General features: G+C 40.0%; 41 protein-coding genes and 2 tRNA genes (1 of these 43 running past the window's edge). 32 read left to right on the top strand and 11 right to left on the bottom strand.

Features of this window, described 5'->3' with window-relative positions; genetic code table 11:
* Positions 1 to 515 precede the first annotated feature (515 nt).
* The 6 genes from MWU82_RS21190 to MWU82_RS21215 all read left to right on the top strand — a co-directional run bounded on the left by MWU82_RS21190 (position 516) and on the right by MWU82_RS21215 (position 10,668).
* Entirely contained in the window at positions 516 to 1,175 is a 660-nt protein-coding gene (locus MWU82_RS21190) for a DUF1080 domain-containing protein (RefSeq protein WP_215947422.1), read from the top strand.
* Entirely contained in the window at positions 1,175 to 2,797 is a 1,623-nt protein-coding gene (locus tag MWU82_RS21195; protein WP_247097823.1) for a sulfatase, read from the top strand. Before MWU82_RS21190 ends, MWU82_RS21195 begins: the two co-directional genes overlap by 1 nt.
* Before the next feature lie 810 nt (positions 2,798 to 3,607).
* Positions 3,608 to 6,760, top strand: coding sequence for a TonB-dependent receptor (locus MWU82_RS21200; RefSeq protein WP_215947423.1), 3,153 nt, complete (start codon positions 3,608 to 3,610; stop codon positions 6,758 to 6,760).
* Between the two features lie 17 nt (positions 6,761 to 6,777).
* On the top strand, positions 6,778 to 8,283 hold the full coding sequence (locus MWU82_RS21205; protein ID WP_215947424.1) for a RagB/SusD family nutrient uptake outer membrane protein: 1,506 nt from the start codon (positions 6,778 to 6,780) through the stop codon (positions 8,281 to 8,283).
* Between the two features lie 212 nt (positions 8,284 to 8,495).
* A complete protein-coding gene (locus tag MWU82_RS21210; RefSeq protein ID WP_215947425.1) occupies positions 8,496 to 10,310 on the top strand; it encodes an arylsulfatase in 1,815 nt (604 codons plus the stop codon).
* Between the two features lie 127 nt (positions 10,311 to 10,437).
* The gene (locus tag MWU82_RS21215; protein WP_247097824.1) at positions 10,438 to 10,668 is read left to right on the top strand and encodes a hypothetical protein; all 231 of its coding nucleotides are present in this window, start codon (positions 10,438 to 10,440) and stop codon (positions 10,666 to 10,668) included.
* Between the two features lie 136 nt (positions 10,669 to 10,804).
* Here MWU82_RS21215 and MWU82_RS21220 read toward each other — a convergent pair whose 3' ends face one another.
* Positions 10,805 to 11,359: a sigma-70 family RNA polymerase sigma factor gene (locus tag MWU82_RS21220; RefSeq protein WP_247097825.1), complete on the bottom strand. Its 555-nt coding sequence runs from the start codon at positions 11,357 to 11,359 to the stop codon at positions 10,805 to 10,807.
* 189 nt (positions 11,360 to 11,548) lie between these two features.
* Here MWU82_RS21220 and MWU82_RS21225 point away from each other — a divergent pair, with 189 nt between their 5' ends.
* The 6 genes from MWU82_RS21225 (at position 11,549) to MWU82_RS21250 (ending at position 22,606) form a co-directional block, all read left to right on the top strand.
* On the top strand, positions 11,549 to 12,679 hold the full coding sequence (locus MWU82_RS21225) for a FecR family protein (RefSeq protein ID WP_215947428.1): 1,131 nt from the start codon (positions 11,549 to 11,551) through the stop codon (positions 12,677 to 12,679).
* 152 nt (positions 12,680 to 12,831) lie between these two features.
* Positions 12,832 to 16,305 carry a TonB-dependent receptor gene (locus tag MWU82_RS21230; RefSeq protein ID WP_247097826.1) on the top strand — a complete coding sequence of 1,158 codons (3,474 nt, stop codon included), beginning with the start codon at positions 12,832 to 12,834 and terminating at the stop codon, positions 16,303 to 16,305.
* A 4-nt stretch (positions 16,306 to 16,309) separates the two neighbouring features.
* Positions 16,310 to 17,998: a RagB/SusD family nutrient uptake outer membrane protein gene (locus MWU82_RS21235; protein ID WP_247097827.1), complete on the top strand. Its 1,689-nt coding sequence runs from the start codon at positions 16,310 to 16,312 to the stop codon at positions 17,996 to 17,998.
* Positions 17,999 to 18,031: 33 nt separating this feature from the next.
* Positions 18,032 to 19,522, top strand: a complete 1,491-nt coding sequence (locus tag MWU82_RS21240; protein WP_247097828.1) for a sulfatase-like hydrolase/transferase — start codon at positions 18,032 to 18,034, stop codon at positions 19,520 to 19,522.
* A gap of 66 nt (positions 19,523 to 19,588) precedes the next feature.
* Complete coding sequence (locus MWU82_RS21245) at positions 19,589 to 21,124, top strand: sulfatase-like hydrolase/transferase (RefSeq protein WP_247097829.1); 1,536 nt, start codon at positions 19,589 to 19,591, stop codon at positions 21,122 to 21,124.
* 21 nt (positions 21,125 to 21,145) lie between these two features.
* The gene (locus tag MWU82_RS21250; RefSeq protein WP_247097830.1) at positions 21,146 to 22,606 is read left to right on the top strand and encodes a sulfatase-like hydrolase/transferase; all 1,461 of its coding nucleotides are present in this window, start codon (positions 21,146 to 21,148) and stop codon (positions 22,604 to 22,606) included.
* A gap of 231 nt (positions 22,607 to 22,837) precedes the next feature.
* On the opposite strand, the gene MWU82_RS21255 is transcribed toward MWU82_RS21250, so the two are convergent.
* From MWU82_RS21255 to MWU82_RS21265, 3 genes are all read right to left on the bottom strand, one after another.
* The gene (locus tag MWU82_RS21255) at positions 22,838 to 24,304 is read right to left on the bottom strand and encodes a glutamate synthase subunit beta (RefSeq protein WP_215947434.1); all 1,467 of its coding nucleotides are present in this window, start codon (positions 24,302 to 24,304) and stop codon (positions 22,838 to 22,840) included.
* 7 nt (positions 24,305 to 24,311) lie between these two features.
* On the bottom strand, positions 24,312 to 28,820 hold the full coding sequence (gene gltB / locus MWU82_RS21260; protein WP_215947435.1) for a glutamate synthase large subunit: 4,509 nt from the start codon (positions 28,818 to 28,820) through the stop codon (positions 24,312 to 24,314).
* Between the two features lie 318 nt (positions 28,821 to 29,138).
* Positions 29,139 to 30,281, bottom strand: a complete 1,143-nt coding sequence (locus MWU82_RS21265) for an acyl-CoA dehydrogenase (RefSeq protein ID WP_247097831.1) — start codon at positions 30,279 to 30,281, stop codon at positions 29,139 to 29,141.
* 240 nt (positions 30,282 to 30,521) lie between these two features.
* Between MWU82_RS21265 and MWU82_RS21270 the strand changes: the two genes are divergently transcribed.
* The 7 genes from MWU82_RS21270 (at position 30,522) to MWU82_RS21300 (ending at position 36,672) form a co-directional block, all read left to right on the top strand.
* The gene (locus tag MWU82_RS21270) at positions 30,522 to 31,748 is read left to right on the top strand and encodes a Glu/Leu/Phe/Val dehydrogenase dimerization domain-containing protein (protein ID WP_247097832.1); all 1,227 of its coding nucleotides are present in this window, start codon (positions 30,522 to 30,524) and stop codon (positions 31,746 to 31,748) included.
* A gap of 12 nt (positions 31,749 to 31,760) precedes the next feature.
* Complete coding sequence (gene nhaD, locus MWU82_RS21275; RefSeq protein WP_247097833.1) at positions 31,761 to 33,125, top strand: sodium:proton antiporter NhaD; 1,365 nt, start codon at positions 31,761 to 31,763, stop codon at positions 33,123 to 33,125.
* Positions 33,126 to 33,174: 49 nt separating this feature from the next.
* Positions 33,175 to 33,867, top strand: a complete 693-nt coding sequence (locus MWU82_RS21280; RefSeq protein WP_072865676.1) for a MotA/TolQ/ExbB proton channel family protein — start codon at positions 33,175 to 33,177, stop codon at positions 33,865 to 33,867.
* A gap of 10 nt (positions 33,868 to 33,877) precedes the next feature.
* Positions 33,878 to 34,264 carry a biopolymer transporter ExbD gene (locus MWU82_RS21285; RefSeq protein ID WP_031445231.1) on the top strand — a complete coding sequence of 129 codons (387 nt, stop codon included), beginning with the start codon at positions 33,878 to 33,880 and terminating at the stop codon, positions 34,262 to 34,264.
* Positions 34,264 to 35,163, top strand: coding sequence for an energy transducer TonB (locus MWU82_RS21290; RefSeq protein ID WP_215947439.1), 900 nt, complete (start codon positions 34,264 to 34,266; stop codon positions 35,161 to 35,163). Before MWU82_RS21285 ends, MWU82_RS21290 begins: the two co-directional genes overlap by 1 nt.
* 125 nt (positions 35,164 to 35,288) lie before the next feature.
* Positions 35,289 to 36,500 (top strand): folylpolyglutamate synthase/dihydrofolate synthase family protein, encoded by a 1,212-nt coding sequence (locus MWU82_RS21295; RefSeq protein WP_247097834.1) that lies wholly within the window; start codon positions 35,289 to 35,291, stop codon positions 36,498 to 36,500.
* 97 nt (positions 36,501 to 36,597) lie between these two features.
* Positions 36,598 to 36,672: transfer RNA gene (locus MWU82_RS21300), tRNA-Val, on the top strand.
* Between the two features lie 292 nt (positions 36,673 to 36,964).
* Here the strand turns inward: MWU82_RS21300 and MWU82_RS21305 are convergent.
* Both MWU82_RS21305 and MWU82_RS21310 read right to left on the bottom strand, forming a co-directional pair.
* Positions 36,965 to 37,138: a hypothetical protein gene (locus MWU82_RS21305; RefSeq protein WP_215946137.1), complete on the bottom strand. Its 174-nt coding sequence runs from the start codon at positions 37,136 to 37,138 to the stop codon at positions 36,965 to 36,967.
* 334 nt (positions 37,139 to 37,472) lie between these two features.
* On the bottom strand, positions 37,473 to 38,705 hold the full coding sequence (locus tag MWU82_RS21310; RefSeq protein ID WP_247097835.1) for an alkaline phosphatase family protein: 1,233 nt from the start codon (positions 38,703 to 38,705) through the stop codon (positions 37,473 to 37,475).
* Between the two features lie 183 nt (positions 38,706 to 38,888).
* Between MWU82_RS21310 and MWU82_RS21315 the strand changes: the two genes are divergently transcribed.
* From MWU82_RS21315 to MWU82_RS21325, 3 genes are all read left to right on the top strand, one after another.
* On the top strand, positions 38,889 to 39,566 hold the full coding sequence (locus MWU82_RS21315; protein WP_247097836.1) for a hypothetical protein: 678 nt from the start codon (positions 38,889 to 38,891) through the stop codon (positions 39,564 to 39,566).
* 96 nt (positions 39,567 to 39,662) lie between these two features.
* Positions 39,663 to 41,132 carry an arylsulfatase gene (locus MWU82_RS21320; protein WP_247097837.1) on the top strand — a complete coding sequence of 490 codons (1,470 nt, stop codon included), beginning with the start codon at positions 39,663 to 39,665 and terminating at the stop codon, positions 41,130 to 41,132.
* Between the two features lie 234 nt (positions 41,133 to 41,366).
* Positions 41,367 to 41,441: transfer RNA gene (locus MWU82_RS21325), tRNA-Val, on the top strand.
* Positions 41,442 to 41,462: 21 nt separating this feature from the next.
* On the opposite strand, the gene murF is transcribed toward MWU82_RS21325, so the two are convergent.
* Both murF and gldJ read right to left on the bottom strand, forming a co-directional pair.
* A complete protein-coding gene (murF, locus tag MWU82_RS21330) occupies positions 41,463 to 42,737 on the bottom strand; it encodes a UDP-N-acetylmuramoyl-tripeptide--D-alanyl-D-alanine ligase (protein ID WP_215946136.1) in 1,275 nt (424 codons plus the stop codon).
* 67 nt (positions 42,738 to 42,804) lie between these two features.
* On the bottom strand, positions 42,805 to 44,469 hold the full coding sequence (gene gldJ / locus MWU82_RS21335) for a gliding motility lipoprotein GldJ (RefSeq protein ID WP_215946135.1): 1,665 nt from the start codon (positions 44,467 to 44,469) through the stop codon (positions 42,805 to 42,807).
* 429 nt (positions 44,470 to 44,898) lie between these two features.
* On the opposite strand from gldJ, the gene porV reads away from it, so the two are divergent.
* The 7 genes from porV to MWU82_RS21370 all read left to right on the top strand — a co-directional run bounded on the left by porV (position 44,899) and on the right by MWU82_RS21370 (position 52,013).
* The gene (porV, locus tag MWU82_RS21340; RefSeq protein ID WP_247097838.1) at positions 44,899 to 46,044 is read left to right on the top strand and encodes a type IX secretion system outer membrane channel protein PorV; all 1,146 of its coding nucleotides are present in this window, start codon (positions 44,899 to 44,901) and stop codon (positions 46,042 to 46,044) included.
* Between the two features lie 89 nt (positions 46,045 to 46,133).
* Entirely contained in the window at positions 46,134 to 46,619 is a 486-nt protein-coding gene (gene cdd, locus MWU82_RS21345; RefSeq protein WP_247097839.1) for a cytidine deaminase, read from the top strand.
* Between the two features lie 196 nt (positions 46,620 to 46,815).
* A complete protein-coding gene (gene pdhA / locus MWU82_RS21350; protein ID WP_215946132.1) occupies positions 46,816 to 47,814 on the top strand; it encodes a pyruvate dehydrogenase (acetyl-transferring) E1 component subunit alpha in 999 nt (332 codons plus the stop codon).
* Positions 47,815 to 47,818: 4 nt separating this feature from the next.
* Positions 47,819 to 49,462 carry a pyruvate dehydrogenase complex dihydrolipoamide acetyltransferase gene (locus tag MWU82_RS21355; protein ID WP_247097840.1) on the top strand — a complete coding sequence of 548 codons (1,644 nt, stop codon included), beginning with the start codon at positions 47,819 to 47,821 and terminating at the stop codon, positions 49,460 to 49,462.
* A gap of 185 nt (positions 49,463 to 49,647) precedes the next feature.
* A complete protein-coding gene (locus MWU82_RS21360; RefSeq protein WP_247097841.1) occupies positions 49,648 to 50,679 on the top strand; it encodes a M28 family peptidase in 1,032 nt (343 codons plus the stop codon).
* Positions 50,679 to 51,359, top strand: a complete 681-nt coding sequence (locus MWU82_RS21365; RefSeq protein ID WP_215946129.1) for an SDR family NAD(P)-dependent oxidoreductase — start codon at positions 50,679 to 50,681, stop codon at positions 51,357 to 51,359. Before MWU82_RS21360 ends, MWU82_RS21365 begins: the two co-directional genes overlap by 1 nt.
* A gap of 12 nt (positions 51,360 to 51,371) precedes the next feature.
* Positions 51,372 to 52,013, top strand: a complete 642-nt coding sequence (locus MWU82_RS21370) for an HAD family hydrolase (RefSeq protein WP_247097842.1) — start codon at positions 51,372 to 51,374, stop codon at positions 52,011 to 52,013.
* On the opposite strand, the gene MWU82_RS21375 is transcribed toward MWU82_RS21370, so the two are convergent.
* Positions 52,008 to 53,078: an AI-2E family transporter gene (locus tag MWU82_RS21375; protein WP_247097843.1), complete on the bottom strand. Its 1,071-nt coding sequence runs from the start codon at positions 53,076 to 53,078 to the stop codon at positions 52,008 to 52,010. The two genes, MWU82_RS21370 and MWU82_RS21375, sit on opposite strands and share 6 nt — an antisense overlap.
* Before the next feature lie 191 nt (positions 53,079 to 53,269).
* Between MWU82_RS21375 and MWU82_RS21380 the strand changes: the two genes are divergently transcribed.
* The 3 genes from MWU82_RS21380 to MWU82_RS21390 are packed head-to-tail and all read left to right on the top strand — an operon-like array spanning position 53,270 to position 56,425.
* The gene (locus tag MWU82_RS21380) at positions 53,270 to 53,872 is read left to right on the top strand and encodes a SprT-like domain-containing protein (protein WP_215946126.1); all 603 of its coding nucleotides are present in this window, start codon (positions 53,270 to 53,272) and stop codon (positions 53,870 to 53,872) included.
* Between the two features lie 10 nt (positions 53,873 to 53,882).
* The gene (locus tag MWU82_RS21385) at positions 53,883 to 54,962 is read left to right on the top strand and encodes a mannose-1-phosphate guanylyltransferase (RefSeq protein WP_247097844.1); all 1,080 of its coding nucleotides are present in this window, start codon (positions 53,883 to 53,885) and stop codon (positions 54,960 to 54,962) included.
* Between the two features lie 2 nt (positions 54,963 to 54,964).
* Complete coding sequence (locus MWU82_RS21390; protein ID WP_215946124.1) at positions 54,965 to 56,425, top strand: DUF389 domain-containing protein; 1,461 nt, start codon at positions 54,965 to 54,967, stop codon at positions 56,423 to 56,425.
* Here MWU82_RS21390 and MWU82_RS21395 read toward each other — a convergent pair.
* Together MWU82_RS21395 and MWU82_RS21400 are read right to left on the bottom strand one after the other, a co-directional pair.
* Complete coding sequence (locus tag MWU82_RS21395; protein WP_247097845.1) at positions 56,422 to 57,189, bottom strand: ATP-binding cassette domain-containing protein; 768 nt, start codon at positions 57,187 to 57,189, stop codon at positions 56,422 to 56,424. The genes MWU82_RS21390 and MWU82_RS21395 overlap by 4 nt on opposite strands.
* A protein-coding gene (locus MWU82_RS21400) for an ABC transporter permease (protein WP_215946122.1) crosses the window boundary here: on the bottom strand, positions 57,189 to 57,671 show its 3' portion. Its footprint extends 255 nt past the window's final position; 483 of the gene's 738 nt are visible here — the last part of the coding sequence; the start codon falls outside the window, past its right edge; its stop codon occupies positions 57,189 to 57,191. Before MWU82_RS21400 ends, MWU82_RS21395 begins: the two co-directional genes overlap by 1 nt.

The following is a 57,671-nucleotide window of genomic DNA, read 5'->3' on the forward strand; positions in this document are numbered from 1 at the left end:
CACCAAGTGGGAGAGTAGGCCGCCGCCTTTTTTTGAAGTCCCTTCATCGCAAGATGAGGGGACTTTTTTTTGTACTATATCCAACACAGGGCACGGCGCTGGCGTGATCGGTTCCAGCATCCGTTCCTGCTTCGCTACGCTTGCAGTAACGGGCTGTCATTGAATAGGCCGCCGCCTTTTTTTGAGAGTCCCTTCATCATCGGATGAGGGGACTTTTTTTTGTACTATATCCAACACAGGGCACGCCGCTGGCGTGATCCGTTCCCGTAGCCGTTCGTGCTGCGCTGCGTTTGTATCCCAAGGGGGTAATTAATTGATATATTAAGCAATCGGTACATTTTCAATTCAACAAATTATCTCATTTTCAAATTGACCAATCGCTACATTGATTCATTGATACATCAAATTATCATTTTCCTATCAAGCATTATTCAACATCCTCCCAAAATAGTTTCAACATTATCTTTTGAGTAACCCATTTTTTAATATCTTGTCTCTTCTAAATAATCTACACAATGAAAAATAGTTTTGCTTATCTAATGAGCCTAGTATTCTGTCTAGGAATTTTAAATACAATTACAGGGCAAACAGGGGGAGACAAAAAGAAAGATGGTTGGATTTCCTTGTTCAATGGTAAAAATTTGGATGGTTGGAAAGTCGGGGAAAATGCCCATACCTTTTCAATTGAGGATGGGGCTATTAAAGTAGAAGGGCCAAAGGCACATTTATTTTATGTTGGCGATGTGGAAAACCATGATTTTAATAACTTTGAATTCAAGGCCTCTGTTATGACCAGGCCTGGTTCCAATTCTGGGATTTATATACATACCCGTTATCAAGAGGCCAGTTGGCCAGTATATGGTTATGAGGTACAGGTGAACAATTCCCAAGGGGATTGGAAACGTACCGGTAGCCTATATGATATAGTGAATGTAATTGAAACCTATGTAGGCGATGATGAATGGTATACGGAATATATTAAAGTAGAAGGTAAAAGAATAATTATTAAAATAAATGATATTGTGGTTGTGGATTATACCGAACCTGAAAATCCTAAACGTGATCCAGGGGAACGCCAGCATAGGGTGCTAAAGGGAGGAACCTTCGCACTGCAAGGTCATGATCCTAAAAGTATTGTTTATTACAAGGATATTATGGTGAAACCTTTGCCTTAATGCAGAACAAGATTATAATAGGAATGCGCTTCTCCAAAATTTTATCCGTTATAATAGGTGGCCTAATACTGTGCTTACTAATAGTAGGCTGCCAACAACAATCTGAAAACTTAAAACAAAGACCTAATGTAGTTTTTATACTGGTCGATGATTTGGGCTTGGTAGACCTTGGTATAACCGGCAGCACATATTACGAGACGCCAAATATTGATAAATTGGCAAAAGAAGGCATGGTGTTTACCCAAGGTTACGCCGCCAGCCGGGTTTGTAGTCCCTCTAGGGCTAGTATTATGACCGGCAAATTTACAGCTAGACACGGAATCACGGACTGGATAGGAGCTGCATCCGGTACCGCATGGCGATCCCATAATCGTCACGATAAACTATTACCTGCCGAATATGTACACAGCTTGCCGAAAAATGATGTGACCATCGCCGAAGCTATGAAGAAAGAAGGGTATAAGACCTTTTTTGCGGGAAAATGGCATTTGGGCTCGGAAGGATCTTATCCTGAGGATCACGGATTTGAAATCAACAAAGGAGGATGGGACAAGGGAAGTCCAATGGGGGGGTACTTTTCACCTTGGGACAATCCAGTATTGCCCAATAAAATTGATGGTGAGAATCTTACCATGCGCTTGGGCATTGAAACCGCAGATTTTATTAAACAGCACAAGGACTCTACTTTTTTTGCTTTTCTTTCGTTTTATGCAGTGCATGGACCAATACAGACCACCCAGGAAAAATGGAACAAATATAGGAACAAAGCGGAATCATTGGGCATAGCCGAAAATGGGTATAAGATGGAGCGGGTCCTACCTATTAGACAGGTGCAGGACAACCCAATTTATGCTGGGCTTGTTGAGAGTATGGACGATGCGGTGGGAGTGGTGCTTCAGGCATTAAAAGATTCCGGACTTGAGGATAATACAATTGTGATCTTTACTTCTGATAACGGTGGAGTGGCCTCAGGGGATTCTTTTTCCACCAGTAACCTGCCTTTAAGGGGCGGCAAGGGATATCAATGGGAAGGTGGTATTCGGGAACCCTATTTTATAAAGGTACCGTGGCTGAAAAATGGAGGCTCGCAAAGCGATTTTCCTGTTATTGGTACTGATTTCTATCCAACTATTTTGGATTTTGCCAATATTGATGCCTTATCCGAACAACATATAGATGGTATTAGTCTAAAACCTATTTTGGAGGGTAAAAAAATGGATGTTGTAAGACCATTATTCTGGCATTATCCCCATTATGGCAATCAAGGTGGAAATCCATCATCAATTATACGCGAAGAAAACTGGAAACTTATCCATTATTGGGAAGATGGGAGCGACGAACTTTATGACCTGGCTACTGATGCGGGGGAACAGTCCAATGTAATAACCCAATATCCCGATATCGCTAAAAAGTTAAGTAAAAAGCTTCATGGTTGGCTCAAGGAGGTAGGGGCCAATATGCCATCAAAGGATCTTGAATACAATGCCGAACTTGCTCAAAAGCGGCATAATCGAATTGTAAATGAAAGTTGGCCGGCTTTGGAAGCGGAACGATTAAAATTCTTATCAAAAGATTTTAAACCCAACGAAGACTGGTGGGGCAGCAAGGTGACGCAGGACTAGGAATAAGTTTTGGACATTTCGAACAGTACTTGGCATTGGTAATCCTTACCCGGATTTCAGTTATTTCATCATATCTCCTAATTTAAATAGATATTTGTTCTAGACGTGTAGTAGCTCGTGCAGTGGTGCCTGGATTTTTCCATTTGCATTGGATAGATTTATAGCTTCTGGAGTATCCTAGTATTTTGCCGTGTTTAGACTTTGAAGTAGCGGTTTTTCGTTTTTTTTGTTTTTTCCGGTAAAAGTGAGCTCAAGTTTTATAGCGGCCTAAGGGCATTCCTGTCTTCTCTTAAATTTATAGATCTATACCGGTTTCTTCCTTCAAATTTTCAGGATAAAAATTGGCCCGACTACCTTTTTATGGTTTTGCAATACTATAGATTTTTAAAATTGGAAAGCTTTTGCCTAGATAAAAGCTTCAAAACATAAATGAAAATATAGTTCACCTAGACCAGTAGGTTATTATCGCCCTAACATATTGTACTCATAAAATGCTTTTAGTTTTATATCATGGGTTTTATAACTGTTTCAAGGGATACATTAGTGCGAGGGTGCTTATAACTCGTTTAAAATCAAAAATTTAAACTTTATTGTTCTATAACGCATGTTATGAGCAAATGATTGGGCGATATGAGCAAGATGTACGGTGCAGCGGTAGCCTATATTTGATTGCACTCGGACGATGACCGGGTTGGAATAAATAAAAACTAATGGAGTAATTGTAGTTTTCATTGATTTTTAAAAGGCAACTAATGGTCACGGAAAAGTTAAAAACCAACAAGATTTCTTGAATAACTTAAAAACTTTAAAATGAAAAGAAAAAATGAACCAGTGCGTGGTTTTAAACCTACGCAAAAGGTACTATGGACCACCTTTTTATGTTCCATGGTCATGTTTCTTGCTAATGCCAAAACGGATTTAAATGGGATTTTAGTGCCTATGGATTCCATGTTGATTGGCGTGGAGCTGCAATTGCAGATAAATGGATCAATTACAGATGCCGATGGTGTTCCCTTGCCAGGGGCCAACATTGTGGAAAAAGGGACATCCAATGGAGTTACTGCAGATTTCGATGGTAATTTTGCCATTGAAGTAGCAAATGAAAATGCAACCCTTGTGGTGTCTTATATTGGGTATGCCACCAAAGAAATTTCTCTAAATGGGCAAACGACCATCGCGGTAAGTTTGGAAGAAAGTGCAGCAGGTTTGGATGAAGTAGTACTGATTGGGTATGGAACCCAAAAGAAAAGTGATTTGACAGGAGCTGTTGGTTCTGTCTCCTCTGAAGAGCTTCAGGAGCGACCCGCCGCAAACCTTACGCAGTCCCTATCCGGAAAAATGCCGGGAGTTAGTGTTTCGATCAATTCCGGTAGGCCAGGGGGTAAATCCAATATAAGAATTCGAGGAAATTCCTCTGTTAGTCTTGCCAATGATCCATTGTACGTTGTGGATGGGGTCATATTGGTTTCCACGGGCCTTGCGGACAACAGCACCCCGATCGATTATATCAATCCAAACGATATTGCTTCGGTAGAAGTATTAAAAGATGCCTCGGCTACCGCTATTTATGGGTCCCGGGGGGCTAACGGTGTTGTTTTGGTTACTACCAAAAGAGGAAGCAATACAGGAGGTAGAATCAGTTATGACAGTTACTACAGTCTGGGCACTCTTGCCAAAAAAGTTGGGGTACTTAATTCCGAGGAATTTTTAATGATCGAGGAGGTAGCCTATCAGAACGCAGAAAAATATGATGCAGTTGGTTTTGCAAACGGTAAATATACCGATCCTGCCTTGAAAAGAAACGATCCAAGATTGTTCGATGTCAATGGAGACCCAATTTATGATACAGACTGGCAAGATGAAGTTACCAGACCGGCATTTACCCAGAATCATCAGTTATCTTTTACAGGAGGAAATGAGAAGGGTAGTTATGGGGCGTTTTTAGGATACATGAACGAAGAGGGTATAATGAAGGACTCGTGGTTAAAGCGATATTCAGGGCGCTTTGTTTTTGATTCCAACATTAAAGATTGGTTAAAGGTAGGTGGTAGTTTAAGCTATAATAATCAGAACGAAAGGGTTATACATGCTTCATGGGTAGGAAGGAATATGATAGAAAATATTCCTATCATTCCAGTTAAATACCCTGATGGTACCTGGGCCAGTAATGCAGATTACCCGGGTATGGAAGGAGGTCCCAATCCGGTAAGGGTTGCTGAAGAATACAAGAGATACCTAAAAACCAATACCGTGCTGGGAAATATATTTGCCAATATTACTTTGGCGAAAGGACTGGATCTTAGAACGTCTTTGGGGATTAATAGTATCGACCAAAAAGTCAATGAATATGCTGGAAGGGAACTAAGTTTTATAGGGACCAATACGAACGGATATGCCACTCGGTCATTAAACGAGTATTTGTCATGGCAGTTTGAGAATTATTTGACGTATCAGAAGGAGATAGCCGAAATTCATTCACTAACTGGTTTATTGGGTATTTCATGGCAACATGTCAACAGTTCCAATTTTAGTGCCGGTTCTCAAAATTTTTCAGACGATTTTTTTAGCTATGATAATTTGGGAGCAGGGTCTGTTGTACGTACACCAAGTTCAAGTGCATATGCCTATGGTCTTAATTCTTATTTTGGAAGAATCAACTACGGCTTGTTAAATAAATATTTACTTACGGTTACTGGGCGTGTAGATGGATCTTCAAAGTTTGGAGCTACCAATAAATATGCGTTTTTCCCTTCAGCAGCATTGGCATGGAAAGTGTCTGAAGAAAATTTCCTAAGGGAATCCTCGGTAATTTCCAATCTTAAATTGCGTACAAGTTATGGTGTTACCGGTAACTCGGAAATTCCGGCATATGGGGCACTTTCAGGTCTTGGAAACTATGCCTATGTAGTTAATAATGCCATAGTAAATGGTATTGGGATAGACAGGTTGGCCAATCCTAACCTACAGTGGGAAAAAACGGATCAGGTAGATGCCGGTATAGAGTTGGGTCTTTTTAATGGCAGAGTTTCTATGGAAGCAGATGTCTATAGAAAGTTGACCACAGATATGCTTTTAAATTCTCCAGTGCCAACGAGTAGTGGTTATGCTTCAGTATTTCGCAATATAGGTAGTATGGAAAATAAGGGAGTTGAATTTTCCTTGAATACCAAGAATATTATGAATACTGATTTTTCATGGGAAACCGATTTCAATATCGCCATGAACAAGAATAAAGTTGTAGCCCTTTCCGGAGGAAGTGATATATTCTCCAGTCGTACTATAATCAGGGAAGGAGAACCTGTAGGTTCGTTCTTTGGGTTGGTTCACTTGGGAACTTGGGGAACGGATGAAGAGGCCGAAGCCGCAAAATATTTCAGGTTGCCTGGGGATGTAAAAATAGAGGATAGAAATAATGATGGGGTTATCAATCAGGCGGACCGAACAATTATAGGGAAAGGTATACCTGACGGATACGGTAGTTTTATCAACACCTTCCGCTATAAGAATTTTGAATTATTGATCGATCTGCAATTCCAATACGGTAATGACATAATGTACATTACCACGCGCCCACAGGAAAATCGTCAGGGGATTGCAAATAGCTTATCCACTGTCTTAAACGGTTGGACCCCGGATAATCAGGATACCCCAATTGCCCAGTGGAGACCAGTGTCCGCAGGTTATGATAACTTGGATACTTCCCATATGATCCAGGATGGGTCATTTATTAGGGGGAGAAACCTTCTGTTGGGCTACAATTTTCCTTCCGAAATGACTGAAAAAATAAAACTCAACAGGCTTAAGATATATACTTCTGCGCAAAACTTCTTTGTTAGCACAAAATATCAAGGTTATGACCCTGAGGTGCAAACCAGCGATAATACTTTTGGACAAGGAGAGGTTAATTTTGATCAATATCCCAAGCCCAGGGTATTTATGATCGGGTTGAATGCAACATTCTAATTAAAAAAAAGATAAAAATGAAAAATTCTATAAAAACACGATTTGGGTTATTGTTAATGGCCTTTTTGCTATTCCTTGCCACAGGATGTTCCGATTTTCTTGAGGAATCTGATCCTACCAACATTACGGCTGAAAGCTATTTTAAGACCGCCGAGCATGCCGAGACTGCCGTATATTCCATTTATTCCAGTCTAAGGTCTGTGAGGGGCGGCAGTTATGGAGGTAGTCCCTGGCTAATGCTGGAATTTGCAACGGGACTTGCCGATAGTGATTTGGGTCAGGCCGACAATAGTAATATTATTAGAAATTTGACCAATACCTCGGATAATGCATATGGTAAATCATATTGGGACAGTAGTTATAAAGGAATAGCCAATGCCAATTTGGCCATAGCAAACATTCCGGAAATTGCTATGGACGAAGCCAAGAAAAATAGACTTTTGGGCGAAGCCAGGTTTTTGAGGGCCTATTATTACTATAACCTTGTCAGAATTTTTGGTTCGGTGCCTTTGATTACAGATCCCATAGATTTAGGTTCGGAAAATCTTTATGCCGTTCCGGGATCTGTTGAGAATATCTATGCTGCAATTGAAGAAGATCTTACATTGGCAGAGGCTTCAGGATTACCATTTAACGATACCACTGGAAAAGTTACTTTGGGCGCCGTAAAATCCCTATTGTCAAGTGTCTATCTTACTATGGCCGGCTATCCCCTGCAAAAAGGGAATGAATATTATAAGAAGGCGGCGGACAAAGCTAAAGAAGTAATCGATTCGGATCAATACAGTTTATTTCCGTCATATGCCGATCTACATGACCCGGCCAGTAATAATATAGGTGAGAATATTTTTATGGTGCAATATGAAGCTTTTGTGGATCCTTCGGATTGGCAGCCATTAATCATCCCTTACAATATGAACATCTCTGCCTATTCAGCCCAAACAGGAGCTATTTATGCAAATCAGGATTTCATTCAATCCTATGAAGCTGGAGATAAAAGGGTGGAGGAAAAGGAATTTTACTATACTACCTATACTTCAAAATTCGATAGGAGTGAAACTGTTGTCTTGGGAGGGTACTTTTTATATAAACATTTTGATATTGTGGCCAATCTTGAAACGGCTAGTAGTGACCTTAATTGGGATTTAATCCGCTATGCAGAGGTACTTTTGATCTATGCTGAAGCCCAGAACGAAATTTCCGGTCCTACAATAGATACTGAAGAGGCCTTGAATAAAATTAGAAGGAGAGCAGAACTTGACGAATATACTGGACTTAGCAAAGAGCAATTCAGGGAAGCAGTCTGGAAAGAGAAATGGCACGAATTAAGCTATGAAAATGTAACTTGGTTTGATATGGTCCGTCTTAGAAAGGCTTTGAACGTGGCCACAGGAAGCTTTGAGGACTTTGTTGGGCATAAATTTGCTTATGGTCCCACGCTTACTGCAAGGGAATTATTGTTCCCTATTCCTACTGATGAATTGCGCAATAATGAAAACCTTGTGCAAAACCCGGGATATTAATTTAAAGACAATTTAATATTTTTATGGCTGAAGAACTCAAATATGTCGACTTTAGAACTTTTAATATAGTAGGTCGCTATAAACGTGTTTTTCGAAAATTCATAAAAGTATCCTGGTCAACAAATAATAAATAGTATTATGATTGGATAATATTTATATAAATAATAAAGGAAATGATAACTAAATTGTTCAAAAATAAATTAGGTTTGATTATGATAATAGACAACTTACGTCCATTAGGTACTTTGGTAGGATATTTTAAGGTTTTTGTTTTAGCGGCATTTGTGCTGCCAATAATCTCAAATGCTCAAAGCACGGTAAAGAAAAAACCCAATGTTATCATCGTAATTACCGATGATCAAGGTATGGGAGATTTGGGTTGCTATGGAAACCCATACATTAAGACACCTAACCTAGATGCATTTTATAAGGAGTCGGTGCGCTTTACCAATTTTCATGTCTCCACCACCTGCGCTCCTACTCGTGGAGCCATAATGACGGGCAGACATACCAATAGGATCAACGTATTCCATACCATAACCGGTCGTTCACTGCTGTTTGAGGATGAAGTAATTTTACCTCAAGTGTTGGCCCAAAATGGCTATACCAATGGAATGTTCGGCAAATGGCATTTAGGGGATAATTATCCGTACCGTCCTGAAGATAGGGGGTTTCATGAGGTCGTTAGGCATGGTGGGGGAGGAATCACCCAAGGACCAGACTATTGGGGCAACGATTATTTTGACGATACTTATTGGCACAATGGGGAAACTCAAAAATACAAGGGTTACTGTACCGATGTCTTCTTTTCAGAAGCTATGGACTTTATAGAAGAAAATAAAAACGACCCATTTTTCTGTTACATTGCCACCAATGCTCCCCATGGCCCATTAAACCTTCCAAAGAAGTATTTGGATATGTATAAGGGAGTAGATGGCCTTAAGGAGCAATTTCAACGCTTTTATGGGATGATAACCAATATCGACGACAATTTTAAGTTGCTGCAAAAGAAGTTGGACGAGTTGAAGATAGCGGACAATACCATCTTGATCTTTATGACAGATAATGGAACTGCTGGTGGGCATCAGGTTTTCGATGCTGGTTTAAGAGGAGGTAAAGGGAGTGAATATGAAGGTGGTCATAGGGTGCCCCTCTTCATTCGCTGGCCGGACGGACAACTTACCGGAGGTAAGGACATAGACAAACTGGCTGCAGCCTATGATTTGTTGCCTACTTTTGTGGACGTTTTGGGACTGGATTTCAATCCGGTGAAGCCTTTGGATGGAACAAGTCTAAAGCCATTGCTTTATGGCAATGATGAGAATTGGTCCAGCAGAACATTATATATCGATACCCAAAGACTTCAAAACTTGGTAAAATACAGAAAATACTCTGTTATGGATGACAATTGGAGGTTTGTTAACGGAACGGAACTTTATAACATGAACACTGATCGTAGTCAGACCAAAAATGTAATAGATCAACATCCCGAGGTGGTGGAAAAGCTGTCCGAGGGTTATGAAAGATGGTGGCAGTCGTTTATGGATGAAGGTGTTAACGAAAGATATGCCTACATAAAAGTAGGGTCACCCCAAGAAAATCCCAGTCGTATTTCTTCACATGATATGCTAACGGGTAAATTTGGGCATATGTGGCATCAATATGGAGCTGTTAGTGCTACCCAAGCTACCGGAAGGTGGAAAATAGACTTTATTGAGGATGGTGAATATAAAATCAGTCTTTGTCGCTTTCCAAGGGAAAGTGGGCTGGCCATAAATCAAACCTTTCCAGCACAGGAAAAAATTGTGGAGCTGGACAGGACTATGCCGGCAAGCATAAAAGACGATTTTGAAAAGGCATATCTATATGTTGCCGACCTGGAACAAACTGTCAAAATTGAAAAAGGACAAAAGGAAGTGTCCTTTACTGCCAAAATTTCTGCTGGAAAATATGACATGGAAGCACAACTCATAGATAAGGATGACAGGGTGCATCCTGCTTACTATGTCTATATTGAGAAATTATAATCAAAAAATATCTAAGCTATTCTATAGAAAGAAGAAACGTCTAACATTATTTTTGATGGTCAATTGAACTGGCTGGGGGATATAGTTTATAACACCCCTCCATCTAAAAACCCCTAATTTGGAGGTCATGTCCTCCAAATTAGGGGTTTTTGAACGTTTTTCTTCGGAGACTGTGGTTTGTTCCTCAAGTCTTGTAAGCGTAGGAAGGCATCTCCTTCGTTACGGAATCTTTCATGCCCATTGCGACCATAAAAAGTCCGAGGTAATTTGGGAGGGTAAATGGTCAAAGAGCAAGGCCGTCCTGCTGGCTATTTCGGCAAAAGGTATTTGGGAACCTTATTTTATAAAGAGGACCTAACTAAAAATACTTGGAGACCCTCATAGCGATTTTTGGGCAATTAATATAGGTAGGGAACTAGAAAGCTAGAGGTTAAATGGAAACTTTGGACAAAGTGGAAATTACCAACCACGGCGCACTTTAATTAATAATTCCCTTAAGTTATACAGTATGAAATTATTGCTGTCCAAAGAAAAAAATGTAATAGATTTTCCGATGCCTCCGACCTTAGAAATGCATAGGCTCTTTTCATTTGTGTTTTAACGGTGTTGATGGAAATCCCCTGCATTTCAGCTATTTCGGCGTAACTACGTCCATTAATAATGGCAGAAATAAATATTTGTTTTCGGCTTTCGGGCAGCTCGTTCAGTAGGGCCTGTATCTTCCTACCGTTTGCATTGGGAGGATCCATAGGTTCCGGGTCGTTGTATTTCGGTGTATTTAGACTTTGAAGAAGCGACTTTTCTTTTTTTGCTTTTTCAAGGGAAAGTAAGCTCATATTTTTAACGGCCTTAATGGCATATGCCTTAAAGGAGATGGTTAGGGAAACCGCATCCCTTCGTTGCCAGTACGAGATGTAAAAATCTTGCACAATATCTTTGGCCGTATCCTTATCCTTGACAATTCCAAAAGCAATTAGGCACAACATAGGGAAATGCTCTTTAAAAAGATTCTCCATTTCTTGGTTGTAATTTTTCTTGTTTTTGGTCATGGTTTTATAGGATTTTATATCCTAATTAATGTTTGGGTTATTGTGTTATTGGATAAATAATGGAGTCAATTATACTAATTTAATTTCATTTGGCATAAATATTTATCAAATTCTGAAAAAAATATAATTTTCTTGTCACCCTAATAACCTGAAATAACAACTTATTAAAAAGAACCACAAATAAGCCTTATGCAAAAGTTGAAATCTGTTTTGATAAGTATTGAACAATCCGGTCAAATAGAGGTTGATGTACTGGAGCATCTTACCCAGGATGAAAAGGAGATTGTCAATACACTTTTTCATGAGAATTTGGTGTCGGAGGCCTTGGTTTTTCTGGAAGAAATGGACGCTGATTTGGAATGGCAGGAGTTTTTGGAGAAGGCTAAAGTTTCTAAAAAACAAAGGGTTTCCCTTTGGAGACCATTGCTAAAGTATGCGGCAATTTTTGCTGGAGTTATTGCGACAGGGTATTTGGTGTTTAGGCAAAATGATATGGCTAACCAAAATCCCATTTCAGAAACTTCCATAAAACTCAAAATGGGGAACGACAATGTGAAGGTAATCCAGGAGGAGAGCAGTCAGCAGATAGTTTCCACTTCGGGTAAAGTGTTGGGAGTGCAAAAGGGCAATAGGATAAGCTATAGAGTTGATTCGGAAATTGGTGAGCTCGTGTATAATGAATTGGAGATTCCGTTTGGGAAAATATTTGAAGTAGAGCTTTCTGATGGCACTTTGGTACATTTGAATTCCGGTACAAAAATAAAATATCCTGTAAAATTTCTGAAAATTGGGAAAAGGGAAATATTTATAAAGGGTGAAGCATATTTCAAGGTAGCCAAGGATAAGGAACATCCATTCGTTGTGCATTCCGATGAAGTAGCCGTGGAAGTATTGGGGACCGAATTTAATTTTTCTTCCTATGATGAGGATGATGAAATCAAGACTGTATTAGTAGAGGGGGCCGTTAGCATGACAAATGCATTAAGGCCAGAAGATAATTTGGTGCTAGTTCCGGGGACAAAGGGGGCTTGGAACAGAATATCCCATGTAACAAATGAAGAGAAAGTAGATGTTGGCCTGTATACAGGATGGATTAAGGGAGAACTGGTTTTTAGAAATGTGAGCTTTAAGGATATGTCAAAAAAGCTGGAACGCAGTTATAATGTGGTTATTGAAAATAACAATGATCTACTAAGCACGAAAATTTTGAACGCTCGGTTTAATGTAGACATTGAGAGTATAGAGGACGTAATGAAATCTATAGGGGAGGTACATGCTTTTAATTATACCATTAAAGACAAAAGAATAATTATAGACTAATATGAACCAAATAAAACAATAGATTATGTCATAACTTTTTGAATGCAGTACAGAAAGTTCAAAAAAAAATCGGAAAATGCTTGAGACCATTTCCCGATTTAAGAACTAATAATTAAACGACCTTTTCAAAATCATTTAATCAAACCAAAATTATGAAAAATAAATTTATGGGGGTCTTGCTTTATAGGCTTTTCCCCAAATTAGACTTGAAGATGAAACTGACTACATTTTTGCTTATAGTTTCGTTATTTGAGATTCAGGCAAATACCTATGCCCAGGGTACCAAATTAACCTTAGAATTCGATAATGTTCCCATGGAACAGGTTTTTAGTGAAATAGAGGCAATTTCGGAGTTTCGGTTTTTGTATGAGAGTGCTCAGATAGATCTTGATCGAAGAGTAACGTTACGTATCAAAAAAAGAAAAATATCGGAGGTGTTGGCCCTGCTTTTTGCTAATACCAATACCAGTTATAAAACTGTGGATCGACAGGTAATACTTACCAAAAAAACAAATACTGCTATATCGGCCAAGATTGGGGTTGTTATACCAAAAAAGAAAGTGGTCCCGGTACAGTTCCAAGTATCTGGTGTAATCACAGATGGGGATGGCGTTCCTTTACCTGGGGCCAATATCGTAGAAAAAGGAACCTCTAACGGTGTTACGGCCGATTTTGATGGCAATTTTTCTATTGAAGTAGCCAATGAAAACGTGACCCTTGTTGTTTCGTACATTGGATATGCAACCAAGGAGATCCCTATTAACGGACAATCAAATCTTTCTGTTGCACTCGAGGAAGATGCAGCAGGTTTGGACGAGGTTGTAGTAGTGGGATTTGGAAAACAAAGCTCCCGAAAAGTGGTAAGTGCTGTTGCGCAGGTTTCAGGTGAACAATTACAAGTAGATGAAAGACCTGTTACCAGTATTCAATCGGCCCTTGTTGGTTCTATACCAGGGCTTAGAGGGTTCAATTCAAATGGTAGGCCTGGTAGTGCTCCTGGATTTGCAATTCGAGGAAATAGCTCATTGAACAATACAAATATCTTGGTTATAATTGATGGTTTCGAAGGGTCGTTAAGTGATGTAAACCCTCAATCTATTGAAAGTGTTAGTATACTGAAAGATGCGGCAGCAGTTGCGGTATATGGGGCAAGAGGTGCCAATGGTGTAATGTTGGTTACAACCAAAGAAACCCGTAGAGGTGAATCATTGTCTATCTCTTATAGCTTAAATACTTCGATCCAATCACCGAGAGAGCTGCCTAAAACACTTAATTCCTTAGAACTCATGGAATTCGAAAATTTTGCAGTTACAGGTGATCCGGCAGGAGGCAATCCTTATAGTGCAGAAGCACTGGAGTTGGCGAGAAATGGTTTTTACCCAGAAACTGTTTGGCCAGAGGAGTTGTACAATAATAGTGCAGGACAACAATCTCATAATTTGGCGATAAGCGGGGGGAGTGAAAAAACGGGTTATTTGGTTAACGCTAGCTATCTAGATCAAAAAGGGCTTGTTATTGGGTCGGACAATTTCAAGAGATTGAATTTGCGTTTGAAATTGGATACGGATATAGGAGAATGGTTGACTGTTGGAACTAATACTTTGATTACTAATAGAATAACGAACCAAACACCTGCCAACGGAGGTGATGGGCTACTCGGATCCCCTTTTTATCCTGTAAGAAGTGTTGATGGTCTATGGGTAGACAAAGGAAGTCCGGGAACAGCTAATCCTATTGCCGAAGCTGCATCCGGATCGTTCGTGAAAGCTGATAGGGATGCGCTAAATGTACAACTATACGCACAATTAAAACCATTTAAAGGTTTGATCTTTGAACAGCGTGTATCACTGCTAAAAACAAATGAGAATATCAGGGATTGGAACAATGTTTACGATTTTGTAACACTAGATTTTTCAGACCCTGATTCTTATACAAACCCGGAATCAACAAACAGATCTTATTCCATTGGGTCTGCGGATGCACGAAGGCTACGAGTATCTAGCTTCAACGAATATTCGTTCAAAGCCCTTTCCACATTAAACTATGAGTGGACCAATAATGTACATTCCGTGAAAGCTTTATTGGGCTTTCAGTCGGAACAGGGAGAGAATGAGTATGTGATAGCTGGTAGAACAGGGTTTTTATTGGATAATGTAATTGATTTATCATTAGGGCAGGTTCCTGATGTGGGTATTGGAGGAGGTATAGGTAATAGTTCGAGTCGAGGGGGAAATGCCACAACCTTGTCCTATTTCGGTCGATTTAATTACGATTACAAGGGCCGCTATCTTGCTGAAATTTCTTTCAGGAGAGATGGTAGTTCCAATTTTCTTGATAATAATAAATGGGCCTTTTTTCCGGCCGTGGCATTGGGTTGGAACCTAGCTGAAGAATCATTTATGAAGGGAATAAACTTTATCGACCAATTCAAGTTAAGAGGTTCCTATGGTAAATCAGGAGATGATTCAGGCGTGGGAAGAAGAGTAGTGCAATTGGTGAATTTGGACGTGACGGGATATCCAATAGGCGGGGCAATTCAACCAAGTTTAAATTTGGGTTCACCTGCAAGTAGGGATTTAAAATGGGAAACGGCAACAACCCTCAATGTTGGACTGGATTTTTCGCTGTGGTCTGGAAAACTTCAAGTCAATTCGGAATATTTCGTTACAGACCGGGAAGATATATTGGATGAAGTAATTACTCCCATAGAATTTGGTCTTGGCAACGTGCCGGCAAATCTATATGCGGTGAAAAGTTGGGGATGGGAATTGTCAGCGACCCACAAAAATAATATTGGGGCCGTATCGTATTGGCTGTCCGGTAACATTACTGGGTATGATAATGAAATAACTGATCTTGCGGGAAGGGAACAAGTAAATTTTGCTGTAGGACAAAGTATAAACGATTGGTTTGGTTATAAAACGGATGGTTTTTTTGATAGTCAACAGGAGCTGGATTCATATGTCCAAGATGATGGTGTTACGCCAGTGGACCAAAGTAATGTTGGTGGAACCTATTTAGGCGGTTACAAGTTCGTTGATCAACTTACTGTGGATACCAATGCCGATGGAATACCCGATGCTAAAGATGGTGTTATCAACGGTGACGATAGGATTATTTTAAAGCAAAATAGTGATACGAACCTGAATGTCGGCTTCAACTTGGGAGTTTCATTTAAAGGTTTGTCGTTGTCCGCAAGATTTTATGGTGCATTGGATAGAAAGCAATGGTGGAGTGGTGCCTCTGCTCATGAGCCTTTTTTGAACGGGACAAATGCATTTGATTATCAATTGAATTATTGGAGGCCGGATAATCCTGATGCTTATTTTCCGGTACCTCAGGGTAATGGAATACAAGGTTATTCATCCGATATTTCACATCTGATTTTCGATAATGAATTTATCAAGTTTCAAAACATTACCCTGGGCTATGAGTTTGATCGAGAAGTACTTCAAAGAATAGGCTTTCTATCCGGTTTAAACTTTGCTCTTTCATTTGAAAATTTGGGAACGGTTTGGACGAACAGTCCAGTGCGTGAAAACGGATGGGACCCGGAACTAGGGATCGGAAATGTGGATTACCCCTTACCTTTTACTACTTCTTTAGGTATTAACCTTAAATTTTAAACTTATGAAAAATATAAAGATAATAATAAGTATAATGTTGCTGACGATTTTAAGTTCGTGCAGTGACTTTTTAGATGTAACCGATCTTGACGAATTAACCTCCGATTCCGTTTTCCAATCGGAAACAGATATGGTATTTGCTTTAAATGCTATATACAATTATTTGCCTGAAGGTGGAGTTAACGCAGGAGATGAATTTGTGCCCTACTTCTGGACAGATGAGGCGATTCATAGAAATATAAACTCCCAAGGTCGGTTTGATTCCGATTTTAATTGGATAACCGTATCCCAGCCTGGTAATGACTATGTGTTGGACGATTTTTACAGGTACGATAGAATTGCGGATATAAACTTTTTTTTGGAGGCTGTTCCTCAAGCAGAATATTCAACAGAGGAATTGCGCAATAGACATGCCGCAGAGGCCCGTTTTATTAGAGCATTGATTTATGAGAGAATGGTATTGGCTTATGGTGATGTAGCTCTGATTACTGAAATAATTGATCCAGAAGAACTTCCTTCAAGAACTCCAAGGTTAGAAGTTTTCAACTGGGTGATTAGCGAATTGGATGAAATAGTTGATCAACTTCCAATTAGCTACCCTAATACTGATGCAGGAAGGATTACTAAAGGAGCTGTCTTGGCTCTAAAGGCCAGAGCCTATTTGAACGCGCTTGGCTGGCATTCAGATAAAGCGGCTTTGTATAAAGGAGCAGAAGACGCATGCGCGGAAATAATTAATAGTGGAATTTATGATTTGGAAAACGGAATTTCTGGATTTGCCAAATTATTTCTAGCCTCAGGCGATGGATCTTCAGAAGTGATTTTGGCAAATATATTTGTTCCTGAGCTACGGACCCAGGATATGGCAAGAACAGTTGCTCAAAAAGGTTCTTGGAGAGGTCCTGCTGCTACTTATGGAAATAATCAAAGTAGGCCAGGTTACACGTCCGATTTTATAGAGGAAGTGCAGACAATTAATGGACTTTTTCCTAAGGATGACCCGACATATGACCCTTCGGATCCTTGGTCCAATAGAGATCCAAGATTGGCAGTATCGGCGGTTCTTCCCGGCGATGAACTACCTGATAAAGGTAATCCGGAAAATATTTATGTCTATGAGCCCCATCCAGATATCCCACCAAATACTGATGATATTACTAGGCCTTCCAATCCCACCGGTTATAGTTTTAGAAAATATATCGATTATAATTTGGTAGCTTTGGATAAGGGCGATGCCGACTACAAAATTATTCGTTATTCCGAAGTATTGTTAATGTATGCAGAAGCACTTGCTGGAAGAGGCGCTAATGCAGTTGCCTTGACCTATTTGGATAAGGTGCGCGACCGGGTTGGAATGCCAAAATATGCAGATATAGGCCTACCTACAGTAACAAGGGGTACCACCGGCAACCAAATGATCGATGCCATTCTTTTGGAAAGAAGGTATGAATTTGCAGGGGAAGGGCCACAGCGCTGGTTCGATATCTGGAGATATAAACTGGGTAATCAAGTTATAGGACAGGTATATGGTATACCCGAAAGTACCACGCTTTATGGAGACTTAGTAGGGCCTAAATTTCGTCCTGACGGAGATTCATATAATCGGAAGTGGGATGATAAGTATTACCTATTACCAATACGTCAGGATATCATTGATGCCAACCCAAACATTGAGCAAAACCCGGGGTGGTAACATCGTAAAATTGTTAAATTGATACACTACATCATGTTTAAAAAAAAAATAAGGATTCATCAATGGTATAGAATTATTAGGGATAATTCGTGTTTGAGCACTTTTATAATTCTGCTAGTCTTGTTGTCCTCCTGCAAGGAGGGAGAGAAAACGAAACCTGATATAAATGAAATTAGCGAAATCCGCCCCAACATCATACTACTGATGGCCGATGACCAGGGTTGGGGGGATATGGCGTATAACGGACATCCCCACCTAAAAACTCCTAATTTGGATTCCATGGCGGCCAACGGGGCGGTTTTTGAACGTTTCTATGCAGCTTCGGCCGTATGTTCCCCAACACGCGGAAGCGTAATGACGGGCAGACATCCGCTTCGCTACGGAATCTGTCATGCCAATTGCGGCCATGTGAAGCCCGAGGAAATTACCTTAGGAGAAATGGTCAAAGATTTGGGCTATACTACGGGACATTTTGGTAAATGGCATTTGGGAACCCTGACACGTGATATTGTAGAAGCCAATAGGGGAGGAAGGGAAAAATTTGATGGGGACTATGCCCCTCCCTGGGACCATGGTTTCGATGTGAGTTTTGTGACGGAATCCAAGGTTCCCACCTGGGATCCCATGATCACCCCTCCACAATCATCAGGTGACGTAAATGGGAATTTAAAGGAAGGGGAACCTTTTAATACCTCCTACTGGACCGGGCCTGGTGAAATTGCTAAAGAAAATTTGGAAGGTGACGATTCCAGGGTAATCATGGACAGGGCCATCCCATTTATAGAAGATGCCGTAAAAAATGACAAACCATTTTTAAGTATTATTTGGTTCCATACGCCCCATTTGCCGGTTTTGGCAGGGGATGATGACCGAAAGCCTTATACGGACCTTTCCGAAGACCAGCAACATTATTATGGTGTAATATCCGCATTGGACAAGCAGGTAGGGCGATTACGCGATAAGTTACGGGAATTGGGTGTTGCCGAAAATACGGTGCTCTTCTATACCAGCGACAATGGTCCCGAGGGAAAATCGGTCAAGGGCAGGACCCAAGGCCTTACCAACGGACTCACGGGAAGAAAAAGAAGTTTGCATGAGGGTGGAATCCGGGTTCCTGGTATCATGGAATGGGAAGGGAAAATTGGGCCGGGAACCAAGGTAGATATTCCTTGCTTCACTTCCGATTATTTTCCGACTATAGCCAATATCTTGGGCGTGGACCTTGCAAAAAATAAAAGGCCTTATGATGGGGTGGATATTTTGCCCATTGTAAAAGGCGAAGTAAAGCGAAGGACAGAACCTTTGGCCTTTGATTTTCAGGACCAAGCAGCTCTGATAGACAACGAGTACAAGATTTATAGTGATGATAGCGGACAGCATTTTGCTCTTTATAATATCCGTACTGATATGGGCGAAAATAATAATCTGGCAAATGAGCAGCCCCAAAAGTTGAACGAAATGGTTGCTTACTGGAATCAATGGAAGGATTCTCAGGAGACGAGTGCTTTGGGCAAGGATTATTGATTAATTTGGCGACTCTTCCATTAAAGAATAATTGAGATTTAATTTTACATACCAAAAATAACTAATATGAGATTACTTTTATGCCTACCCTTACTTAGTATTTTTCTACTTGGATCCTGTAAGCCATCCGGATCTGAAAAGGTCTCCGAGACTGGAGACAAGCCCAATATCGTTTTTCTGTTTGCCGATGACCAGACCTTCGAAAGTATTAGGGCCCTGGGTTTTGATGAAGTGCATACACCTAATTTGGATCGTTTGGTTAATGAGGGTACTTCCTTTACCCATGCCTATAATATGGGCGGTTGGAACGGCGCCATCTGCGTGGCATCACGGGCTATGATTATTTCCGGTTCGTATATTTGGAATGCTAGGGATAAAAGTGAACTGTGGTCCAAAGGAGACTCCACGGCATTGAACGAGACCTGGAGCCGCTTAATGCAAAAGCAAGGTTATGATACTTATATGACAGGGAAATGGCATGTACAGGCACCTGCAGGTACTATCTTTAATGATGCACGGCACATTCGTCCCGGCATGCCCGGAGATCGTGGAAACGAATTGGGTGCTGCCATTAAAAAATGGAAAGCGGAATCAGGGGACATGAAGGACTGGAACGATTATATGCCGCTTGGCTATGGCCGACCAACGGGTCCGGACGATACGGAATGGCAACCTACAGATACGCTTCAGGGGGGGTTCTGGGAAGGCGGTAAACATTGGAGCGAAGTGGTCCGTGATGATGCTCTTGCATTTATAGATTTGGCCACCAAAAAAGAAGACCCCTTTTTTATGTACCTGGCCTTTAACGCAACCCATGACCCGAGGCAGGCACCCCAACGCTTCCTGGATATGTATCCGCTGGAAAATATCAAGGTACCTGAAAACTTTTTACCAGAATATCCATATAAGGATGATATGGGCAATCAGCCGGGTCTAAGGGATGAAGCCTTGGCACCATTCCCAAGAACGGAATATGCGGTGAAGGTGCACCGTCAGGAATATTATGCCCTGTTGAGCCACATGGATGAGCAGATAGGGGTTATTTTGGATTCCTTGGAGGCTACGGGAAAAATGGATAATACCTATATCTTTTTCGGTGCGGACCATGGTCTGTCTGTAGGGCATCACGGCCTTATTGGGAAACAGAGTATGTTCGACCATAGTGTGCGTATTCCGATGATGGTAGTAGGTCCTGGCATTCCGAAGGGAAAAACTTTGGATCAGGATGTTTATCTGCAGGACATTATGGCAACTTCCCTGGAATTGGCTGGTGTAGAGAAGCCGGATTACGTTCAGTTCAATAGCTTTTTGGATATCATAAAAGGAGAAAGACAGGAAAGTCATTATAATGGAGTTTACGGTGCCTATATAGATGTACAGCGTATGATACGTAAAGACGGATTTAAACTTTTGATCTACCCGAAAATAGATAAGGTACTTTTGTTCGACATGGAGAATGATCCGAACGAAATGAAAGATCTGTCCGAAAGTCCAGAATATAAGGAGAAGGTAAAAACCCTTTTTGCCGACCTATTGGAGCTGCAAAAAACAATGGAAGATAAGTTGGATCTTAATGATCTCTATAACAAAATGTATAATTAAAGGGAATAACCATTCATGTTGATGCAAAGAATACTTTTTGCCAGCGTTCTTGTGTTTTTATTTGGTTGTGGCGATACAGCTAAAACCAAGTTATCCACGAACCAGCAACCACCTAACATATTGTTTGTTTTGGTCGATGATCTGGGGAAGGAATGGATCAGTAGTTACGGTGCGGAGGATATAGAGACTCCTAATATAGATGCGCTGACCCGGTCTGGTATTAAGTTCAACAATGTATATTCCATGCCCCAATGTACTCCTACAAGGGTGACTTTGCTTACAGGTCAATACCCTTTTAGACATGGTTGGGTCAACCATTGGGATGTTCCCCGCTGGGGCGGGAGTGCCCATTTTGATGAAACAGAGAACCCTACCTTGGTCAATGAAATGAAAAGGGCGGGTTACAAAACATGTATAGCTGGTAAATGGCAGATCGATGATTTTAGGGTAGAACCGGATGCGTTGGAGAAAGCTGGATTTGATGAATACTGTATGTGGACGGGTTACGAGGCAGGTATCGAGGCCAGTGCCGAAAGATACTGGGATCCTTATGTTTATACCAAAGAAGGCAGTAAGACCTATCCCGGTGCTTTTGGACCGGATATTTTTCGTGATTTTATCATAGATTTTCTGCAAGAAAATAAGGAAGGTCCCATGTTTGTTTACTACCCTATGGTATTGACCCATACTCCTTTGGTAAATACCCCGGACGAATCTGCAAATGATAATTTGGGCAAGCACAAGGCTATGGTGCGCTATACCGATAAGATTTTAGGGCAACTGGTAGAGGCTTTAAAGCAAAATGGTCTGTTGGAAAACACCATGATCGTCTTTACTACAGATAATGGTACCACTCAATCCATATCGGGTACTTATAAAGGGGAACAGGTAAAAGGTGGTAAGTCCACTACCTTGGAAGCGGGAATCTGTGAACCATTTGTGGTTAGTTGGCCTGGGCATATTAAAGCGGGTCAGGAATCGAATGCCCTTATAGATTTTACGGATGTCCTTCCAACCTTTTTGGACCTGGCAGGGGTTGACTCAAAGGATAAATGGACACATATCAATGCCTCGCACATTATAGATGGTAAGTCTTTTGCGAAGGTTTTGCTGGAGGGTGACGAGGCCTCGCAACGCAAATGGATATTAGGTATGGGTGGTGGAAACTTTGCTCGGCTAACCGAAAATGGTGTAGAAAATCAATTTAAATTCAGGGATAGGGTTCTACGGGACCAACAATTCAAATTATATATAGATTCCAACGGTAAACCGGAACAGTTCTTTGATTTGGTCAATGATCCCTTTGAGCGCCATAACCTAATGGACAGTCTTAATACTGCCGAGAGGAAAAATAGTTATAACAGTCTATTGGAGGTGGTTAATTCTTTTCCATTAGAGGATAGTGACCTTAAATACAAAAATAATCCACCGCAAGATTGGGATGTGGAAATTACTGCGGAGAGCGGTACATGGAAAATGTAATCTAATTCCTATTGTGGGATTTTAAGGTTGCTTAGTTCTAATAGTTTAAACTTTGCGAAGTTGCCGTAACCTTAAGGACATCAATAAAATAATGTTATTTAGGTTAGTTAAGATGCTTGATCGTATAAGTATATGTAACTGAGGCTAGGCTCGCCGATGGTGAAATAAAAAAAATCCAACCCATGTAACGGGTTGGATTTTTTTTATCTATTCTGGTCTTCAGAAAATATATTAAACCCTTGGTAGGTCTCCCTCTCCTTTTAATGGTAAATAAGACGTTCCCATGAGATAGGTATCTACATGGTAAGCCGCTTGTCTACCTTCGGAAATGGCCCAAACTATTAAGGATTGCCCTCTTCTTTGATCACCGGCTACAAATACGCCAGGGACGTTGGTCTTATAATCGGCTTCACTGGCCTTAATATTGGTACGTGGATCGGCCTCAAGGCCCAATTGCTCGGCTACTGTCATTTCGGAACCTGTAAAGCCCATCGCCAAAAGTGCTAATTCGCATTTCCACTCTTTTTCAGTACCTGGAACTTCCTTAAGCATAGGTCGTTGTCCGGGTTGTGGAACCCACTCTACTTCAGAAGTAATAAGTCCTTTTAAATTACCATTTTTATCACCAATGAATTTTTTGGTGGAAATGCTAAAAAAGCGCTCTACACCTTCTTTGTGGGAAGAACTTGTTCGCAATCGCATTGGCCAAAATGGCCAAGGTTGATCTTCCGGACGTCCTACTGGAGGTTTCCCTAATATTTCAAAATTGGATACCGAAGTGGCGCCGTGTCTAATGGAGGTTCCAATACAGTCAGATCCCGTATCTCCCCCACCTATAACCACAACGTTTTTGCCAGTAGCTTTTATTTCCTCGCCCAGATCTTTAATACCGTCTACGCGCTTATTATTTTGTTTTAAGAAATCCATGGCTTGCACTACACCTTTAAGGTCTGCTCCTTCTATAGGCAGTCCTCTTCTCACGGTGGCACCACCAGAAAGTACAATGGCATCAAATTGATCTTTGAGTTCTGTAGCCAAAACATCAACGCCCACATGAACACCGGTCTTAATTATAATACCTTCTTCCTCTAAAATCTTAACCCTTCTGTCAATGATATTTTTTTCCATCTTAAAATCAGGAATACCATATCTTAGAAGGCCTCCAACTTTTTCATCCCTTTCAAAAAGGGTAACCAGGTGTCCTGCTCTGTTCAACTGTTGGGCCGCTGCAAGTCCGGCGGGACCCGATCCAATAACGGCAACTGTTTTTCCAGTTCTGCTAGCGGGAGGTTCTGCTACTACCCAGCCTTTTTTGAAAGCTGTTTCAACAATGTTTTTCTCAATGTTCTCTATAGTTACCGGGTCTTCATTGATACCCAATACACAAGCTTCCTCGCAAGGCGCGGGACAAAGCCTACCCGTAAATTCCGGGAAGTTGTTGGTGGAGTGCAATATTTCTGCAGCTTTATCCCATTTGCCAAGGTAAACTGCGTCGTTGAAATCAGGTATTAGATTACCTAACGGACACCCACTGTGACAAAAAGGAATACCACAGTCCATACATCTTGCGCCTTGGTCCTTAAGCTCCTTTTCTTTCATTGGGAGCGTAAATTCCTTGTAGTTTTTCACTCTATCCTCTACAGGAGCGTATTCTTCTACTTTTCTATCGAATTCCAAAAATCCTGTTATCTTTCCCATATTTCGATTATATCGTTTCTAATTTTTCTTTTTCTAAACGTATCAAAGCCTGCTTGTATTCTTCAGGGAAAACCCTAATAAATTTTGGTAGGCAATCTTCCCAATTTTCAAGGATCCTTTGTGCTATTGGGCTAAGTGTGGCATTATAGTGGTTTTCTATAAGGCCTTTCAATTCAGCAATATCATTGTCGTCCTCTACTTTTAATAGGTTTAAAGCTTCCGTATTGCAATTTCTTCTGAAGGTATTTTTTTCATCAAAGATGTAGGCAATACCTCCACTCATTCCAGCTCCGAAGTTTCTTCCCACTTCACCAAGAATAACTGCTGTACCACCAGTCATATACTCACAACCATGATCGCCAATTCCCTCTACGACAGCCTGTGCTCCTGAATTCCTTACGCAGAAGCGTTCACCGGCTTTTCCGTTTATATAGGCTTCTCCGGAGGTTGCTCCATAAAGCGTAACGTTTCCGGTTATTACGTTGTCCTCTGGTTTTAAAGTGGACTTGTACGGTACTTTTATAATTAACTTAGCTCCGGATAGCCCTTTTCCTAAATAATCATTGGTGTTTCCATTGACGATCATGGTAAGGCCTTTGGTTGCAAATGCCCCAAAACTTTGTCCTGCCGATCCTGTGAAATTAAGTTTTAAGGTGTTTTCGGGTAAACCATCTACACCATAAATTTTTGAAATTTCATTACTGGTAATCGCTCCAACGGCCCTATCGGTATTATGTATAGGGAAATCCAAAGAGATTTTTTCTTTCCTGAACAGGGCCGGATGGGCTTTCTCCAATATTTCAAACTCAATAGACTTTTCAATATCGTGTTTCTGTTTCTGGGTATTGTAGAATTTGGTTCCTTTTGGTACATCAACCTGATATAAAATTGGAGTAAGGTCTATACCTGCAGCCTTGTAATGTTCCAAAGCTTTTTTACGGTCCAGTTTTTGTACTTGTCCAACCATTTCCTCAATAGTCCTAAACCCTAATTGGGCCATTATTTCCCTAAGTTCTTGGGCTACAAAGTACATGTAGTTAACAACGTGTTCGGGCTTACCTTCAAACTTCTTGCGCAGTTCAGGATTTTGTGTCGCAATACCTACTGGGCAGGTATTTAAATGACATACACGCATCATGATACATCCTGAGGCTACCAATGGTGCTGTGGCAAATCCAAACTCTTCTGCTCCCAACAAACAAGCTATTGCTACATCCCTTCCAGTTTTTAACTGGCCGTCACATTCCAGGACTATCCTGTTCCTTAGGTCGTTCAGTACCAAGGTTTGTTGCGCCTCGGCAATTCCCAATTCCCATGGAAGTCCGGCGTGCTTTAAGGATGTTAATGGGGAAGCCCCGGTACCACCATCATGGCCGGATATAAGAATAACGTCTGCCTTTGCTTTGGAAACACCGGCTGCTACCGTACCCACACCCACTTCGGAAACCAATTTAACGTTGATCCTTGCCTCGCGATTTGCAGATTTTAAATCGAAAATCAATTGGGATAAATCCTCAATAGAGTATATATCATGATGGGGTGGAGGTGAAATCAATCCCACATATGGCGTGGAATTTCTAGTTTTGGCAATGGACGGATTTACTTTTGGTCCGGGTAATTGCCCACCTTCACCTGGTTTGGCCCCTTGTGCCATTTTTATCTGAATTTCTTTGGCGTTGGTCAAATAATTGGAAGTAACCCCAAATCTACCGGAAGCAACTTGTTTGATGGCACTGTTTTTCCAATCCCCGGTTTGGTTCTTGTAAAAACGCTCTGCATCCTCCCCGCCTTCACCGGAATTACTTTTTCCACCGATCCTGTTCATGGCGATGGCCAAATTCTCATGTGCTTCCTTGCTGATGGAGCCATAAGACATTGCACCAGTTTTAAAACGTTTTACTATTTCTGTCCATGGTTCCACTTCATCCAAAGGAATGGGGTCGTAATTGGAGAATTCAAAAAGACCGCGTATGGTCATTAAATCCTTGGATTGCTCGTTCACCATTTGGGCAAAGTCCTTATAGGATTCCGGTTCGTTGTTTCTAACGGCCTTCTGTAGTTTGGCAACACTTAAAGGGTTGAAAAGGTGTTTTTCACCATCTCGCCTCCAGCGATATTGTCCGCCGATTTCCAAATCTAAATTTGCGGCAATTTCTTTATCTATGTATGCTCTGTGATGACGTTTTGCAATTTCCTTCTCAATTTCATAAAGCCCTATACCCTGAATTCTAGTGGGTGTATTAGGGAAGTACTTGTCTACAGTGGAGGTGTTTATTCCAATACATTCGAACAATTGGGATCCGCGGTATGAGTTTAGAGTGGAAATTCCAATTTTGTTCATTACCTTAAGAATACCCTTGCCAACAGCTTTGTTGTAGTTGTTAATGGCTTCTTCAAAAGTATATTCGGTTATATCGTGCTCTTCAATTTGTTCCGCTATAATTTCGTTGACCAAATAAGGGTTTATAGCACTTGCCCCAAATCCAAATAGTAAGGCAAAATGATGAACTTCCCTAGGTTCGGCAGATTCAATAATTACACTTAGTTTGGAACGTTTGCCCAACCTCTGAAGTCCGCTGTTTACAAATGAACATGCCAACAAGGCTGGAATGGGAGCTTTTTCCTTACTAACATTTCTATCCGATAAAATAATGATATTGGCACCTTCATCAATAGCTTGTTCTGCTTGTATTAAAATGGATTCCAAAGCATCTTCAAGGCCGTTATGTCCCTTATCAATGTCATAAAGCATCGCAATGGAAACTACCTTATAGTCAGGGCTGGCATCATAATTCTTTATTTTATCCAAATCTTCCTTGGATATAACTGGATTTTTAATTTTTAATTTTCGGCAATGAAGCTCTGAAAATTCAAAAATGTTATGATCGCTTCCCAAGGTTAGGCTAATATCTGTAATCAGCTCCTCGCGAATACCATCCAATGGCGGGTTGGTAACCTGTGCGAACAATTGCTTAAAGTAGTTATATATTAGTTGGGGGCGATCGGATAAAATAGCGATAGGAGTGTCAGACCCCATTGATCCCAATGGCTCCTTGGCCGTTTTTCCCATGGGAAGTATAATGGTATTTATATCTTCCAAGGTATATCCAAATACTGCTTTTCTCTTTTGTACGGAAGCCTCGTTTAAGAAAAGTGGACAGTCATTGTATGGGATATCCTTAAGGTGAACCAAATTTTTGTTCAACCATTCTTTGTAGGGGTACCTTAAAGCAATTGCTTCCTTAATTTCTTCGTCATTGACAATGCGCCCTTCTTCCATGTTTACCAAGAACATTTTTCCCGGCTCCAATCTTCCGTGCATTTCAATATTTTCGGGCTCAAGTTCTACAACCCCAACCTCAGACGACATAATAACATAACCGTCCTTTGTAACGGAATATCGAGATGGACGCAATCCATTTCTGTCCAATACGGCACCTATGTAGTTTCCATCGGTAAAAGGTATAGAGGCAGGGCCGTCCCATGGTTCCATTAAACAGGAGTGGTACTCATAGAATGCCTTTTTTGCTTCGGACATTTCATTGTTCTTTTCCCAAGCCTCGGGTACCAAGATCATCATAACCTCAGGGAGTGATCTTCCTGTCATTAACAATAATTCAACGACCATGTCCATGGTAGCGGAATCCGACTTCCCTGGTAATATAATAGGGATAATATTTTTTATTTCGTCTCCGAACCAATCACTTTTCATTAATTCCTCCCTGGAACGCATTCTTGTAACATTGCCTCTCAGGGTATTGATTTCCCCATTATGACACATATAGCGGAAAGGTTGGGCCAAATCCCAAGTAGGGAATGTATTGGTGGAAAAACGTTGGTGCACAAGGGCCAATCTGGTGACTACCCTAGGGTCCATAAGGTCCTTATAGTATAAGCTGATATCTTCCGGCATCAAAAGCCCTTTGAAGATTATAATTTTGGTGGATAGACTCGGAACATAGAAAAACTTGCTTTCAGATAACTTGGAAGCGTTTATGGTGTGCTCGGTAACCTTTCTGGCTATGAATAATTTTAAGTTGAAATGGAAGAAATCTTGTTCGTCATTCTCTCTAGCAACAAATACTTGCTTTACGAAAGGTTCGGTCTCTGCGGCTATTCTTCCAGGTATGGATTTGTTTACAGGTACTTCCCTCCATCCCAATAATTTTAAACCTTGTTTTTTAATGTTGTTTTCAAAAACCTCGATACAGTAGTCACGTTGGTTTTCCTTTTGAGGTAAAAAGACATTGCCCACAGCATAACTACCTGGTTCAGGAAGCTCAAAGTTACATACGTCCTGAAAAAAATCATGTGGAATGTCTATTAGGATTCCGGCACCATCTCCAGTTTTTCCATCCGAACTTACAGCTCCCCTGTGCTCCAGCCTTTCTAATATTTCCAAAGCCTTATGAATAATATCATTCGACTTTTTTCCTTTTAGACTACAAATAAATCCTGCGCCACAGTTGTCATGTTCAAATTCTGGTAGGTACAATCCTTGTTTTCTCAGCTTCATAAATTATCATATTTATTCAAAAATATCAAAATATTTACATTTAATGCAGTGCAATATTAAATAGTGCGAAAGAAATTCAACGTTTATAATTCAACGTTAAAAAAAATGCATATTCTGATATTTGAGCCCGTTAATTTGGGATTTCCTCAATATTAAGCTTTGTATATTGATTTTTTTCCTATTAACAGGGGGTTAATAATGTAAAATTGGTTATTTCTGGTTGATTACCCCATTTAGATTAGGGGTTGTTATTTATTAATTTTATTTATTTCAGGTTTTACCCCGTAAAAATAGGGGATAAATCTAATTTAGTGAATATTATTCTTTTAAAATACTACGTGAAATTACAATTTTCTGAATTTCTGAGGTTCCTTCGTAGATCTGGGTAATCTTGGCGTCCCGCATCATTCTTTCCACATGGTAGTCTTTTACAAAGCCATTGCCACCATGAATTTGCACTGCTTCAATGGCAGTGTCCATAGCTACCTGGGAAGCGTAAAGTTTTGCCATTGCACTTGAAAGGTCATAGTTATTGCCTTGGTCCTTGTCCCATGCCGCTTTGTAGACCAAATGTCTCGCTGCTTCAATTTGGGTGTGCATATCTGCAAGTTTAAACGCTATGGCTTGGTGATTGCTAATCTCGGTACCAAAAGCCTTTCGCTCTTTAGAATATTTAAGGGCCAATTCATAGGCGCCTGCTGCGATACCCAAAGCTTGGGCGGCAATTCCTATTCTGCCCCCAGCAAGTGTTTTCATGGCAAATTTAAAACCAAATCCGTCTTCGCCTATTCTGTTTTCTTTGGGAACTTTTACATCGTTAAAGATAAGGGAGTGAGTGTCACTGCCTCTTATTCCCAATTTATTTTCCTTAGGGCCTATTTCAAAACCGGGCATGCCCTTTTCTACAATTATCGCGTTTATCCCTTTATGCCCCTTTGAAACATCGGTCTGGGCAATGACCAAATATATTTCAGCTGAATTTCCATTGGTAATCCAGTTTTTGGTGCCATTTAGTACATAGTGGTCCCCTCGGTCCACAGCCGTTGTTTTTTGGGAGGTGGCATCGCTGCCTGCTTCAGGCTCGGAAAGACAGAACGCCCCAATACTTTGTCCTGTGGACAATCGGGTTAAGTATTTTTCCTTTTGTTCTTCGCTGCCAAAAGTTTCCAGTCCCCAACATACCAAAGAATTATTGACAGATACAATGACCGAGGCTGAGGCGTCTACTTTGGAAAGTTCTTCCATAACAATGGCATATGAAATAGTGTCCAGACCACTTCCTCCGTACTTGGGGGCAACCATCATTCCCATAAATCCGAGTTCCCCCATTTTTTTTACTTGTTCTGTAGGGAATTTCTGGGCGTCATCTCTTTCAATGACCCCGGGTAATAATTCATTTTGGGCAAAATCCCTTGCTGCCTGCTGTATCATCAACTGTTCTTCCGATAGTGTAAAATCCATTTGTTAGAAAAAATTATGAGAATATTACAAATATACGAGTATAGAATGGAATAATAATGGGCAATAAAAACATTAAAACCTAATCTATATTTTTATATTTGTTCGGTTGTATACTTTTTTATCTGTAAAAAGAACTTATCAATTATGAGGCAACATTAGCTAGGCTGGTAAAATAAACCATAAGGATGTGAAAAGTCCCCTTATTAGCAAATGAAATCATTAAAATAATTGTAAGGTGCAATGAAAGAGTTATTAAAAATATATGAAAATAAAGCCCCTGAAATTGTCTTCAACTGGAAAGATCCAGAGACGGAAGCAGAAGGGTGGACGGTAATAAATTCCCTTCGCGGTGGGGCCGCTGGTGGCGGTACCAGGATGAGGGAAGGATTGGATATGAACGAGGTCTTATCTTTGGCAAAAACAATGGAGGTGAAATTTACGGTTTCAGGACCACCGATTGGAGGTGCCAAATCCGGTATTAATTTTAACCCCAACGATCCTAGAAAAGTCGGGGTACTTAAACGGTGGTACCATGCGGTAGCGCCTTTGTTGAAAAGTTATTACGGTACCGGAGGGGATTTAAATGTTGATGAAATTCACGAGGTTATCCCTATTACGGAGGACGCCGGCGTTTGGCACCCGCAAGAGGGTGTTTTTAACGGTCACTTTAAGCCCACCGAAGCGGACAAGATCAATAGGATCGGTCAATTAAGATTGGGGGTTGTTAAGGTTTTGGAAGGGGAGGACTACTCGCCCTCGGTGGCCAGAAAATTTACGGTTGCGGATATGATAACCGGTTTTGGAGTGGCGGAAGCGGTTAGACATTATTATGACATACACGGTGGTTCTGTTAAAGGCAAAAGGGCCATTGTTCAGGGTTTTGGCAATGTAGGTTCCGCAGCGGCCTTTTATTTGGCCAAAATGGGTGCCAAAGTGGTCGGGATTATAGATCGTGCCGGAGGGGTGATCAATGAGGAAGGCTATACCTTGGAGGAAATAAGAACTTTCTTTCTGAATAAAAAGGGTAATGAGCTTTTTGCGGATAATATTATTCCATTTGCGGAAATGAACGATAGAATATGGAATTTGCCCGCCGAGATTTTTGTACCCTGTGCCGCATCCCGATTGGTGACTGAGGAACAGATATCCAGAATGATCCAAGCCGGGTTGGACGTGATCAGCTGTGGAGCCAATGTGCCCTTTGCTGATAAAGAAATATTTTTTGGTCCAATAATGGAATATACGGACGAACGTGTTAGTCTAATTCCAGATTTTATATCCAACTGTGGAATGGCCCGGGTCTTTGCCTATTTTATGGAGGGGAGGGTAGCAATGGATGACGAACTTATTTTTAATGACACTTCAAATACCATTAGAAACGCAATTTTAAATATATTTGACCAAAATAAATCAAAAGTCAATCTCAGTAAAACCGGATTTGAGATTGCTTTGAAACAATTAATCTAAACCAATAATAGCATGGAGACCATTATTATTATTTTATTCGTTGCCGGTTACTTGGCAATAACATTGGAGCATAACCTTAAAATAGACAAATTAATCCCCGCTTTGGCTATGATGGCTCTGTTGTGGGCGGTTATAGCTTTGGCACATATGCCGGTTTTTGAGGTCAATGCCGAGCTCCGGGAGTTGGAGGCGACCCATATAGATGAGATTTTGCTGCATCATCTTGGGAAAACGGCAGAAATATTGGTCTTCCTTCTGGGGGCGATGACCATTGTGGAAATAATAGATTATTTCGATGGCTTTGCAACCATAAAAGGTTTTATAAAAACCAGGAGCAAAAGAAAATTGTTGTGGTTGTTCTCCATTTTGGCTTTTATACTTTCAGCTATTATCGATAACCTGACCGCTACCATTGTTTTGATTACCATTCTGCAGAAAGTGATCAATGATAGGGAAACAAGACTTTGGTTTGCAGGTATGATCATCATTGCCGCCAATGCCGGTGGTGCTTGGTCTCCAATTGGGGATGTTACCACTACCATGTTGTGGATTGCCAATAAGGTATCTGCGGCCCAGTTGATAGAACACGTTCTTTTGCCTTCTATAATTTGTATGGTGGTTCCCACCTTTATTGCTAGTAGGTACAAGGCATTTTCTGGGAATATTGATGCAGACATGGATGAAGAGGAACCAACTAAGTCCAAATACGGGGCAACCATGCTTTATTTAGGATTAGGGGCTATTATATTTGTTCCTTTTTTCAAAACCATAACACATTTGCCACCTTACGTTGGTATGATGCTTTCTTTGGCTTTGGTAGCTACATTTGCAGAAGTATATAGTAGTTCCAAATTCAGTATTTCCAACATAGATGGTGAAAGTGAGGCAGAATCACATCACAGCCCAGTACATAAATCACTTTCCAAAATTGAATTGCCAAGTATTCTTTTCTTTTTGGGTATCTTAATGGCTGTGGCAGCTTTGGAATCTTTGGGGATGTTGTTCCATTTTGCTGGAACTTTGGATGAGGTAATGCCGATGTTGGGAACAGAGTCTGGCGGAGAATTGGTGTCGGATTTAGTGGTGCTTTTCCTTGGTATAGGATCCGCTGTAATAGACAATGTGCCTCTAGTCGCGGCCAGTATAGGAATGTTCTCTGTAGGGATGGATGATCCTGTTTGGCATTTCATAGCTTACTCCGCTGGAACAGGCGGTAGTATGTTGATTATTGGTTCTGCAGCAGGGGTTGTGGCTATGGGAATGGAAAAAATAGACTTCTTCTGGTATTTGAAGAAAATAGCATGGTTGGCATTCCTTGGATTTGCTGCCGGTGCCATAGGATTTATATTAATTAGAAATTTAGTGTTGAACGCATAATTTAATCGATAAAAGACCGTTATTAAGGCAACTTAAATAAAGAAAATATATGTTATTGATACAAGACCTGGCTCAAGAGGCAGGATTAGAGGGAGTTGTGTCCGAGGAAAAGACGCTTTCTGTCATTGATTTAATAGTAAATGGCGGTACAGGAAGTATCTTGATCATAAGTGTTTTGTTTGTAATGCTTTTTGTGGCACTGTATATTTATTTTGAACGGATTTTTGCGATTAAGGCAGCTTCAAAGATAGATAGCAATTTTATGAACCAGATACGGGACCATGTTACCAATGGTAAATTGGATGCGGCCAAAATATTGTGTGCTCAGACAGATTCACCGGTAGCTAGGTTAACGGAAAAGGGAATATCCAGAATAGGGAAGCCCTTGGACGATATTAATACCGCTATAGAAAATGCAGGTACCCTTGAGGTATATAAATTGGAAAAAAATGTGAGTGTTTTGGCCACCGTTGCCGGAGCCGCACCTATGATCGGGTTTTTAGGAACCGTAATTGGTATGATTTTGGCATTCCATCAAATGGCAACCAGTGGTGGACAGGCAGAAATGGGTTCTTTGGCCTCTGGTATTTATACGGCAATGACCACTACCGTAGCCGGTCTTATTGTAGGTATTATCGCTTATATAGGATATAACCATTTAGTAAACAGGACAGATAAGGTAGTACATAAAATGGAAGCCAATGCGGTGGAATTTTTAGATTTATTGAACGAACCTCTTTAGAACATAACAAATGAAACTAAAAGGTAGAAATAAAGTTAGCCCAGATTTTAGCATGTCCTCTATGACGGACATAGTGTTCCTATTGCTTATATTCTTTATGCTAACTGCAAATTCGCCCAATGCATTGGATCTGTTATTGCCCAAAGCAAAGGGGAAATCTACAAATACCCAAAATGTATCGGTAAGCATTAATAAGAATTTGGAATATTTTGTAAACAACGAGAAGATTAACGGACAGTATATAGAAATTGAATTAAAAAAGGCACTAAAAGGGCAGGAGAAACCTACTATTATTCTTAGGGCAGAAGAGAGCGTAGCCATCAAAGAAGCGGTGAACGTAATGGATATTGCCAATAGGAATAATTACAAGGTTATTTTGGCAGTGCGACCAAATTAATGTCATTACTTAACACGAGACACGAGAAAAAATCATTTACACTTACCACAATTCTGTTGAGTGTACTATTGCTATTGCTTTTTTATATTGGACTCACATACATGGATCCTCCAATAGAAAATGGTATTTCGGTGAACTTTGGAACAACCGATTTTGGTAGCGGCAGGGTGCAACCCAAAGAAAAGATTAAATCAGAACCCCTCAACACTCCCATTAAAGAGCCTAAGGTTCAAGAGGAAAAAGTGGAAGAAGTGGTAGAAGAGGTGCCGGAGGAAAAGGTGGCCAAGGAGAAACCTGCCGAAAAATTACTTACCCAGGAAAGCGAAGAATCCATAAAAATAAAACAACAGCAGGAAGCTAAACGCAAGGCGGACGAAGCAGCCAAAAAGGCTCAGGCCGAGGCGGAGCGTATTGCTCGCGAAAAGAAGGAAGCTGAAGAAAAGGTTAGGAAAGAACAACAGGCAAAAAAGAATAAACTCGATGAGTTGATCGGGGGTATAAATAAATCCGAAGGAACCGCTTCTGGTGGCGAAGGTGATGATAATAAGGCGGGGGATAAAGGTCAGCCAGACGGCGACCCATACGCAACTAGTTATTACGGAAGTCCCGGGTCGGGCAGTGGTACCGGAGGTTATGGGCTCAATGGAAGATCTTTGGTGAATAAAGGCAAGGTGCAACAAGAATGCAACGAAGAAGGAAGGGTTGTAGTGAAAATTGTTGTGGACAGAAATGGTAAAGTGGTTAGTGCTACCCCTGGGGTAAGAGGTACTACCAATACCCATCCCTGCTTGTTGGAACCTGCCAAAAAAACTGCTTTTATGCATCAATGGAATTTGGATTCCAACGCCCCTAGCCAACAAGTTGGTTTTGTAGTGGTGAATTTTAAATTGGGGGAATAAAGGTTTCCTTCATTGCCCAAAAACAATTTTCCTGCAGTAATTTTACATTTTCATTTACTTTTTTAATTAGATTAAGAGAAGGTATTGCAACGGCACTATGTTCTAACTTCAACAGACGACTATAAATGACCTATCAGGAAACTTTGGAATGGATGTTCGCGCAACTGCCCATGTACCAACAAAAGGGAATTTCTGCATTTAAGGGTAAGTTGGATAATATACAGTCCCTCTCCGCATATTTAGGTCATCCTGAGCGGAAATTTAAAAGTATACATGTGGCAGGGACCAACGGTAAAGGGTCCAGTAGTCATATGTTGGCCTCTATTTTGCAAGAGGCCGGTTATAGGGTCGGTTTGTATACTTCACCCCATCTAAAGGATTTTAGGGAGCGGATCAGGATTAATGGAAAACCGGTCAGTAAAAAATTCGTTGTCGATTTTATAAAGAAAAATAAATTGTTTTTACAGGCCCATGACCTTTCGTTTTTCGAAATGACAGTGGGAATGGCCTTTCAGTACTTTGAAAAGGAAAATATTGATATAGCCATTGTGGAGGTTGGACTGGGAGGTCGTTTGGATTCTACCAATATAATTCTACCCGAAGTGTCATTGATCACCAATATTGGCTATGATCATGTGGAGATGTTGGGCGATACCATTGCCAAAATAGCTTTTGAGAAGGCAGGTATTATTAAGCCGGGGGTACCGGTAGTGATAAGTGAGCTTCAGGAAGAGACAGCGACGGTTTTTAATAATATAGCAAGGGAAAGAGGCTCTAGAATAACCTTTGCAGGGGAGGTAATCCCTGGAATCTATAAAACTTCTTTGCTGGGGAGTTACCAAACCAAAAACGTCAAGGGAGTTATTGCTGTCATTAAGGAGTTAAAGGGTTTTAACATTAGGGAGAAGCATATTGTAGATGGCTTGTTGAAGGTTTCTGAAAATACAGGATTGCTGGGCAGGTGGCAATATATTGGCGAACATCCAACAGTTGTTTGTGATACAGCACACAATACGGAAGGTTTGTCCATTGTTTTGGATCAAATAAAGCAACAGGAATTTACAGCCCTACATATGGTGATCGGATTTGTAAAGGACAAGAATTTAGAACAGATTTTACCTCTTTTTCCAAAAAACGCCCATTATTATTTTTGTAGACCAAATATTCAAAGAGGTTTGGATGAGGTTGTCCTTAAATCGCGGGCAATGGATTATGGTTTGCAGGGAGAGTCTTATCCATCTGTAAATGAAGCGCTTAAAACTGCATTAAGCGTTGCGAATAAATCGGATTTTGTGTTTGTAGGGGGGAGTACTTTCGTTGTTGCGGAAATTGTATAAATTTTTCTATTTTTTCCTTTGGGGAAATTAAAAACTATTCTATATTTGCACTCGCTTCTGGAGAAATCAGGAAGCGATTTTAAATACTGATTAATTAGGGCTCTTAGCTCAGCTGGTTCAGAGCACCTGCCTTACAAGCAGGGGGTCACTGGTTCGAACCCAGTAGGGCCCACAGTAACAAAGATAAGGCTTCCAAGAAATTGGGAGCCTTTTTTGTTTGGTCAAAAAAGCGGAAAAGGCTCACTTTACCAAAATACAATTTAAACCCAAATAAGGTCTTTTTGGGATCATTTGTAGTTCTTTAGGAAGTAGTATTTATGCCCGTAATTTGGGCTATGTAGGAATATCCAGATACCTAAGTGTTAAGGATGGAGGTATATCTATAGTTAAACTACCGATTTTCCATTGCATGCCCCAAGAGTTTGCCTCACAAATGATGGTTTAGGGCATTTGGCCATAGAAGCCTAAAATTGAATTTTTGGGCCTTCGCCAATTTTTCTTTTTTCCAAATTGTGAATGGAGTCCATATCCAATGAACGGTTTTTTCTTGAAATATACATTCCATGAAGGATTACGAAAATGGTGCCTCCTGCAAAACAAAGATTCAATACGAGTATAATGCTTATGATCTGTGACATGATAAATGATTTTTTGGGTGTTATACAAATGTCGAAAATAGGGGAAGCAATATGTTATATAATTATTTCAATAGGTTATATAATTATTCTAAAATAAACCGGCTAAGTATTGAATAGGCGATCCAGTTTGATTTAAAAATTAGTTTAATTCTAGCCTTTGGCTATCGTATCATTTTAATTTTCAATGAAGATATGGAGTATAAACAATGGTTTAATCTGGAAATGTATAAATGGTAGGATTTTCTGCACAATCGGTTTGAATGTATTTGACTGGTCCTTAGATGAAACCATCCTTCCAATGATGGGCCAATTGAACTTGGAACAATTGACTAATTTAATTAGGTACTACCCATGCATTGGTGGAATTGTGCTTTCCTTCTATTACAATTTTATAAAAACGGGAAGGATATTTACTTAAATCGATTTTGGTGCTATTGCTGGTCCCTTTAACTTTTTTGACCAATTTGTAATGGTCGTATATGCCATTTCTAAAACCATTTTCTGTGCTTAGGTAAACTTTGAGCTTCTTGTTCCTATTATAGCTGTTCCAGCTTAGGGTTAACTCGTTGCCTTGAATACTCGCCTTTAGTTCACTCACCGAAAGTGGTCCGGTTATGGAAACTCCATCAATTTCAAACGCCCTGTTGCGCTCAGGGGAGATCTTCAAACTTCTGAGCATTGCTGGTAAGATATCGACTATGCCTGGGGTTCCCTTCTTGAAATAGTCATTTATGTTATCGGCGTCGGTTACGATCCAGGTCAGGCGTTCACGATCGGATTGCCCTCCATGGCCTTTGCCCGTTTCCTTGTCCCTACCGTGATCAGTAGTGATAAATATTTGCCAATCTTCGCCATATTCCTTTCTTCTGAATTCCATTGCTTCGTAAATGCGCCCTATTTGTTTATCCATTATGGTAATGGCATTATGAAATTGTTCGCTATCTCCATACCGGTGTCCCATATCATCTGTATATTCGAGATACACCCATGAAAGATCTGGACTTTCATCCTTTATATACCTAGCGGCTTCATCTACAACAATTTCATCTATTTTATGAATGTATAGTCGGTCTTCGTCATGTGGAAAATTCAGGGTGTCCAATTCAAAACCATCGTAATGATAATTTAATTTCAAGTAATTGGTTTGGGGAAGGTTTTCTCCAACCAATTTAGTTCTATTGTCCAACCATGTAGAGAAAATAGCTGTTTTCAATTCAGGTTTGTTCTCTTTGGCATATCTAAAAATTGTCCAATAGTTATAATTGGGATCTTTAATGCTGTTGCCCCATACATTGTGTTTATTTGCCCAGGTGCCGGTCAACAAAGTGTTGTATCCGACGGCGGAAATAGTCGGAGTTTCTGAATAACTATCTTTTTCACCCCCTACGTAGGCACGGGTATAGCCACCTTCCTTGGCAATGGCATCAATATTGGGTGTTTCTAATTTTTCCAAAACGTCAGCAGAAATACCATCAACTATAACAAACACTATTTTGGTATTTTGAGGCTGTCCCAAGAGGGTGGAGCTATAAATAAAACTGATTATAATAAGGATATAAATTTTCAAGATAAAGACTGTTTATTGGTTTCTTTTAGAGTATGTGACAGGGATAAATTTACTTTTAATTTTACGGAATAGTATATTGAATTGGAATTAATTTGAAGTAGGCATTTTCTGGGATTTATATGTGCTAACCTAGCTATCATTTACGTAACTTGGATTGCGCTGGCAATTAGAAAATCCATAATTATGAAATACAAAATTGAACTAAATAAGTTTGAAACCATACGTGAATTGCCCAATGCCTGGAGCCCTAATAATTATATGGAGCTATTGGGTGTTATGGAGTTTGGGGATGCGTCCAAGATTCCGGTTTCGGAATTGAAGGAAATGTGTATGTTGTCCTTAACAGATTTTGAGCCCCCAGAGGCAGCAGAAATAGTTTTGGGCTATTTGTTTAAAGATATTTTAAATAGCAGCCAGATTGCCAATTTATCACATGAAATGCTTCATGAAAAAATGTGGGAGGAGTATGCGGATTTATCATTGCACGAAATTTTTTTTAATGCTGGGCAATTATTGTTTCAGGCCTTTAATGGCAAGTTTCCACAGCCAGAGGCACTAAGATTTAAAGTGGTTATAGAAGCCGCTAAAAAGGAAGATATGTCCGTGTTTAATTCCGATTTTGAAGCATCCCTCATTAGATTATTGGTGGCAGGGATGCCTAGGAATACATTATTGAATAGGTTGTTTTCGGACCAATTGGAAGGTCGAGCTTTTCCGGATGCCAAGGATATAATTTGGCAGTACAATAGGGAGTCGCTAAGCGATAAATCCATGAGCATAGAGGTGATTACCTCTGTGTATTGGTTTCATGATCTTAAATTTACCGTTCCATTTGAAACTGAACTACCTGCAGCATTTTAAAGACGGTGTCATTGGTGGTTTTGTCAATGGGTTTTCAAAATTTCCACCTGCGACTTTTTAATAATTCTCCGTATGTTTATAAAAAATAGATGAGTAATGGATTTTAAAGTTGTTTTTGGGTTGATGATTATTGCGGCTATTGGGTTTACTTCATGCAAAAGGGAAAAAAAATCCTCCGCTTTAGGTTCGGCTGAAGTATCAAAAACAATTGATCCGCCAAATATTATTTATATCCTTGCCGATGATCTGGGGTATGGGGATCTAAGTATATATGGGCAAAAAAAATTTAAAACTCCCCATATAGACAAGTTGGCTGCCGAGGGTATGCTTTTTACACAGCATTACTCCGGAAGCACTGTTTGTGCCCCCTCCAGATCGGCACTTATGACTGGTATGCACACGGGGCATACGGTGGTTAGGGGGAATTATGGAATTAAACCAGAAGGTCAATTTCCTATTCCCGATAGCACCCTTACCATTGCAGAAGTCTTAAAGAAAGCTGGTTATAGCACGGGTGCTTTTGGGAAATGGGGGTTGGGGTATCCAGGGTCTGAAGGTGATCCCAATAACCAAGGATTTGATACTTTTTATGGGTATAATTGTCAGACGATGGGACATAATTATTATCCCTATCACTTGTGGTCCAATCAAGACTCCATAGTGCTACCGGAGAATTCGGGCACGAAAAAAGGTATTTACGCCCCTAATCTTATTCATGATAAGACCTTACAGTTTATTGAGGAGAATAAGGATAGACCCTTTTTTGCTTATGTACCGTCCATAATTCCACATGCGGAGTTGGTGGCCCCTGAGGAGGTGCAGAGTAAATTTAGAGGAAAATATTTACCAGATAAAGTGTACAAAGGAATAGATGATGGCCCTAGGTATAAGATTGGAGGATATGGTTCCCAAACAGAAAGCCATGCGGCCTTTGCGGCAATGGTAAGTATCTTGGATGATCAGGTAGGTGAAATTGTTAAGAAGGTTAACGATTTGGGGATAGCAGATAATACCATTATAATTTTTACCTCTGATAATGGTCCACATCTAGAGGGCGGGGCGGATCCCGATTATTTTGATAGCAATGGTGTGTTAAAGGGATATAAAAGGGATTTGTACGAAGGTGGTATTCGTGTCCCTATGATGGTCAAATGGCCTAAAAAGATTAAACCGGGAACCGTTACGGGACATGTTTCGGCATTTTGGGATGTCTTTCCCACTTTGGCAGAAATAGCGGGGATAAGGGAAACTCCAGATTTGGATGGGATTTCCTTATTGCCCACCTTGTTAGGCAAGTCCACAGAACAGAAAGAACACGAGTATTTGTATTGGGAGTTTCATGAAAAAGGGGGTAGGCAAGCTGTTAGAATGGGGGACTGGAAGGCGGTAAAGTACAATGTACTGCAGAACCCGGATGCCCGGATTGAACTATATGATTTGTCCAAGGACACCGGTGAGGAGAATAATTTGGCGGCTGATTTTCCAGAGGTGGTTGCTGAAATGGAAAGCATTTTGAAAAGGGCCAGGACTCCTTCAGAGGTGTTTAGATTTGGGAAATCGAAATAAGGTAGGGTAGAAAGTAATGGATTCCATTCCAATTTATTAGGGGGTGATTTTATTTTTTTGGGAGATGTTGAAGCTTTGTTCTACAGTGGAGGCATACTGCCTTTGTTTCAATAGTTGAGAAATCGATTTTGAATCCAAAGGAATCAATTTATTGAAAAAAACTTTCCAAGGTTGTTTTAAACTCTTAAAATTGGTGTAATTTTGGCGGACTATTTTTCTGTTGTTACAGATAATGGGGTATTAGCTCAGTTGGTTTAGAGCGCTGCCTTGACAGGGCAGAGGTCACTGGTTCGAATCCAGTATGTCCCACAAAAACCTAATTTTTACGGGTTATAATAAATCGAGAATTCTTTCCAAAGCCATGCCCCTTGATCCTTTAATCAAGATAGTGGCATTTTTCAAAGTTTTGTTATTAAGTGTTTCCTTAAGATGGTCAAAGGACTTGAATTTCCTTAAGTCACTTTTTGTCTTAAAAAAGTTTTCCCCAATCAAAAACACTTGGTCAAAATTCATATTGGTGGCTATATTGGAAATATCCTGATGTTCTTTTTCTGCTGTTTTTCCTAATTCGAACATGTCTCCCAAGAATGCAATCTTATAATCGGCCTTTAATTGTTGAAAGTTTTCCAAGGCGGCCTTCATGCTGGTAGGGTTGGCATTATAGGCATCCAGAATTATGTGGTGGCCATTTTTATCTATTATTTGGGATCGATTGTTTTGGGGGATGTAATTTTCAATTCCTTTTTTTATTTCGTCTAGCTCCACATTAAAATATTTTCCAATTAATATTGCAGCACAGCAATTGGTGAAATTATAGCTGCCCACCAGTTGGGTTGTAATATGAATATCACCTACGGCAATTTTAACAAATGGATCTGCGCCAACAAGATTTATTTTAAAGAATTCACTATTGTTCTGGCTATACCCAAATTTCTTGATGACGGTAGATAGTTTTTCTTGTTGAATAGGGTCGTCTGCATTAAAAAAAATGGATTTATCATGGCTGGTTAAATAATCGTAAAGCTCACTTTTACCTTTTATTACTCCTTCCTCACTTCCAAAACCTTCCAGATGCGCCTTTCCAAAATTGGTAATGTAGCCATAATCTGGCTGGGCCAACTTACAAAGGAACTCTATTTCCTTAAGATGGTTGGCGCCCATTTCTACAATGGCCATTTCCGTGTCAGGGGTAATAGAAAGTAATGTTAACGGTACCCCGATATGATTGTTCAAATTCCCCTTTGTGGCAATAGTTTTGTATTTTTTGGAAAGCACAGCAGTAATTAGCTCCTTGGTTGTGGTTTTGCCATTACTTCCAGTAAGGCCAATTACTTTTGCTTTGCAATAATTCCGGTGAAATTGGGATAACTTTTGGAGTGTTGTAAGTACATTTTCCACCAGTATGGTATTGTCGTGGCCTGCAAATTCCTCTTCGTCGACTATGGCGTATGAAGCGCCCTTTTCCAGTGCTAGGGCAGCATAGGTGTTGCCGTTAAAATTATCTCCCTTTAAGGCGAAAAATATGCAATTAGGGCTTATTTTTCTAGTGTCCGTGCAAACCTGGGAAAACTCTAAAAAGAGTTGGTGCAAATGTTCTATTGTCATAAATCTAAGATATAAAAAAAGCCCTTTTTAAAAAGGGCTTCTTCGTATATTTATTTAGTTGTTGTACCTATTTGGCTTTCTTGCCTCTAGGGGTTTTGTTTTTTGTTTTGGATTTGGAACCTACCCTGGACATGGCGCATCTAAATCCAATATAATCTGTGGCCATATACTGTGGTAAATATCTTCTTTGTGCAGGATCCAACCAATAGGCCCTATCTCTCCAAGAACCTCCTTTGAAGACCCTTACCTCGTCATTGATCAATGAAGTTCTGTTGTTGGATTTGTCATAAGCTCTCAGAATATTTCCTGTAGAGTCTACCTGTACCTTGCTGACAGGAGCATCGTACATTTTCTTTTTATTCTTTTCTTCCTCGTCCCCATCGCTAAACCTATCGTAAAATCTGGTAGATCCTGGTTCACCGTCCCTGTATCCGCGGTTGTCACTGGAAGAGAAGTTGGTTCTTAAGAAGGTTTCTTCTTCATCTACCGGTACCATTTTTATCTCTCCGGGTAAATTTACCGCTACTACTTTGCCGTTGGGCAAGGTGTCATACACAATGGAGTCACGAATTACATTTACTTTTCCGTCTTTTCCAATAGCCGTTTTCATATAAACGTTTCCTCGGAAATAGTTGAAGTCACTTACTTCGTCGTCTACGATTGGTCTGTAAACATCCGCAACCCATTCGGCCACGTTTCCTGCCATATCATATAATCCAAAATCATTGGGTTTGTAAGATTTAACTTCCGCAGTAATATCGGCTCCGTCATCTGACCATCCTGCAATTCCGCCGTAATCTCCTTTTCCTTGTTTAAAGTTGGCCAATTGATCTCCTCTACCAACTCTTTGTCCATTTCTAGTATAATCTCCTTCCCAAGGATATTTTTTTCTACCTCTGTAGTTATTGTATTCCCTGCTTCCGATCTGAGCCTGGGCTGCATATTCCCATTCAGTCTCCGTAGGCAATCTATATTCTGGTAAAATAACCCCGGAGCTTCTTTTTGCAAAGACAGAAACTGAATCTTTTTTCTTTTTTCCCTGTAAAGAGTCTATTTGTCCGTTGTATACGGATTCCGGTCTATTTAAATATGCCTCTGTGCTAAAGCCTCCTTCTGCCTCACCGTTTATTACTTTGTATTTGGCCTCATCTGAAAGATAGCCCTCCCTTTCCAGCATTACTTCATTCACACGGTCTGTCCTCCATTCGGCAAATTGGGTCGCCTGGATCCAATTAACACCAACTACTGGATATTCCGCATAAGCTGGGTGGCGTAGGTAGTTATTGGTCATGGTTTCGTTGAAACCTAACCTGTTTCTCCAAACCAATGTATCTGGTAACGCCCCAGTGTAAATATGTACATATTTAGGATTTTCTGGAGGGTAAACACTCTTCAGGTAATCCAAATACTCCAAATACATAACGTTGGTAACTTCGGTCTCATCCATATAGAAAGACTGCACGTGCTGTGAGGTAGGGGTGTTGTTCCATTCGTGCATTACATCATCTTGAACCTGACCTTTTGTAAAGGTTCCCCCCTCTACAAACACTAAACCTGGTGCAGTTTCCTGCTCTTTAAAGTCTGAATTGTACTGAAATCCACCTTCCTTGGCGTTAATATTCCAGCCCGTAGCCCTTGAAACATTTTTAGAGGATGATGAGTTTTTACAGCTTGAAAAACCACCAGCTACAATAGCGCAAGAGAGTACAACTTTGATGAATTGTTTTTTCATAATTAGGACTTGAGTTCAAAAGACAAACTACTTTTTAAAGGAGTTTGCGATTCATATTTTATTAATATTTTGTGTCGCTTTCGGCATTTAGAACGATGATTAAGGCATAATATTTTGTTAAATGAAAAAAAATTGATCATTTATTTAACATGCAAAGAGCATCGCTTAACATGAATAACGACTTAAAATTTAATATAGTATGGATAGTTGATAATTCTTTGAAAAATATCAATAAATTAGTTGTGCGAGATCTGTTTTGGAATGCTAGCTATATATTTATATATAAATGTGTAAAATTATCCTATTAATTGTACCGTTCACACAAGATATTATTAAAATGGTCGTTAATAAATGTATATGAACTAAAATTGTCTTAATAATTCAGTTAAATTTAAGAGTTTTACGACCAAATTTTATAGACTATTAGAAATGAAAAAAATTTCAATATTATTCCTGTTCGTTTTTCTGGGTAAAGTTTCAGCGCAAGAGGATAGGGTTATTACAACAGCAGTTCCGTTTTTGACAATCGCCGCAGACGCCAGAGCCTCAGGTATGGGGGACATGGGGGTTGCGACATCTACCGACGCTTTCTCGCAACAGTGGAATCCGGCAAAATTTGCTTTTGCGGAAAGGAAAATGGGAATCGGGTTGAGTTATACACCTTATTTGGAAAGTATAATTACTGATATAGCCTTGTTGAGTGCAAACTTTCATAATAAAATCAATGAGAGAAGTGCCTTTGCCTTAAGTATCAGGTACTTTACCTTGGGAGAAATTGAACTTAGGCAATTTGCAGGGGATCAGGCCAGATTGGCCAAGCCCAACGAGTTGGCTTTTGATGGTTCTTATTCGTTGAAGCTAAGTGAAACATTTTCTATGGCCGTTGGCGGTAGGTTTATTAGTTCCAACCTTAAATTACCGGATAATGGCAGTGAGGATTCCAAGGCTGCGAGTACTTTTTCGGTTGACGTTGCCGGGTACTATCGCTCTCGTGAAATTGCCTACAATAGTTTTGATGGACGATGGAGGGCCGGTTTTAATATTTCAAATTTAGGAGGCAAGATAAAGTACGACGATGCGGGACAAGAGAATTTTCTTCCTACCAATTTGAAAGGGGGAGTTGGCTTTGATTTTATTTTGGACCAAGATAATGTGCTTGGGCTTACCACTGAATTTAATAAGTTATTGGTGCCTACTCCACAAGATTATAATGATGACGGGGTAATTGATGGAACGGATAATGACGAATATCAGCAAACAACTTTTTTTGAAGGGGTTTTTAAGTCCTTTGGAGATGCACCCGATGGCTTTAGTGAGGAGTTAAAAGAATTTACTTGGGCACTTGGTGCGGAATACACCTACCAAAATGCGTTTATGTTGAGAACGGGATATTTTAATGAGAGCGATTTAAAGGGTTCGAGAAAATTTTTCACTTTGGGTGCTGGGTTTAGATTTAAATCAGCTCAGGTAGACCTTTCCTATTTGTTCTCTACATCTCAGGTCAGAAACCCTTTGGAGAATACACTGAGGTTTTCTTTGACATTTAATTTGGGAGAAGAATTTTTTAACGATTAATGGGCTAAAAAAATATATAGCTTTACTACAAAACCTGCCCACAAGCAGGTTTTGTTTATTTTTGCTAAATTATATAACGCTAATTTTCTATGAAACTACGCAGGGTGGTGTTTGATCTAATGGTTTATGAATCTGTGGATGAACTGGAACAGGAGGATCAAGCTTTAATGCATGAAGCTGTAAAAGCCAGGAAGAATGCCTATTCCCCTTATTCAAAATTTAATGTTGGGGCTGCGGTATTATTGGATAACGATGAAATTGTAATTGGCAATAATCAGGAAAATGCCTCATACCCATCCGGTTTGTGCGCGGAAAGGGTGGCCATATTTTACGCTTCAGCAAAATTTCCAGGTATTGGTATCAAGACCATAGCCATAAGTGCTACTTCCAAAAATTTTGTAGTGAATAAACCTGCCGCCCCTTGTGGTAATTGTAGGCAGTCCATTTCGGAATATGAAATAAAACAACAGAGGTCCATATCTATAATTATGTCCGGGGAAACGGGAGAGATCTTAAAATGTAATTCTGTTTCCGATATTCTTCCATTAGCCTTTAACAGTACATTCCTGGGTTAGGACAATAAGTTGATACCTTCTATTTTTAGGTTTTAGGTATTTCTCAACTATTCCCTATTTTGTTTTATATAATCGCTTTACGCGAAGCTTTTGATTTAAATTTTTTTCCTATTGATTTATATATGTATTTTTGTTTTCCGTTTTTGACTTAAACTTGTTTTTGATCAAAGCGAATTATTACATAAATTATCAATTAATGGAAAAAATAACCAAAGAGGTCTACCTTAAGTGGTATGAGGACATGTTGTTCTGGAGAAAGTTTGAAGATAAACTTGCTGCAGTCTATATTCAACAAAAAGTTCGTGGATTTTTACATCTTTACAATGGACAGGAAGCGGTTCTTGCAGGGGCATTGCATGCAATGGACCTTAGCAAGGATAGAATGATTACTGCTTATAGGAATCACGTTCAGCCAATAGGTATGGGAGTCGATCCCAGAAAAGTTATGGCGGAACTCTATGGTAAAGTTACGGGAACTTCCAAAGGAATGGGAGGATCCATGCATATTTTTTCCAAAGAGCATCGTTTTTATGGCGGCCATGGTATAGTCGGTGGTCAAATTCCATTAGGTGCTGGATTGGCTTTTGCTGATAAGTATTTTAAAAGGGATGCTGTAACCCTTTGTTATATGGGGGATGGGGCAGTAAGACAGGGGTCTCTCCATGAAAGTTTTAACTTGGCAATGCTTTGGCAATTGCCAGTTGTTTTTGTTTGCGAAAACAATGGTTATGCCATGGGAACATCGGTGGCCAGAACCTCACATTCAACGGAAATTTGGAAATTGGGATTGGGATATGAAATGCCATGTGGGCCAGTAGATGGAATGGATCCGGTAACAGTTGCCAAGGAAATGAGCAAGGCTATTGAGCGTGCCAGGTCCGGAGGCGGTCCTACTTTTTTGGAAATGAAGACCTATAGGTACAGAGGACACTCCATGTCTGATGCCCAGCATTATAGGACTAAGGAGGAGGTAGAAGAGTACAAGAAAATTGATCCTATATCCCAAGTATTGGCTACTATAAAGGAAAACAAATATGCCAGCGATGCCCAGATAAAGGAGATAGATGCTCGGGTTAAAAAGTTGGTTTCGGAGTGTGAAAAATTTGCGGAGGAATCGGATTATCCGCCTCTAAATCAATTATATGATATGGTATACGATCAAGAGGACTATCCATTTGTAAAACATAAAATATAAGTAAATGGCAGAAGTAATAAATATGCCAAGACTTAGCGATACCATGGAAGAGGGGACCGTTGCTAAGTGGCTAAAGCAAGTAGGTGACAAGATTGAAGAAGGTGATATTTTAGCGGAAATCGAAACCGATAAAGCTACAATGGAGTTCGAATCTTTCAATGAGGGAACTTTATTATATATTGGTATTAAAGAAGGTGATACGGCTCCTGTGGATTCGCTTTTGGCCATAATTGGTGAAAAAGGGGAAGATGTCTCTGGGCTGATCAACAGTGCATCTTCAGATGCCAAAGAGGAAAAAGAAGCAGAGGCTGAAGCCAAGAAGGAGGAGAAGAAGGAAGCGTCCAAAGCTTCAGGTGCTACTATCCCTGATGGGGTAGAGATTGTAAAGATGCCTCGCCTTAGTGATACAATGGAAGAAGGTACCGTGGCAACCTGGTTGAAAAAAGTTGGGGATGAGGTTGAAGAAGGGGATATCCTTGCAGAAATTGAGACCGATAAGGCCACCATGGAGTTTGAATCTTTTTATTCCGGTACCCTTTTATATGTAGGAATCAATGAAGGTGAAACAGCACCGGTAGATTCTGTGCTTGCTGTTATAGGTCCAAAAGGAACAGATGTTGAAGCTGTGTTGAGTGCTGGATCAGGTTCTGCTTCTGAAGAAGAAAGTGCTCCTGAAGAAACTAAGAAGGCCGAAACTTCTTCCAGTAACGGTCAGGAATCAGCACCTATTACTGCCAATGATGGCCAAAGAATTTTTGCATCCCCATTGGCCAAGAAAATTGCCCAGGATAAGGGAATAAATCTACAGGATGTTAAAGGCAGTGGTGATCAAGGAAGAATTATAAAGAAAGATATAGAGGAATATCAACCAAAACAAAAAGCTGCCGAGAAAGCACTTCCTGCCCAGGAAAAGGCTTCCTCTCCACAAGCTGCTGTTGCGGCCCCAATTAATTTGCCGGTAGGGCAAGAGGGGACTGAGGAAGTGAAAAATTCTCAAATGCGCAAGGTTATAGCCAAACGTTTGGGAGAATCGAAGTTTTCCGCGCCACATTACTATTTGACCATAGAGGTTGATATGGATTATGCTAAGGTTTCAAGAGAGCAGATCAATGGCTTGCCGGACACCAAGGTTTCCTTTAACGATATGGTGGTTAAGGCTTGTGCCATGGCATTAAAAAAGCACCCACAGGTAAATACCTCATGGAACAATGAGACTACCAGATATAATCATCACATTCATATCGGAGTTGCCGTTGCCGTTGAAGAAGGCCTTTTGGTTCCTGTATTAAAATTTGCGGATCAAATGACACTTACCCAAATAGGGGCTTCAGTGAAGGATTTGGCAGGAAAGGCAAGAAATAAAAAAATTAGTCCAGCGGAAATGGAGGGCAGTACTTTTACCGTCTCCAATCTTGGAATGTTTGGTATTTCTGAATTTACCTCTATTATTAACCAGCCTAATTCTGCAATACTGTCTGTAGGTGCCATCGTCCAAAAACCAGTGGTTAAAAATGGTCAGATCGTGGTTGGTAATACCATGAAAGTAACATTGGCCTGCGACCACCGAACAGTGGATGGAGCTACGGGAGCTCAATTTTTACAAACACTTAGGGCGTATTTGGAGAATCCGGTTACCATGTTGGCTTAAATTGAATATTTTTAACAATTATATAAAAAGCATCCTGATTTTCAGGATGCTTTTTTAACTTTAAGTCCTGTCTGGTTGTTGATAGTTATATGAATTGTACTAACAGATTCATGTTGCATCTTGGCCTTTGTATAAAATTGGTGAATAAAATACAATTCGTTTATATGACAAATAAAAATCAATTTATGAAAAACATTATAGGTCTTGCCATATTATCTATTGCCTTAGGCTGTGGTGCCGCTAAAATAGATGAGTCGGTTGGTTTGGCAAAAGGGACCAATGGTTCTGGTGCAGTTGCCAATGATGTGGAGGTAGTTCATGGTAGCGAGGGAGTTTCTTCGGTAATTTCTGATTTTTCCACAGAAAAAAGGGTTGGGGGCATAATTTCCTATTTGGCGTCGGATGACCTGAAGGGTCGAGAAACTGGTAGTGAAGGAATAGAAATGGCGGCGGAATATATAGAAACAATTTTTAAGAGTAATGGGATTGATCCCTACTTTAAAAGTTACAGGGATACGTTGAGCAATTTTGAAAAACCGGCATACAATTTAGTTGGCTATATTGAAGGCACGGACGAACACTTAAAGAACGAATTTGTTATAATCGGTGCCCATTATGACCATATAGGTTCTGCCGATCCGGTGGCCGGTGATAATATTGCCAATGGTGCCAATGATAATGCCTCCGGTACAACCGCGGTCTTGGAGTTTGCCCGTTATTTTGGTAAATTTAAAAATAATAAACGGAGTATAATTTTTGCTCTGTTCAGTGGTGAGGAAAAGGGTCTGTTGGGGTCGAAACACTTGGCCAAAAAGCTAAAAGACCAAAATTTGGACCTCTATACCATGCTGAATTTTGAAATGGTGGGAGTCCCTTTGGTAGGGAAGGACTATTTTATGTATGTAACGGGATATGAGGAATCCAATTTAGCGGATATTTGCAATACCTATGCTCAAGAAAAATTGGTTGGATTTCTTCCCACGGCAAAGGAATACAATCTGTTTAAAAGATCGGATAATTATCCCTTTCATTTAGAGTTTGGGGTTCCTTCCCAAACCTTTTGTACCTTCGATTTTACCAATTTCGACCACTACCACAAGGTAGGCGATGAGGTTGCCATAATGGATTTTGAACATATGGCCCTATTGGTAAATAAAACCCTTCCTGTTTTGGAAGATATTATTAATGCCCCGGTGGGGGAGATAGAATACAAGTAATGGCGAATATTGTAATTACGGGAAGTAGCAGGGGGATTGGCTTTCAATTGGCACAGTTATTTGCTAATGAAGGACATAAAGTCTTGGCCCTTTCTAGAAATAACGCCCCTATTGCCGCACTAAATCATCCGAATATATCCAGTTTTTCATTTGATTTGGCCAATGAGTCCAATTACGCCCAATTGGACGAATTCATAGAAAATAACTGGAAACAGGTTGATGCCCTTATAAACAATGCAGGTAAATTGCTGAACAAACCTTTTTTGGAAACTTCTATGGAGGCATTTGAAGAGGTTTATAAAGTGAATGTTTTTGGAGTTGCCAATATCACCAAAAGAATAATTCCCTTAATGCCCAAAACCGGTCATGTGGTGACTATTAGTTCTATGGGAGGTGTTCAGGGCAGTATGAAATTTGCAGGATTATCTGCTTATAGTTCCAGTAAAGGTGCTGTAATTACCATGACAGAATTGTGGGCAGAGGAATTCAAGGAAACGGGGCCATCATTTAATGTATTGGCCTTAGGGGCCGTACAGACCGAAATGTTGGAGGAAGCTTTTCCAGGTTATAAGGCACCTACAACCGCTTTGGAAATGGCCACATATATCAAGGACTTTGCGCTTACAGGCCATAAACTATACAATGGAAAATTGTTACAGGTATCCAACTCAACACCTTAATTTTTAAAGTCAATGAAAGAATACAAGTGTGTTATTTTCGACTGTGATGGGGTATTGGTAGACAGTGAGGTGCTGGGCAATCAGGTATTCGTGGATATGGCCAATGAACATGGTGCTGGGATAGATATTTCCTATGCCATGCAACATTTTAAAGGAGGGTTTTTAAATGATAGTATTAAACAGGTAGAGGCGATTATACAAAAGCAATTGCCCTTGGGATTTGAAAAAGAATATCGCCAAAGGTCCTACGAACTGTTTTCTACCCATCTGAAACCGGTAGAGGGTGTTGAACAGGTCTTGAGTAAATTGACAGTGCCCTATTGTGTTGCATCAAGCGGGCCACAGGAAAAAATTAAAAGGAATTTGGCAACGGCAGGCCTGTCCTCATTCTTTGAAAACAATATTTATAGTTGTTATGATATTGGAAAATGGAAACCCGACCCTGCTATTTACCTCTACGCTTCAAAATCCATGGGTTATTCTCCAAACGAATGCTTGGTGATAGAAGATTCCTTTAAGGGAGCTAAGGCGGCCACCTCAGGGGGATTCGATGTTTATGGTTATACCCTGTTAAACGAGGACCCTGATTTTGAAAATGAAGTTACCAAAACCTTTGAGCAAATGAAAGAGTTGATTTCCTTGCTTAAATTATAACCAACTACCTTTATTTTTGGGGTTAGGTTTTAAAGGTTGGTTTCCTGAAATTAAACTTGCTATTACTTTCGTTTGTGGGAACTGCTCCAAAATAATCTTGATAAAAACAGTGATTGGTATTGCCATGATCAATCCAGGTACCCCCCAAATATATCCCCATAACATCAACATTACCAATACGGTAATTATGTTAATGGAAAAAGATTTTCCCATGAATATGGGCTCCAGTATTGATCCGAACAAAACCTGTACCCCGGTTATGGACAGAACAAAGAACAAGAGTGTACTTGTGGGCTCCAATTCTACAAATGCAAATAGCGCCAATAACACTACGGAAATAATGGAGCCGACCATTTGTACAAAATTTATGGCAAAGGCGAACAGTCCCCAGAAAATTGGAAAGCTTACATCAAAGAACACGCAGGCCAACCCAATTCCGATTCCTGTAAAAAGGCTTACCAGAAATTTGACCTTTATAAATTTAATAAGGTCTTTTTCAACTTTTACAAACGTTTTAACCGAGGTGTGCTTTTGTTTTAGAATGGTATTGTTCATTAATTTTTGAACGTTTATTGACTCTGCCAACCAAAGCACAACGAAAAACACCGTCATTAATATCATGGTGACCGTATTGCCAATAAAATCTAGGGTCGACCCAAAGTTCTTCATCATACTTTCTTTGGGGATAAAATTGTTAATGATGTTTTCCTCTTTGGAATAGGGAATTCCAAGATAATCTTCCATGCCTAATAATAGGGCTTCCAATTTGGTCTCCGCCTTTTGGAAAAAAGCATTGTCTGCAGATAGTATTTCCTTGCTGGTAAGTTGTATTAGTTCTCCCCCAATTTTTAAGGCCCCAATGAAAATCAGTATAACAATAAAAATACTGATAGGCTTGGATACATTCTTTTTATTGAGCCAGCGCATAATGGGTAGGAACAATAAAGCTATGAACATAGAGAAAATAAGGGGAATAAAGATAAACGATAGAAGTTTTAGTAAGTAAAACACTAAGGGGATTACTATAATAAGCAATAACTTATTGGTGGTTCTTAACTCGTTCATAATTATAATAATAGTTTGTATTTCGCTCCGTGCAACGGGAATGCAAAGTTAGTGGAAAGAAGTTGTCTTTGGTCGTTAATAAAAGTGTAAATATTCTCGTGTAAACATTTTTTTTGGTTTCGTTAATTGTATTTTGGATAAAATTTAGACTTAAGGCTATATGGAATCTTAAAATTTCTAATTTTGTTACTATGCAGGACACCTTGAAAAAGTATCTTCCAGAAAGGGCGGTAAGTTTAAGTTTGGAACTTATAAAGGAAAATGGTGTACACCTTAAAATTGTAGATCAACGGGTTACCCGTCATGGTGATTATAGGAGGATGCCCAACGGATCCCATCAAATTACTGTGAACGCCACTTTAAATAAATATCGATTCTTGATCACTTTGGTTCATGAAATAGCTCATTTGGTTGCTTTCGAAAAATATGGACGTAAAATAAAACCACACGGATTGGAGTGGAAAAGAACATTTCAATATCTGATGTTGCCATTTTTAAGGCCGGAGGTTTTTCCAACCAATCTTTTGCCCATGTTGGCCAGACATTTTAGAAATCCGAAGGCGAGCAGTGATACAGATGCCGGCCTCTCCTTGGCCCTAAAGCAATTTGATGAACAGGATAGTGAAAAATCCTATATTTTTGAATTGCCACATGGCAGTGTTTTCAGGATATATAATGGAAAATTATTTCAAAAAAAGAATAAAAGGGTAAAGCGATACGAATGTATCGAAGTAGCTACGGGTAAGGTCTATCTGTTTCAGCCCAATGCCGAAGTGGAATTGATAAAAGATTAAAGGAAACACTATGGATAAAAATTATTATGCAGTTTTGATGGCTGGTGGAGTGGGATCCAGATTTTGGCCGATAAGTACAACTGCGTATCCAAAGCAGTTTCATGATATGTTGGGTACGGGGGATACCTTGATACAGAAGACCTTTAAAAGGCTGGCTAAGTTTGTACCGGTTGAAAATATTTTGATCTTGACCAATGAAAGATATAACGAACTGGTCTTGGAGCAATTGCCGGAGGTTAAGCAGGAGCAAGTTGTTTTGGAGCCGGCCATGCGCAATACTGCTCCATGTATATTGTATGCGGCCTTAAAAATACAGAAGAAGAACCCGGATGCAGTTATGATAGTTGCCCCCAGTGATCATTGGATAGAGGATGAGGAAGCATTTGCAAAGGACGTTATAACCTGCTTTGATAAGTGCGAAAAGGAAAATGTTATATGTACCTTGGGTATCAAGCCTACTTTTCCAAATACCGGTTTTGGATATATAGAATTTGAAAAGAAAGATGTGGAACCATTGAAGACTGTTAATCAGTTTAGAGAAAAACCTGATTATGAAACGGCCAAGGATTTCATAAAACAAGGAAATTTTTTGTGGAATGCCGGTATTTTTATGTGGAGTGTAAAAACTATAGTAGATGCTTTTAAAAAATATCAACCAGAACAATACAATTTATTTCTGAGTGGATTAGTATACTATAATACCGATCAGGAAAGGGCGTTCATAAATGAAAATTACCCCAAGGCGGAGAATGTTTCCATAGACTATGCCATCTTGGAACCGTCCAGTAATATTTTTGTTTTACCGGCCACTTTTGATTGGAACGATCTTGGTACCTGGGGTTCTTTGTACGATAAATTGGACAAGGACGATAACCAGAACGCTTTAGTGAATTGTCGGGTTTTAGCCGAGGATTCCCAAGGGAATATGATTAGTTCCCCAAAAGGAAAAATTATCGTTATTGATGGATTAAAAGACTATATTGTAGTAGACAAAGAGGAGGTTTTGCTTATATATCCCAAATCTAAGGAACAGGATATTAAAAAGGTACTTGCAAAAATCAAAGATAAATTTGGAGATCAGCTTGCTTAATTATGGAGGAAAATTTAAATAAAGACCAGAAACAGGAATTCCCTGAAGGTAGTAGGCAGGACATAAAGAGAGATTTTAGAGGTCTTTTGGAAGGTGTTAAAGTATTTCTGGCCGATCTTTTGGATATACGTAAGAATACGGATCAGGAGGCTACAAAAGAATCCATTGTTGCGGATATTCCTTTTAAAGGCCATACTTCTTGGATTTTAATATGCTCTATTTTTATTGCATCGGTAGGTCTTAATGCCAATTCTACAGCGGTTGTTATCGGTGCCATGTTAATTTCACCTTTAATGGGACCTATTTTGGGTATGGGACTATCCTTGGCAATCAATGATATAGATACCTTGAGGCGATCGCTCAAGAATTTTGCGGTTATGGTTGCCTTAAGTGTTATTACGGCCTTTTTATTCTTTTATTTATTCCCCTTAAGGGATGAATCATCGGAGTTGTTGGCAAGGACCGCTCCGGACATTAGGGATGTGCTTATTGCCTTTTTTGGTGGATTGGCATTGGTGATTGCCCGTGCAAAAAAAGGGACCATAGCCAGCGTTATTTATGGTGTAGCCATTGCAACAGCCTTGATGCCTCCTTTATGTACGGTTGGTTTTGGTTTGGCCATTGGTAATTTTAGCTATGCCACCGGTGCCATGTACCTTTTTACGATAAATACCATTTTTATTGCGCTGGCCACGTTTTTGGTTATAAAATTATTGCGTTTTCCAATGGTCCGGTATGCCAATTCACAAAGAAGAAGGTTTATTGCCCGAATGGCATCCATAGTGGCTATTTTGGTCATGATTCCTGCTGGATTTACTTTCTATGATGTGTTTCAAGAGTCTTTGTTTAAAAAGGAGGCCAAGCAATTTGTGACCAACAATATTGTGCCTTATGAATTACCGGGAGAAGGCCGTTATTTGGAGAATTTAACAGATATACAATACAATCACGGGGTTGATGGATTTATTGAATTGGTGTTTATGGGGAACGAAACCATCCCGGACAATGTTATTGCAACTTGGAATACGCAAAAAAATACCTTCGATAAGCTTAAAAATGTGGAATTAAAAATTGTACAGGGATCTAAAAACCAAGAGTTGGATCAAATGAGGTATGTCAGCGAACTGTACGAGTCCAAAAAGGCGGAATTACTTAGTAAGGAACAGCAGATTCAGGTTTTAAAAGAAGAGGTCGGAAAAATGAGTAAGATAGTTGAGCAGCAGATTCCTTTTCAGGAAATTAGTGCCGAAGCCAAGACCAATTATGAGAATTTGACCAGCCTGGGCTTTTCGTATACCATTACAACGGATTTTAATAAACTGGATACTATCCCTGTGTTTAATGTACAGTGGAAAAAGGGAGTGCCCGCCCAGCAAATAAAAACCGATTCCCAGAAACTAACGGATTGGTTGCGACTAAGGCTAAAGAATTCGAAGATTCAAGTCAGGGAAGAACAGAGTTAATTCCGCTCTTCTATATACATCTGTCTCACCTTTTTAAATAATTCCGAGGAATAGACGAAGTCGGTTACCGCTTCGTTTTCAGTTTTAAAAATTTCTTTATTACTGCCTTCCCATTCCTTTAGGCCATTTTTTAGGAAAATTATCTTCTCGCCAATTTCCATAACCGAATTCATGTCATGGGTATTGATTACGGTTGTAATATCGTATTCCTGGGTGATTTCATGGATAAGGTTGTCTATAAGGATGGCTGTTTTGGGATCTAATCCTGAATTGGGTTCATCACAAAATAAGTATTTTGGATTCATTACAATGGCTCTGGCAATGGCCACCCGCTTTTGCATCCCTCCCGATATTTCCGATGGAAATTTATTATGGGCATCAACTAGGTTTACTCGTTTAAGTACAAAATCTACACGATCCTGCATTTCCGATTTCGATTGTTTGGTGAACATTCCCAAGGGAAACATAACATTGCCCTGTACGGTCATGGAATCGAACAGGGCGCTACCCTGAAATACCATTCCCATTTCCTGTCTTAAGTTGCGTTGTTCGCTTGCGGATAGTTCGGAATATATTTTTCCGTCATAGCTAATGGTGCCTTCATCAGGAGTAAAGAGACCCAAAAGACATTTTAAAAATACCGTTTTTCCGGAACCACTTTGCCCTATTATAAGGTTGGTCTTGCCTTTTTCAAAATTGGAACTAATGCCTTTTAAAACATGGCTTTCCCCGAAAGATTTATGTATGTTGTCTACTACTATCATTAGCCCAAAAGTAATTGTGTTAAGATGTAATTTACAATGATGATCACAACACTTGTCCACACAAAGGCTGTGGTACTGGCCTTACCAACTTCCAACGCCCCCCCTTTCATGTAGTATCCGTGAAAGGATGGTATGGTGGCAATAATCAGAGCAAAAACTATCGATTTTACAAAGGAATATGTGATATGAAACGGTATGAAGTCCAATTGCAGGCCTTCAACGAAGTCAGCACTGGAGCTAAATCCTCCAAAAACACCGGCTGTCCAACCTCCAAATATACCCACATACATCGCTATCGCTATCACAAATGGATAAAACAACATGGCTATTATTTTCGGAAAAACAAGATAGTTCAAAGAATTGACCCCCATGATCTCCAGGGCATCAATTTGTTCCGTTACCCTCATAGTACCAATACTGGATGTGATATAGGAACCCACTTTACCGGCCATAATTATAGAGGTGAAAGTTGGGGCAAATTC

It is taken from the genome of Arenibacter sp. S6351L (genome assembly GCF_023016025.1).
GTDB classification, from domain to species: Bacteria; Bacteroidota; Bacteroidia; order Flavobacteriales; family Flavobacteriaceae; genus Arenibacter; species Arenibacter algicola_B.

What these genes read in the sequence shown, in the direction of transcription:
- MWU82_RS21315 (WP_247097836.1), top strand. Translation starts at nt 38,889, where the DNA reads ATGAAATACAAAATTGAACTAAATAAGTTTGAAACCATACGTGAATTG.
- MWU82_RS21380 (WP_215946126.1), top strand. Translation starts at nt 53,270, where the DNA reads ATGCAGGACACCTTGAAAAAGTATCTTCCAGAAAGGGCGGTAAGTTTA.
- MWU82_RS21195 (WP_247097823.1), top strand. Translation starts at nt 1,175, where the DNA reads ATGCAGAACAAGATTATAATAGGAATGCGCTTCTCCAAAATTTTATCC.
- MWU82_RS21200 (WP_215947423.1), top strand. Translation starts at nt 3,608, where the DNA reads ATGAAAAGAAAAAATGAACCAGTGCGTGGTTTTAAACCTACGCAAAAG.
- MWU82_RS21390 (WP_215946124.1), top strand. Translation starts at nt 54,965, where the DNA reads ATGGAGGAAAATTTAAATAAAGACCAGAAACAGGAATTCCCTGAAGGT.
- porV (WP_247097838.1), top strand. Translation starts at nt 44,899, where the DNA reads ATGAAAAAAATTTCAATATTATTCCTGTTCGTTTTTCTGGGTAAAGTT.
- MWU82_RS21210 (WP_215947425.1), top strand. Translation starts at nt 8,496, where the DNA reads ATGATAATAGACAACTTACGTCCATTAGGTACTTTGGTAGGATATTTT.
- murF (WP_215946136.1), bottom strand. Translation starts at nt 42,737, where the DNA reads ATGACAATAGAACATTTGCACCAACTCTTTTTAGAGTTTTCCCAGGTT.
- MWU82_RS21245 (WP_247097829.1), top strand. Translation starts at nt 19,589, where the DNA reads ATGAGATTACTTTTATGCCTACCCTTACTTAGTATTTTTCTACTTGGA.
- nhaD (WP_247097833.1), top strand. Translation starts at nt 31,761, where the DNA reads ATGGAGACCATTATTATTATTTTATTCGTTGCCGGTTACTTGGCAATA.
- MWU82_RS21250 (WP_247097830.1), top strand. Translation starts at nt 21,146, where the DNA reads ATGCAAAGAATACTTTTTGCCAGCGTTCTTGTGTTTTTATTTGGTTGT.
- MWU82_RS21290 (WP_215947439.1), top strand. Translation starts at nt 34,264, where the DNA reads ATGTCATTACTTAACACGAGACACGAGAAAAAATCATTTACACTTACC.
- MWU82_RS21190 (WP_215947422.1), top strand. Translation starts at nt 516, where the DNA reads ATGAAAAATAGTTTTGCTTATCTAATGAGCCTAGTATTCTGTCTAGGA.
- MWU82_RS21360 (WP_247097841.1), top strand. Translation starts at nt 49,648, where the DNA reads ATGAAAAACATTATAGGTCTTGCCATATTATCTATTGCCTTAGGCTGT.
- MWU82_RS21225 (WP_215947428.1), top strand. Translation starts at nt 11,549, where the DNA reads ATGCAAAAGTTGAAATCTGTTTTGATAAGTATTGAACAATCCGGTCAA.
- MWU82_RS21395 (WP_247097845.1), bottom strand. Translation starts at nt 57,189, where the DNA reads ATGATAGTAGTAGACAACATACATAAATCTTTCGGGGAAAGCCATGTT.
- MWU82_RS21215 (WP_247097824.1), top strand. Translation starts at nt 10,438, where the DNA reads ATGTCCTCCAAATTAGGGGTTTTTGAACGTTTTTCTTCGGAGACTGTG.
- pdhA (WP_215946132.1), top strand. Translation starts at nt 46,816, where the DNA reads ATGGAAAAAATAACCAAAGAGGTCTACCTTAAGTGGTATGAGGACATG.
- MWU82_RS21285 (WP_031445231.1), top strand. Translation starts at nt 33,878, where the DNA reads ATGAAACTAAAAGGTAGAAATAAAGTTAGCCCAGATTTTAGCATGTCC.
- gldJ (WP_215946135.1), bottom strand. Translation starts at nt 44,469, where the DNA reads ATGAAAAAACAATTCATCAAAGTTGTACTCTCTTGCGCTATTGTAGCT.
- MWU82_RS21235 (WP_247097827.1), top strand. Translation starts at nt 16,310, where the DNA reads ATGAAAAATATAAAGATAATAATAAGTATAATGTTGCTGACGATTTTA.
- gltB (WP_215947435.1), bottom strand. Translation starts at nt 28,820, where the DNA reads ATGAAGCTGAGAAAACAAGGATTGTACCTACCAGAATTTGAACATGAC.
- MWU82_RS21205 (WP_215947424.1), top strand. Translation starts at nt 6,778, where the DNA reads ATGAAAAATTCTATAAAAACACGATTTGGGTTATTGTTAATGGCCTTT.
- MWU82_RS21220 (WP_247097825.1), bottom strand. Translation starts at nt 11,359, where the DNA reads ATGACCAAAAACAAGAAAAATTACAACCAAGAAATGGAGAATCTTTTT.
- MWU82_RS21365 (WP_215946129.1), top strand. Translation starts at nt 50,679, where the DNA reads ATGGCGAATATTGTAATTACGGGAAGTAGCAGGGGGATTGGCTTTCAA.
- MWU82_RS21295 (WP_247097834.1), top strand. Translation starts at nt 35,289, where the DNA reads ATGACCTATCAGGAAACTTTGGAATGGATGTTCGCGCAACTGCCCATG.
- MWU82_RS21240 (WP_247097828.1), top strand. Translation starts at nt 18,032, where the DNA reads ATGTTTAAAAAAAAAATAAGGATTCATCAATGGTATAGAATTATTAGG.
- MWU82_RS21255 (WP_215947434.1), bottom strand. Translation starts at nt 24,304, where the DNA reads ATGGGAAAGATAACAGGATTTTTGGAATTCGATAGAAAAGTAGAAGAA.
- MWU82_RS21265 (WP_247097831.1), bottom strand. Translation starts at nt 30,281, where the DNA reads ATGGATTTTACACTATCGGAAGAACAGTTGATGATACAGCAGGCAGCA.
- MWU82_RS21305 (WP_215946137.1), bottom strand. Translation starts at nt 37,138, where the DNA reads ATGTCACAGATCATAAGCATTATACTCGTATTGAATCTTTGTTTTGCA.
- MWU82_RS21375 (WP_247097843.1), bottom strand. Translation starts at nt 53,078, where the DNA reads ATGAACGAGTTAAGAACCACCAATAAGTTATTGCTTATTATAGTAATC.
- cdd (WP_247097839.1), top strand. Translation starts at nt 46,134, where the DNA reads ATGAAACTACGCAGGGTGGTGTTTGATCTAATGGTTTATGAATCTGTG.
- MWU82_RS21320 (WP_247097837.1), top strand. Translation starts at nt 39,663, where the DNA reads ATGGATTTTAAAGTTGTTTTTGGGTTGATGATTATTGCGGCTATTGGG.
- MWU82_RS21230 (WP_247097826.1), top strand. Translation starts at nt 12,832, where the DNA reads ATGAAAAATAAATTTATGGGGGTCTTGCTTTATAGGCTTTTCCCCAAA.
- MWU82_RS21370 (WP_247097842.1), top strand. Translation starts at nt 51,372, where the DNA reads ATGAAAGAATACAAGTGTGTTATTTTCGACTGTGATGGGGTATTGGTA.
- MWU82_RS21280 (WP_072865676.1), top strand. Translation starts at nt 33,175, where the DNA reads ATGTTATTGATACAAGACCTGGCTCAAGAGGCAGGATTAGAGGGAGTT.
- MWU82_RS21270 (WP_247097832.1), top strand. Translation starts at nt 30,522, where the DNA reads ATGAAAGAGTTATTAAAAATATATGAAAATAAAGCCCCTGAAATTGTC.
- MWU82_RS21355 (WP_247097840.1), top strand. Translation starts at nt 47,819, where the DNA reads ATGGCAGAAGTAATAAATATGCCAAGACTTAGCGATACCATGGAAGAG.
- MWU82_RS21385 (WP_247097844.1), top strand. Translation starts at nt 53,883, where the DNA reads ATGGATAAAAATTATTATGCAGTTTTGATGGCTGGTGGAGTGGGATCC.